Genomic DNA, 54,407 nt, shown 5'->3' with positions numbered 1-54,407 from the left:
CTCCTTGGTGTGAATATGGGCGCCGAACCCGTGTTCGATGCGGTTTCTGTCGGTGGTCTCTGGTTTGCTCTGGTGCGAAGAGCAGATAACGGGCGACGAGGTCTTCGAGGCGGAGAGGCCGTTTCCGGTGCGGATCGTCCCGCGGGACCTACTGGGGCGTCTCGGCTGAACCGTGCCACCGGTCGGCACGCCGGACGCGGGGTGTGCCGCGGAGCTGGGCGTGCAGTTGTCGGTGCCGCAGTTCCTTCCTGAGCCGTTCGACCACCGCGTCGAACAGGTTCGGGGCGAGGATCGCGGTCTGCTCGAACTGCCTCCGCTGGGGTGGGGCCGGCTGGAGTTTGCCGCGCGGCGCGTACCGCTGCACCGAACTCTCGACGCCTCCGCCGGTGACCAGGTCGACCCAGAGAGCGTCGCGCAGGTAGCCGTCCCCGAAGCGGGCCGAACGGCGGACGGTGACGTCCGCGATTTCCGGCCACGGGACCAGCCGTGTGCTGAGCGTGCCCGCGGGCAGGCGGATGCCCTCGTCGCCGACGGTGAGATCGCGGAGGCCGTCGAACCCGCGCTTCAGCTCGCGGGCGCGGGACACCCGGAAGGCGATGACCGCGATGAGCACGGTCGCCGCGTAGGCCCCGCCGATCAGCCACGGCGACAGGCCGCGCAGCAGGCCGAGGGCGAGCGCCGCGCCGAAGCCGGCGTCGGCGACGGCGAGCACGCCGATCAGGACCTTGACCGGCGTGGTGACGCGGAGCGGGGACTCGGACAACGGGACGACTCCTGGGGCCGGTCGGGTCAGGGGTTGCCGATTATCCGGTCCGCCCGGATGAACACCGCGACCCGGCGCTCTTCAGCCATCACGCGGTCGTACTCGGCCCAGTCGTCATGGGTCCCGGTGGCGGCGATGAAGACATCGCGCAGCAGCTGCGGCAAGCCGGCGGGGTCGAACGCGGGGTCGGGATCGTCGGGGCCGATGAGGTGCGTGGGCCCGGTGACGGAGAGCCAGTTCCAGCCGCGGCGGAAGGTCACGGTGGCGTGTCCGGTCCGCCGCAGCAGCGCGAGCTTGTGCGCCTTGCCGACAGCCACGTAGGCGACGCCCGGGGCACCGGTCACCGGATCGCCGAAAACGCCGGCGTTGACGACGGAGGCGTGCACGGTGCCGTCCGCGCGCGTCGTGGCGACGGTGGCGAGGCCGTGCTCCTGCAGCGACAGCGTCCGGACCTGCTCGAGATCAGCGCTCATGGCTTCAACCTAACGCGCCGGGCGCGCCGGATGTCCGGATTTCACCGAGCGAAATGCGCTCTTAACGGTCCGCACAGAGCGGTGACCTGGTGGAAATGGGGACGGCGAGCCCGGCGACGGCGGAGTGCACTGCCTCTGGCGCGAGCTCGGCCCGCAGCGCGCGGGCGCCGGTCCAGGCCGCCCGCGCAACGGCCAAAACTTCGGGCTCGGTGAGCCCGTCGAGCACGGCGACATGCCGCCGGGTCTCGAGAGAGGTTGACGATCGTCTGCCGCTGCCCAGGCGCTGCCGTCGCGGCCAGCAGCAGCGCGACGGCTCCGCCCGCGCCGAGCACGACGTTCCCGGTCGCGCGGAAGACGTCCAGCTGCGCCTGGTCCGCCGGCGTGCCGGCTCCGAACAGCGCCAGCGGCAGCCAGAGCGTCCCGGCTGCGACCACCGCGACGATCGGCCCGGCGAGCACGATCGCCCGGGTCGTGAGGACCTTGCCGAGGCGCTCGTCGCGCGGCCTGACCGGCTCGGTCCGCTCCAGGGCGTCGCCGGCCGGTCGTGCGGGCGTTTTGCTCACCCGTCGACTGTGCCACGGGCGACGCCGGGGCCGTCTCCGGGTGGGAAGCGACCCCGGCCGCCGGTCAACAGGCGCCGTTGTCGGTCCAGACTCCCCACTGGCCCGTCGTTCCCGGCTCCTCGCCCTGGGTCCACCACTGCGCCGTCCACTTGTGGCCGTTGTGCGACACCACGTTTCCGCCCGTGTACACCTGCGAAGCGCTCCACTCCGGTGCCGTGCACGTGCCCGGGTTCGTTCCGCCCGTGTCCCACGAAACCTGGGACGAGCGGTAGAAGCCGATGCCCTGCGCCACCCAGCGCGGGGCCTGGGCTCCCAGGCGCGTCCGGAACGTCGTCCAGTCGTGGGTCGACCACGGTGACCAGCCCAGTTCCGCGTGCGCCGCCAACCTGGGGAACGCCAGGTAGTCGATGTCGGACGGCGTCACGACCGTTTCCGTCCACAGCGGTGATTCCACCCCGCGGACCGCGGCCTCGCCCACCCCGGACAGATACGACCCCGGGTTCCAGCCGTACGCGTCCTGGACCTCGATGTAGCCCGCCCATGACAAGCCGATGGGCGTCGAGCTGTTGTACTTCATGTCCAGGTACGCCTTGTTCGCCGGGGACAGGATCACCTTGCTGCCGCGGGAAACCGCCGTCGAAACGCCCGCGTCGGACGTCGTCGTGCCCCAGAACTGCGGGGTGGCCGATGCGGGCAGCGTCGCCTTCGCGATGTCGTGCCAGCCCACCACCGACTTCCCCGTGGCCGCGACCAGGGGCAGCACCTTGTTCATGAACTTCAGGTAGTCCGCCTGGGAAGTCGCCGAGGCTTCGTCGCCGCCGATGTGCAGGTACGGGCCCGGTGTGAGCGCCGCCAGCTCACGCAGGACGTCCGCGACGAACGTGTACGTGACGTCCTTCGAGATGCACAGCGAGCTGTAGCCCACCGCCGTGTCCGTCCGCAGTGCGGGCGCCACGCCGTTGCAGTTCAGCTCCGCGTACGACGCCAGCGCCGCGTTCACGTGCCCCGGCATGTCGATCTCCGGGATGATCGTGATGTGCCGGGAAAGCGCGTAGTTCACGATGTCCGTGTACTGCGCCTTCGTGTAGTAGCCGCCCGCGCCGCCGCCGACCTGGGTGCTGCCGCCGTACGTCGCCAGGCGGGGCCAGCTGTCGATCTGGATGCGCCAGCCCTGGTCGTCCGCCAGGTGCAGGTGAAGGTTGTTGATCTTGTACTGGGCGAGCTGGTCGAGGTACCGCTTGACCGTCGACACGGGGTGGAAATGCCGCGCGACGTCGAGCATCGCGCCGCGGTAGGCGAACCTCGGGTAGTCCACGATCGTCGCGCCGGGGATGGTCCACGGCCCGGCCTGCGCCGACGCGCTTTCGACCCGGCCCGGCAGCAGCTGCCGCAGGGTCTGGACGCCCGCGAACAGCCCGTCGGCGGTCGTGGCGCGCACCGTGACCGACGACGCCGTCGACACGAGCTGGTAGCCCTGCGCGCCGACGGAGGCCGGCGCGCCGCTCAGCAGCAGCGCGATGCTGTCGGACGGCACGGACGCCGGGGCGTCGGACACCGGCAGCGCGTAGTCGGTCGACGGGCGCAGCACCCCCGCGAGGAAGTCGCCGACCTGCCTGGCCGGCGCCGAGCCCGCTTCGGTGACGATCTTCGTCGTCGAGACCAGCGGGAAGGCGACTCCCGCCGACGGCGTAACCGAGACCGGCACGGGGACGATCGACTGCAGCGCGGGCGTGGCCGCGGCGGCCTGGGCGGTGGTGGTGCCGGCGCCGATCAGGGCCAGCACGGCGAGCGCGCGGCCGAACCGCCGCGCGAGGGGAGACTTCACCGGGACCTCCTGGCGGGAAGGGCGCGACGTCGTCGTCACACCTTCGGCGGATCGTCGCACTTCTCCCCGTCATGGTCTAGACCAACTCGGGTGGTATCGGCGTCACATCCCGCGATCGCGTGGCCGGGACTACGCTCGTCTTCATGTTCGACGAGCTGACGTTCCCGGTCGTCGCCGCGCCGATGGCGGGCGGTCCCACCACGCCGGAGCTGGTCGCCGCGGTGACCGAGGCCGGCGGTTTCGGCTTCCTGTCGGCGGGCATGCTCACGGCCGCGGCGCTGCGGGCGCAGATCGACCGCACCGCCGAGCTCACCGGGCGTCCGTTCGGCGTCAACCTCTTCGTCCCGCAGCCGGACACCGGCGCCGACATCGGCCCGCACCGCGAGCGGCTCGAGGCGTTCGCCCGCGAGTACGACGTCGAACTCGGCGAACCGAAGTGGGACGACGACGCGTACCCGGCGAAGCTGGACGTCGTGCTCGAGAAGCGCGTCCCGGTGGTTTCGTTCACCTTCGGCCCGCCGTCGCCCTCGGACGTGCTGCGCCTGAAAGACGCCGGCAGCAAGGCGGTCGTCACCGTGACCACGCCCGAGGCCGCGCAGCGGGCCGCGGACCTCGGCGCCGACGCGCTCGTCCTCCAGGGTTTCGAAGCGGGTGGGCACCGGAGCCTGTTCACCGACGACCCGCGCCTGCCCGGCGGCGGGGCCGAGTATGGCGTCCTCGCGCTCCTGCGGCTCGTCGCCGCCCGCGTCGACCTGCCGCTGATCGCCGCCGGCGGGCTGGTGCACGGCGCGGACGTCGCGGCCGTGCTGGCCGCCGGCGCCGTGGCCGCCCAGCTGGGCACGGTGTTCCTGCGCGCCGACGAAGCCGGGACGTCCGAGGCGCACCGCAAGGCCCTCGCGCTCGCCGAGCGCGAGACCACGTTCACCCGGGCCTTCAGCGGACGTCCGGCGCGCGGGCTGGTCAACAAGTTCATGGACGCGCTGTCCGAGGGCGCGCCCGCGGCGTACCCGCAGCTCAACAATCTCGCCGGGCCGGTGCGCAAGGCGTCGGCGAAGGCCGGGGACCCGGAAGCGATTTCGCTGTGGGCGGGCCAGACCTACCCGCTCGCGTACGACGCCTCGGCCGCCGTGATCATCGAGCGGCTGAAGGTCGAGGCGCGCGACGCCGCCGCGCGCCTCGACCGGATCCGCTAGGCGCCGGTGCGGTTCAGCACCGAGTGCCGCCGGCTGTAGAGGAAGTAGACGACCAGGCCGATCACGAACCAGACGCCGAACCGGATCCAGGTCGCCGGCTGCAGGAACGTGATCAGCCAGAGCGAGAACACGACGCCGATCGCGGGCACCACCGGCATGCCCGGCGTCTTGAACGTCCGCGGCAGGTCGGGCTGCTTGTAGCGCAGCACGATCACCGCGACGCAGACCACGACGAACGCGAGCAGGATGCCGATGTTCGTCAGCTCCGCGGCTTCACCGATCGGCAGGATCCCGGCGATGACCGCGGACGCGCCGCCGAGGATCCACGTCATCCGGCTCGGCACCTGCCGCTGCGGGTGGGTCTTGCCCAGCCACGGCGGGAGCAGCCCGTCGCGGCTCATCGAGTAGCCGACGCGGGTGGCGCCCATCAGGAACGTGAACAGCACGGTGAGGATGCCGACGATCGCGCCGATCGCGATCACCGTGGCCAGCCCGGACAGGCCGACCGACTTGAACGCCGTCGAGAAGCCGCTCTTCGGGTCGATTTCGGTGTACTTCTGCATGCCGGTCAGCACCAGGCAGGCCAGCACGTACAGCACCATGGAAATCGCCAGCGAGTAGAGGATCGCCTTCGGCATGTGCCGCTGCGCGTCCTTGGACTCCTCGGCCGCCGTCGACATCGCGTCGTACCCGAAGACGGCGAAGAACACGGTGGCGGCGCCGGTCACCGCACCGCCGAAACCGGCCGGGGCGAACGGCGTGTAGTTGCCGGTCTTGACGTAGAAGAAGCCGACGAGGATGACCACCAGCACGATCAGGACCTTGATGCCGACCATCGCCGTCTCGAACCGGGCGGCGCTGCGGATGCCGCGGTTGAGCAGGTAGGCGATCAGCAGGCACAGCAGCGCGGCGAACAGGTCGACCTTGTGGCCCGGTCCCGTGCCCGGCGCGCCGAGCATCCACGCGGGCAGGTCGAGGCCGAGCTGTCCGAGCAGGAAGCTGAAGTAGCCGGAGATCCCGATGGCCACCACCGCCACGATCGCGGTGTACTCCAGCAGCAGGTCCCAGCCGATGAACCAGCCGACGATCTCGCCCAGCACCGCGTAGCCGTAGGTGTAGGCCGAGCCCGCTTTCGGGATCAGGCCGGCGAACTCGGCGTAGGAGAACGCGGCCGCGGCGCTGGCGACCCCGGCGATGAGGAACGAGATCAGCACGGCCGGGCCGACGCCGGGGATGCCCGCCGCGTCGTCGCCGTGCGCGACGCTGCCGGCGAGGGCGAAGATCCCGGCACCGATGATGCCGCCGATGCCGATGGCGGTCAGCTGCCACAGGCCCAGGGTGCGGTTCAAGCCACCGCTTTCGCTCACGTCCTGGATCTGGTCGATCGGCTTGCGCCGGAAGAGGCCTGAACTCGAACCCAAGCCTTCTGGAGCGGACATCATCGCCTCCCGAACGGTCGGTGGGGAGCCCGGATCACGGACCTACCGCGGGAACCTACCGCCAACTCCGGGTGCGGACAGCGTGAGCGCGTCAGCCCGCCGCGGTGTCCTCGTTCACGGCCTCCGACGCCGTCGCGGCGGCCCGCTTGGCCTGCGTGGTCCGGACCGCGCTCGCGGCGAAGTAGGTGAGCAGCTCCGAGATCTCGACCGGATCGTCCAGCTGCGGGCAGTGCCCCCAGTCCTCGCGGACCAGCAGCCTGCTGTGCGGCACCAGCGTGTGCAGCTGGCGCCCGGACGCGGCGGTGACGAGCTTGTCCTTGCCGCACGCGACGACCAGCAGCGGCACCTTCACCGAGTCGAGGCGGTAGGCGTCGGCGAGCTCCGCGACGAGCTGCCGGGCCTGCTCCAGGCGGCTCTTGGTCGCGCGGTAGTCGGGGAAGAGCGCGGTGAAGCGCTGGACCTGGATCGCGTCGGCCGCACCCGAGTCGGCGTAGAGCAGCCGTGGGACGACCTGCTCGGCGACCTTGCGCACCACGAAGCCCGGCACGGGGACCGGCAGGGACGAGTACAGCCGCAGCGGCAACGGGTACCGCGCGACCGTGCGGATCAGCCACGAGTCGACGAACCCCGGCGCGGCTATCGACACGACGCCCGAGATCGGCAGCCTGCTGTTCTGCGCCGCGCGCAGGCTCATGGTGCCGCCGAGGGAGTTGCCGGCCAGCACGACCGAGCCGAGGACCGCCTGTTCGCGGACGACGGCCGTGGTGAACGCGTCGAGCTGCGGCAGCATCGGGCCGGGCCGCAGCGGCTGGGCGTCGCCGAAACCCGGCAGATCGACCGCGACCGCCGGGATCCCGGCGGCCGCGAGCTGTTCCAGGGCTGGGCGCCAGGTGTCGGCGCTGTCGCAGTAGCCGTGCAGCAACACCAGGCGCGGTGCCGTGGGCCGGACGTGCGGGACGGCGGCCCGGCGGCGCAGCGAGCGACGCGCGGAGGGTTGCTCCGGTTCGGGGTCGCCGACTTCGAGCACCCGGGTGCGGACACCGGCGTAACGCCGGAAGGAAACCCGGACGGGGTCCGGGTCACTGGGCCGGCCGCCCGGTACAGCCGGTGCGGGCCGCTGCGTCGCGGTCATGACTACAGATTACCTGGCCGGGATCGGGTTTTGGTGGAATTTCGGTGCTAACGACCCGGTCTCGAACTGAGGACGTCAAAGATTCACGAGATGTCGGAATGGTTTCCGTGCCGGGCGGATGGCGCGTCCGCCCAGCTCGGCGGCGGTCTAGCGGGTGAAGACGATCTTGCCGGCGGTTTCCCCGTCGAGCATCGCCCGGAAACCCTGGGGCGCTTCGGAAAATGTAAGTTCCGCACCGATCTGCGGCCGGACACCGGTCAGTTCGAGGTAGGCGAGCAGGTCCGCGAGCTCGTCGCGGGTACCCATGGTCGAACCGGCGACGCGCAGCTGGAGGAAGAAGACGCGCTGCAGCTCCGCGTGGGCGTCCGGGCCGCTCGTGGAGCCCGAGACCACGATGATCCCGCCCGGCTTGAGCGATTTGACCGAATGCGACCAGGTCGCCTTGCCGACGGTCTCGAACACGGCGTCGACGCGCTCGGGCAGCCGCGCGCCCGACTTGAACGCCTGGTGCGCGCCCAGGCTCGTGGCGAGGGCGCGCTTCTCCTCGCTGCGGCCGGTCACCCAGACCCGGAACCCGGCGGCGCGGCCGAGCTGCACCAGCGCCGTCGAGACGCCGCCGGAGGCACCCTGCACGAGCATCGTCTGGCCCGGTCGCAGCCCGGACTTCACGAAGAGCATCCGGTAGGCGGTCAGCCAGGCCGTGCCCATGGTGGCGGCTTCGGCGAAGCTGAGCGCCGCGGGCTTCGGGACGACATTGCGCGCCGGTACGACGACCTGGTCGGCGAAGGTGCCCTGGTGCTTCTCGGTGAGCAGCGTGCGCTTCGGGTCGAGCGTGTCGTCGCCCTGCCAGCCCGGCGCGTTGATCACGGAGTGGATCACGACCTCGGAGCCGTCGTCGAGGGTCCCGGCGCCGTCGCAGCCGAGGATCATCGGGAACTGGTCCGGTTTGATCCCGACGCCGCGCAGCGTCCACAGGTCGTGCATGTTGAGGCTGGCCGCCTTGACGTGCACGCGGACCCAGCCGTCGGGCACTTCGGGCTCGGGGCGCTCGCCCACGACGAGCGCGTCCAGGGGGCTGTCGGCGTTGGGTTCCTGCGCGTACACGGCGAACATGTCCTGCAACGTACCGCCCCTGGCACGCGGCGGCAGCAGGGCGCGCGTAGGCTCACACCGTGTTCAACGGGCTTGCCGACTGGTGGGACGGGGTCGAGCTGTGGCTCGCCCAGGCCTGGTTCCCGGTCCAGTTCGTGCTGGTCATGGTGGTCGTCGTGCCGCTGTGCCTGGCCGCCGCGTGGGTGCTCGACAAGCTCGTGGGCCTCTTCGCCCGCCGGCTGACCCCGGGACGTGACGACGACTCCTCCGACACCCCGGCATAGGCTCGCGCACCATGTTCAACCGAAGGCGGATCACCGCCGCGCTGATCGGGCTCCTCGTGCTGGTGCTGGGGGGCTGGCTGGTCAAGGACGTCCTCAGCGACGGCTCGCCGTCGTCGCCCGCGCCGAGTACTTCGGCCAGTGCTCCCGCGCGCGGCGGCGGCGCCGTGCCGGGCGCGGACTCGGGCTTGCCGGTGAAGGCGCTTTCCGCGCTGCCGCCGCAGGCCACGGACACGTGGAAGCTCATCGAGAAGGGCGGGCCGTACCCGTTCCCGCGCAACGACGACGTCGTGTTCGAAAACCGCGAGAAACGCCTGCCCGCCAAGAAGTCCGGCTACTACCACGAGTACACGGTGAAGACGCCGGGCAGCGCCGACCGCGGCGCGCGGCGGCTGATCACCGGGCAGGCGCACGAGCTGTACTACACCGGCGACCACTACGCGTCGTTCGTCGTCGTGGACGCGGCCCGATGAGCGCCTCGGAGCAGGCGAAGGCCGCCGCGGAAGAAGCCTTCACGAGGGGCGCGTACCCGCACCTGGTGAACTCGCGGCCGACCGTCGACAAGGCCAGCACGCTCAGCGCGTTCGCCGACGCACTGTCCTTTCCGGACTACTTCGGCCACAACCTCGACGCGCTCTACGACTGCCTGACCGACTTGTCGTGGCTGCCGCCGGGGGAGCACGTGCTGATCTGGCCGGGCTCGGACGCGCTGCGCAAGGCCGAACCCAAGACGTACCTGGCGATCCGCAGCGTGCTCTCGGACGCGCAGCGAGCGCTCGGGCCCGGCACCGGCACCGGTTCGTGGCGGCTCACGGTCGTGCTGCCGGACGCCTGAGCGGCGTCCCCGCGCGCTTGACCGTGCGGATCACCGGCGCGCTTTCGAGGGTTTGCACGCCTCGGATCCCGGCCACGCGGCCGGTGAGGTAGCGGTAGAGATCCCGGCCGTCGCGGCAGTTCACCATCGCGGTGAGGTTCGTCGTCCCCGTGGTGGCGACGGCGAACGACGTCTCCGGGTGGCTCGCCAGCGCTTCACCGGTCTCGGCCAGCCGCGCGGGCGAGACGGTCAACCAGAGCCGCGTTTCGGACCGGAAGCCGAGCCGGGCCGGGGAGATGTCGAGGTGGTAGGTCAGGGTGCCGTGCCGCCGCAGCACGTCCATCCGGCGCCGCACGGTCGAGTCCGACCAGCCGGTCGCCGCGGCGAGCGCGGTGTAGCTCGCGCGCCCGTCGTGGGCCAGCGCGTCGAAGAGTGCCTGGTCGCCGGGTTCCGGTGGGACGGGGGTGCCCTCGGGCTCCGGTGGCCGCAGGTGTTCGACCTGTTCGGGCGACAGGCAGTGCAGCCCGCTCCAGCCGTCCGGCAGGGCGAAGGTGTGGAGCAGTTCGTGGGCGGAGACGGCGGTGACCCGGCTCGCCCGCGGAAGCTTGTGCAGCAGCAGGTCGTCCCGCCCGGCGGTGTCGGGCGCGTGGACGGTGCAGGAGATCTCGGTGCCGCCGGAGAGCAGGTGTACCCACGAGACGTCGGGCCGGTCGGCCAGTGCGTCCGCGACGGCGGCCCCGGCGTCGGGTGTGGTGCGCAGGCGCAGGGTCCACGTCGTGTAGCCGGCTTCGCCGCCGCTGAGCGCGCCGGTGATCTTGAGCACCCCGGCGGTCCGCAGCCGCTGGTACCGGCGGGCCACGGTGTTCTCCGAGACGCCGAGTACGTGCCCGATGGCACGCATCGGGGCGCGGCCGTCGAGCTGCAGCGCGTGGATCAGACCGCGGTCGACGTCGTCCAGGGTGACGGTTTCCATGCATCCAGGGTAAGTGATGACGGTATCCGGCGGATTCGGCTCACTTTCTGGTGGCGATTGGCGCGTCGTAGCACTCTCCGGGGCACACGAAGGGAGATTCGATGCGCAAGTGGTGGCCGTTGATCGTGGTCTGTGCGGGCTCGTTCCTGTTCTTGCTGGACACCACCGTCGTCACGGTGGCCCTGCCCCGGATCGGCGCCGACCTGACGGCGTCGGTCGGGCAGCTGCAGTGGGTGCCCGACAGCTACACGCTCGTCCTGGCGGTGCTGATGCTCGCGGCGGGCTCGCTCGCCGACCGCTGGGGTCTGCGGCGGGTGTTCCTCACCGGACTGGCCGTATTCGGCCTGGGGTCCCTGGCCTGCGGGCTGGCGCCGGACATCGGGACGCTGATCGCCGCCCGCGGCGTGCAGGCGGTCGGGGGCGCGGCGCTGGCGGTGACCGGGTTCGCGATTCTGGCCGCCTCTTACGAAGGGCGCGCGCGGGGAACCGCGATCAGCGTGTTCTTCGCGGTGAACGGGCTCGGCGCGGCGGCGGGGCCGTTGGTGGGCGGCGTGCTGACCGAATACTTCGGCTGGGCGGCGATCTTCTTCGTCAACGTCCCGCTCGCGTTGCTGACGGCGATGTTCGCGGTGTTGGCGTTGCGAGCGGACAGCCCGGTCCGCGGTGGCCGGTTCGACGTCGCGGGTGCGGTGTGGTTCGCGGTCTTCGCCGCGAGCCTGGTGCACGGCCTGACTGAGGGCGGCTCGGGACGGTGGACCTCGCCGGTCACGGTGGGGGCGCTGGGGGTTTCGGTGGTGGCGTTCGCCGTTTTCGTCGTGGTGGAACGGTGCCGGGCGGAACCGATGCTGGAACTGGGGTTGTTCCGGGACGGCGGGTTCGCGGCACTGGTGGCGTGCGCGGCGGCGTCGACGCTGACCTTCGCCGCGCTGGTGTACGTGTCGCTCTGGCTGCAGACCGGGCGCTCGCTGGGACCGGTGGCGGCCGGGCTCACGCTGGCGCCGCTGGCGGTGGCGTCGTTCCTGACTTCGATGGGGCTCGGGAAGGTCCTGCACCGGTTCCCGCCGCGGGTGCTGCTCGGCACGGGCGTGCTGCTGGGTGCGCTCGGCTGCCTGTTGCTGCTGGTGGCGGGGATCGCCGTCGGCCTGGCGGTGACGGGGATCGGCGTCGGCATCGCGGGGCCGGCGATGGGCGCGGCGATCGCTTCCGCGGCACCGCCGGGGCGGGCGGGAATGGCGGCGGGCATCCTGACGACGACCCGGCAGTTCGGGCAGACGCTCGGGGTGGCGGTCCTCGGGATCGCTTACCAGGCCGGAGGATTGACGCCGGTGTACGTGGTCGCCGCGGTGTGCGGCGGGGTTACGGGCCTGCTCGCGCTCGTTCCGCGCAAGCAGGCCCGCATCCCGGTTTCGACTTGAGCCTCATGCGCCCCAATGTGGCGTTCGGTGCGTTGGACGCACCGAACGCCACATTGGGTGCGTTGGACGCACCCAACGCCACATTGGGGCGCTTGTTGCGGCTACGGGCGGCAGCTCACCGGAGGGCGCGGTCGCCGCTGTGCAGCGGCGTAAGCCGAGCGGAGGTCGGCGATCACGCGGTCCGGCTGGGTGCGCAGATGGATCGGTAAGGTCTGCAGGAAGGCGATTCCGGCAGCGGCGTAGCGGGCATTGCGGGCGAGAGTGTCCGAATAGCCGTCTCCCTCGCCGTGCCATGTGCGGGAGTCGATTTCCCAGGCGAATGCGATGTCGTCACACCAGGCGTCGGGTTTGGCGACGAAGGTGCCCTGCTCGTCGAAGACCCGGACGTTCCATTCGGCCGGCGGCAGGCCGGCGAGCTTCCAGATCTCCCAAGCGTCGGCCTCGGCGACCGATTCCGCCCCACAAAGGATGGCTTGCAGGGCGCGGCGGGGCAGTGCCGAGCCGCGTTGGCTGCCCAGCCGGAGTTCCTTGTCGAGTTGATCCGGCGTACAGCGATTCCGTTGGACAGCCTCGGTGAGCAAGGCTTGTATGGTGTCGAAATCCCGGATCCTGCGTGCCGCGTCGAGGGCAGCGCGGTACACCGGTGCGACGGGCAGGCCGCTTCGTGTGATGGGGACGGGCAGCCGGGTCGTGCGTTCGACGAGGACGAAGCCGCTGCTGGTGATCTCGCGCTCGTCCGGGACCAGGATGTGCACGTCGCCGGGCTCGGGGAACTGCTCCAGCCCGTGTCGTCGCAGCGCCCACAGGCCTGTGAGCACCGCGGTACCGCCGCCGCGCAGGAGCGCCGCCCGCAAGCGCTGTTCGTCGGTCGGTTCAGTGGGGCGCAACAGGATGATTCCCGGCAGCAACCTCCGCCACGGGCCGCCGGGCAGGCAGCGGCGATAGATACTGCTGCGTTGCATGCCGATCTCCTCAAGCTCGGCGGTGCGCACCACGTCCGGATTGGCTTTGTGGCCGACAACCAGCGGATGCCGGGCCCAGGTCCCCCTCTTCACATTTCAAGGATCACCACGATGGGCGGCAAAAAGCCAGCTCAAGGCGTTGCGAACGGTCCGTTGGTGCCCTTTCTCGGCCGCAATCACCCGGTTGGGACGTCCTGGCTCATGCGCCCCAATGTGGCGTTCGGTGCGTTGGACGCACCGAACGCCACATTGGGTGCGTTGGATGCACCCAACGCCACATTGGGGCGCTTCAGTCCTGCGGGACCCAGTTCGGCTTGCGCTTCTGGGCGAAGGCCAGGATGCCCTCCTGGCCTTCGTCGCTCGCGAAGAACTTCGCCGACAGCGCGAGCATGTCCTCGAACCCCTCCGACGGCGTGGCCGGGCGGGGACGGCTCAGCAGCGCCTTCGTCTCGGCCAGCGCCTTCGGCCCGCCGGCGGCCAGCGCCTTGACGTACCGCGCCACTTCGGCGTCGAGCTTCTCCGCCGGGACCGCCGAGTTCAGCAGGCCGATCTCGACCGCGCGGCGCGCGTCGAACGTGTCGCCCGTCAGGAACAGCTCGTGCGCCGCGCGCGGATTCAGCCGCGGGAGGACCGTCAGGGAGATGATCGCCGGGACCACGCCGATGCGGACCTCGGAAAAGGCGAACGTCGCTTCCGGGACTGCCACGGCGATGTCGCACGCCGCCACCATGCCGATGCCGCCGGCGCGCGCCGGGCCGGCCAGGCGGGCCACCACCGGCTTGGGGCTGGTCCAGAGCTGCTCGAGAATGCGGGGGAACTCGTTCACGCCCTGGTCGCCCGCGCCGGCTCCGCGGGCCTCCTTGAGGTCCATCCCCGCGCAGAACACCGGGCCCGTGTGGGTCAGCACGATCACCCGCACGGCGTCGTCGGCGGCCGCGGTGGCCAACGCGGAAGACAGTTCGCCGCGCAGCTGTGCCGACAGCGCGTTGCGGTTGTGCGGGGAGTCCAGGGTGATCGTGGCGGTGCCGCCCACCACGTCGTAGTGCACCAGTTCGTCAGCCATGCCGACACCCTTGCACACGTGCCGCGCGGCCCGGTGTTACGCGGGGCACAGCCAGCCGGGATCACCCTCGCGGGCCTCGACGACGGCCGAAGAGGGGGCCGGGAAGTGGTGCTTCAGCGTGAACGCCGCGGGCGTCGGCCCGTAGACGCGCAGGTGCTTGATCTTCTCCTCGGCGTCCGCGGTCGTCGGCCGGTAGCCGGCGGGCACCCACCACAGCGCGGTCATCACGTCCTGGACGCGGTGGAACCACTCGCGGCGGCGCTTGAGGACCGTCAGGTGCTCGCCGGAAAACACGAAGTCCGCCAGTGCTTCCACCGACGTCCAGACGGACATGTTGACCAGGATCCCGGAGGTGCCGCGCACGTCCCACTCGAAGGCGCGGATCGACGTCGCGTCGCCGTCCTCGGTCTGCAGCCGCCACACGAATCCTGGCGTGTGGTCGGCGATGGCGTTGACCGGCTCCAAAGCGCCGACGAAGTCCCGGAAGGACGGGTCGTCGAGTGGTGCCTTCATCCGGCTGATGTTGACCTGGGCCAGTTCGAAGTTCCCCATGCGGCCACCCTACGGGCGCGACGGCGTCCGCAGGGTGGCCGGCGCTCAGCCGATCGTCGTCGTGGTGAAGACGGGGCTGGGGTTGGGGAAGCAGGCCGTCGGCGCGGTGAGGTCGCCGATGATGGTGCTCGCCACCGCGTTGAACGTCAGGCCGGGGTCGCTGTAGCTGGTGCCGGCCAGCTTCGTCTCGATCGTGCCGGAGCTGCCCGCGGTCAGGTGCGCGGTCACCGTGGGCAGTTCGAACGTCGAGCCGCCGGCGATCGGGCCGGGGAAGCTCAGCGTCGCGACGCCGTTCGCGACCGAGATGGCCGGCGGGGTCGAGCCGAGGCCGGAGCCGCCGGTGAGGTCGGCGCCGACGTAGCTGGAGTTGGCCGGGATCGGGATCTTCAGCGCGAACGTGTTGATGTTCTTGACCTTGTTCCCGCTGACCTCGGCCGGCACGGTGTTCGGCGCCGGGTCGATGACGATGTCGAACGCGGCGCCGGGCGCGACCGTGGCGGGCGCGGTGACGTCGGTGTCCTGGTTCAGGGACACGTGCTGCGGTCCGACGATCGGGGCGTTCGCCTGGCAGTCGAACGTGACGGCGGTGGCCGCCGAGGCCGGGGCGGCGAGGGCGATCGGAAGAGCCGCGGCCGCGGTCAGCGCGGCCAGCCGGGAAAGTTGAAGAGCTTTCATCTGAGTCCACCTACCTGCGATTTCACGAGGGGGAGGGAGAAAGCTGCGCAGCGCTTAGATAGTTACCGGCAAGTTAACTAGCGCGTCAAGGATTCACTGTTCCCATACGCGCAGGGTGACCGGCAAATGTGAATATCTGTCACCTTTTGGCGGTGGTGGTGCCGCTGCGTGTCCGGGGGCCCGGATCCGCCTGTTCGTCTCCGATCGATCCTGACCGGTTCGCTTCGGAACTCTGGCCAGCGTGCGCCGGCTTTGTTACCTGTGTCACTCGGATGACCTCAGCGGAGAGGAACGAGCCGATGAAAGCACGAACGCTGTCGATGGTATTCAGGCTGCTGGCGCTGTTCGTGCTCGGCGGCGGCCTGCTGACCGCCGTCCCGACGCAGGCCCAGGCGTCCACCGCCGGGTTCCGGGGCGTCAACTGGGCCGACACGCGGGACAACTTCGTCAACGGCGTGCTGTACGTGTCCGGGCTGACCTCCTCGGACACGTACTCCTCGGCCGCCGCGACGGCCGAGGGGGTGGTCGGCCAGCTGTATTCGATCACCGGGGCGAACACGGTCCGGATGCCGATCAACGAGCCGACGGTGTCGGACTACTGGGGCACCTACACCGGGGCGATCGACACCGCGCTCGCCAAGGGCAAGGTGATCCTGGCGTACTGGGCCTACAGCGGCGGCAAACCGGCGAGCACGGCCGGGTTCCAGCAGATGTGGGACAAGGTCGTCGGCAAGTACGGCGGCAACCCCAACGCCTACTTCGAGGTCATCAACGAGCCCTACAGCTACAGCGCCGGCGACCTGAACAACTTCTACAGCGCCTGGCTGGCCCGCTACCCCGGCGTGCCGCGCGGCCGGGTGGTCCTCGACGGCACCGGCTACGCCCAGAACGTGCCCGCGGTCGGCAGCGACTCCCGGCTCGACGGGACGCTGCTGGCGGCCCACGACTACTCGTTCTTCGCCGGCTACGAGAGTGAAACGGAGTGGGCGAACCACATTGGCGGCTACATCGGCGGATACGCGGACCGCACGGTCGTCACCGAGTGGGGCGGCCCGATGTCACCCGGCAGCAAGAACGGCGTCCACTACAACACGATTGACTACAGCATCCCGAGCGGATCGTTCTTCGCCGACTACATCCGGGGTGTGAGCGAGAAAATGCGGAGCCTCGGCGTCGGCAGCGTGTACTGGCCGGGCCTGCGCGACGGCGACTGGTACAGCCTGACCACCAGGTCCGGAACGGGTTCCGGCCTCAAGCTGACCCTGAGCAACCCCAGCGGCCTGACGCGGCTGCAGTACGCGTGGGGCACCGGAACCGGCGGCGGCACGTACGTCCGGATCGTCAACGCCGCCACCGGCCAGTACATCGACGGGCTGGGCCGCACCGCCGGCGGTTCCGCCGCCGGCCAGGCGAGCGGCGACCCCGGCCGCTACGACCAGCAGTGGGTCATCGAGAACTCCGGGAACCGGGTGCGCATCAAGAACCGCGCCACGGGGCTTTATCTCGACGGCGCGGGCCGCACGGCCAACGGCGCGGCGGTGGGCCAGTACGCGGCGAGCGGGAGTGCCAACCAGCAGTGGTCGGTGCTGACCGATGCCGACAACGTGCGCATCAAGAACGGTGCCACCGGCGAATACCTGGACGGCATGGGCCGCACGAGCAGTGGTGCCGATCTCGGCCAGTACGCCGACAGCAGCAGCGGCAACCAGCGGTGGCGGATCGTCGCGGCCGGCTGAGCGGGTGTAGTGAATGACTCGTTCATGTCGCCTGGCGCCATGAACGAGTCATTCACTACACCGGAACCGAGCGCAGGAGTCCGGTGACCGCGGTGGCGTACCGGGCGACGACGACGTCCGCGACGCGCGGGTCGTCCGCCAGCGGCGCGGCGATGAACGCACCCGGGTCGGCTTCCCGGGCCAGCCGCGCGATCCGGTCGGGGAGCAGGCCCGGCGCGAGGAACCACGACGCCACCACGAGGTGACGCACCCCGCGCGACCGCAGCTTTTCGGCGGCCGCGGGGATGTCCGGCTGGGTGGCGCTGGCGAACGCTTCGCACGCCGGCAGCCCGAGCCGCTCTTCCCAGCGCGCCGCCAGCGAAGCGACGACCGCGTTGGCGGAGGCGTTCGACGAGCCGACCGCGCTGACGAGCACGCCCGTGCCACGGCGGCGGGGCGCGGCGGCCAGCCGGTCGAGGGCGACCGCTTCCAGGGCCGGGTCGGCGCCCAGCACGTCCGACACCTGGACGCGGAACCCCGGGCACGCCGCGACGACCTCGTCGATCAGCGCGGGCAGGTCGACCCGGGCGTGGAACGCGCTGCCCAGCAGCAGCGGCACGACGATCGCCGCCCGGTGCCCGGCCGCGTACAGCGACCGCAGCACGTCGGTGACGCGGGGCTCCGAAAGGTCCAAAAAGGACTCGTGGACCGCAAGGCCCGGTGCCTGCGTGCGCACGACGTCGACGAGCGCCCGCACGGTCGCCGCCGAGCGGGGGTCACGGCTGCCGTGCGCGACGGCCACCAGGGGAGGCGTCACGAGAAGCGCTCACCGACCATGCCCGCGGCCAGGGTGTCGCCGTCCTTCGGGTCGATCACCAGGAACGCGCCGGTGCGCGGGCTGACGCCGTAGTCGTCGACGCCCAGCTCCTCCGCCAGCCGCAGCGTGACGCGGCCGATGTCGTTGAGCTCGAGCGACGCGGGCGAGTCCACGCTGGACAGTGCCTGCTCGTCGAACCGGGCGTGCAGCTCGTCGACCAGGGCCTGGACCGTGCGGGTGCCGTGCTTGACGAGCACGCGCGCGCCCGGCTTCAGCGGTTTGGACGACAGCCAGCACAGCGTGCCGGTGATCTCGTCGGTGACTCGCGGGGGCGCGTCGGCGGCCGCGATCAGGTCGCCGCGGGAGATGTCGATGTCGTCGGTGAGCAGCAGCGTCACCGAAGTCCCGGCGCCGGCTTCCTCGAGCGGGCCGTCCGCGGTGTCGATCCGTTCGACACGGCTGCGGATGCCCTGCGGCAGCACCACGATCTCGTCGCCCGGCCGGACCGTGCCGGCGGCGATCTGGCCCGCGTAGCCGCGGTAGTCCGGGTACTCGGGCGTGCGCGGGCGGATCACGTACTGCACCGGGAACCGCAGCGCCGAGTCGTGCGGGTCGGGCGCGACCGGCACCTCCTCCAGGTGTTCCAGCAGGCTGGGGCCGCTGTACCACGGCGTTCGCCCCGAGCGCGTCGCGACGTTGTCGCCTTCCAGTGCCGACACCGGGATCGCGAGCACCGAGCCCCGCGGGTAGCCCAGCGTCTCGGCGTGCGAAGCGAATTCCTTCGCGATCACCGTGAACACCGCCTCGTCGTAGCCGACGAGGTCGATCTTGTTCACCGCCAGCACCAGCTGCGGCACGCCGAGCAGGGCCAGCACGGCCGCGTGCCGCCGCGTCTGCTCGATCACGCCCTTGCGTGCGTCGACCAGCAGCACGGCCAGCTGCGCGGTGGACGCGCCCGTCACCGTGTTGCGTGTGTACTGCACGTGCCCCGGGGTGTCGGCCAGCACGAACGACCGCTTCGGCGTGGCGAAGTACCGGTACGCGACGTCGATGGTGATGCCCTGCTCACGCTCCGAGCGCAGGCCGTCGACGAGCAAGGACAAGTCTGGTGTGGACAGTCCCTTGTCGATGGAGGCACGAGTGACGGCGTCGAGCTGGTCGGCGAGCACCGACTTGGTGTCGTACAGCAGCCGTCCGACCAAAGTGGACTTGCCGTCGTCGACGCTGCCCGCGGTCGCGAGCCGCAACAGGCTGGACATCAGAAGTACCCCTCACGCTTGCGGTCTTCCATGGCCGCCTCGGACATCCGGTCGTCGGCGCGGGTGGCACCGCGCTCGGTGAGCCGCGAGGCCGACACCTCGGCGATGACCTCTTCGACGGTGGCCGCGGTGGATTCGATCGCGCCGGTGCACGAGCCGTCGCCGACGGTCCGGTAGCGGACGGTCCGCTCACGGACCTCTTCGCCCGGACGCGGGCCGCCCCACGGGCCCTCGGCCAGCAGCATCCCGTCCCGCAGGTACACCTCGCGCTGGTGCGCGTAGTAGATCGACGGCAGTTCGACCTTCTCGCGGGCGATGTAGTTCCAGACGTCGGCCTCGGTCCAGTTGGACAGCGGGAAGACGCGGACCTGCTCGCCCGGGCGGTGCCTGCCGTTGTAGAGGTTCCACAGCTCGGGCCGCTGCCGCCGCGGCTCCCACTGGCCGAAGGAGTTGCGGAGGCTGAAGATCCGCTCCTTGGCCCGGGCGCGCTCCTCGTCACGGCGGCCGCCGCCGAAGACGGCGTCGAACTTGTTCTCGGCGATCGTGTCGAGCAGCGGCGTGGTCTGCAGCGGGTTGCGCATCCCGTCGGCGCGCTCTTCGAGGCGCCCGTCGTCGATCCAGTCCTGGACCTTCGCGACGACCAGGCGCAGCCCGTGCTGCTCGACGACGCGGTCGCGGAACTCGATGACCTCGTCGAAGTTGTGCCCGGTGTCCACGTGCAGCAGCGGGAACGGCACCGGCGCCGGCCAGAACGCCTTGATCGCCAGGTGCAGCAGCAGCGTCGAGTCCTTGCCGCCGGAGAACAGGATCACCGGGCGGTCGAACTCGCCCGCCACCTCCCGGAAGATGTGGATGGCTTCGGACTCGAGCGCGGCCAGGTTGTCCTGTGCCGCATCGGTCGCGGGCTCCAAGGTCGTCATGCGTCCCTTCCTCAGCCGTGCAGTCCGCACTCGGTCTTGCTCTGCCCCGCCCACCGGCCGCTGCGCGGGTCCTGGCCCGGCTCCACGCGAGCCGTGCAGGGGGCGCAGCCGATCGACAGGTAGCCGATCGAAACCAGCGGGTTCTCGAGGATCCCGTGCTCGTGGATGTAGCCCTTGAACTCGTCGTCGGTCCACGCCGCGATCGGGTTGACCTTGACCAGGCCGTTGCGGTCGTCCCAGGTGACTATCGGGGTGTTCGCGCGGGTCGGCGCGTCGACCCGGCGGACGCCGGTGACCCACGCCGAGTAGTTCGCCAGTGTCTTGCGCAGCGGGACGACCTTGCGCAGGTTGCAGCAGAGCGTCGGGTCGCGGTCGTGCAGCTTCGCCCCGTATTGGGCGTCCTGCTCGGCGACGCTCTGCTCGGCCTGGGCGTTGACGATCTTCACTTCCGGGTAGACCGTCTGCACGGCGTCACGCGTGCCGATCGTCTCCGGGAAGTGGTAGCCGGTCTCGAGGAAGAGAACGTCCACATCGGACTTCACCTTCGTGGCGAGGTCGATGAGCACGGCGTCCTGCATGTTGGACGCGACGATGAAGTCGTCGCCGAACGTGTCGACGGTCCAGTGCAGCGCCTCTTCGGCGGTGGCGTCGGCGAGCTCCTTCGAAGCGCGCTCGGCGAGGGTCTTGTAGTCGGCGGTGGCGGTCATCGGGAAACCTCCGGGAGGGACAGGCCGAGGAACTTGACCGAGAAAACCCGGCGACAGCTGGAACACAGCCAGCCGCCGTTCTCTTCCGGCCGCAGATCTTCGTCGCCGCAATAGGGGCAGTAGTACGGTGCCGCGCGCTCGTCGGTGCTCATTGGCGCCTCCGCGGGGAAGAGTGCGTCGGCGCTGTCACTGCAGGGCACTTTCCTCGGCGCGCGCGGCCCACTGCGGGAACCGTTCGCCGGGTTCGCGCCCGGCGACGTAGGCCCGCACGACGCGTTCGACGTACCCGGTCAGCTCACCCGAAGTCACCTTGTGGCCACGCAGCTTCCGGCCGAACCCGGCGTCGAGGCCGAGGCCGCCGCCGAGGTGCACCTGGAAGCCTTCGACCTGGTTGCCTTCGGCGTCGGTGACGATCTGGCCCTTGAGGCCGATGTCCGCCGTCTGGATCCGCGCGCAGGAGTTGGGGCAGCCGTTGAGGTGCACGGTGACCGGCGTCTCGAGGCCGTCCTGGATGTCGGCGAGGGACTTCTCGAGGTCCGCGACGAGCTGCTGCGCGCGGGCTTTCGTCTCCACGATGGCGAGCTTGCAGAACTCCAGCCCGGTGCAGGCCATCACCCCGCGCCGCCACGGCGACGGCTTGGTCTCCAGCCCCAGCTCGGCCAGCTCCGCCGAAAGCGCCGGGACCTGGGCCTCGGGGACGTCGAGCACGACGAGCTTCTGCTGCGGCGTGAGCCGCACCCGGCCGGACCCGGCCCGCTCGGCGGCCTTGGCGACGGCGACGAGCGTGCCGCCGCTGGAACGGCCGGCGATCGGCGCGGCGCCGACGTAGAACTTGCCGTCGACCTGCGGGTGCACGCCGACGTGGTCGATCGGGACGGCGGGGTCCACCGGCGGCGGCCCGTCGATCAGCTCGCGCTTGAGGTACTCGTCCTGAAGCACTTGTCGGAACTTCTCCGCGCCCCAGTCCTTGACCAGGAACTTGATCCGGGCGCGCGAGCGCAGCCGCCGGTAGCCGTAGTCGCGGAAGATCGAGATGACACCTTCCCAGACGTCCGGGACCTCGTCGAGGGGCACCCAGGCGCCGAGGCGCTGCCCGAGCATCGGGTTGGTGGACAGGCCGCCGCCGACCCAGACGTCGAAGCCGGGTCCGTGCTCCGGGTGGTCGACGCCGACGAAGGCGACGTCGTGGATCTCGTGCGCGACGTCCGGCTGGCCGGAGATCGCGGTCTTGAACTTGCGCGGCAGGTTGGCGAACTCCGGCTTGCCGATGTAGCGGCGCTTGATCTCGTCGATCGCCGGAGTGCCGTCGATCACTTCGGCCGCGGCGATGCCGGCGACCGGCGAGCCGAGGATGACGCGCGGGCTGTCGCCGCAGGCCTCCATCGTGGTCATGCCGGCCTGTTCGAGCTTGGCCCAGATCGCCGGGACGTCCTCGATCCGGATCCAGTGGTACTGGATGTTCTGCCGGTCGGTGATGTCGGCGGTGTCGCGCGCGTACGCCTGCGAGATCTCGCCGAGCACGGTGAGCTGCTCGGTCGTCAAGGCGCCGCCGTCGATCCGGACCCGCAGCATGAAGTAGCGGTCGTCGAGCTCTTCGGGCTCCAGCGTCGCGGTGCGGCCGCCGTCGATCCCCGGCTTGCGCTGGGTGTAGAGGCCGAACCAGCGGAACCGGCCGCGCAGGTCGCCCGGGTCGATCGCGTCGAAGCCGCGGTGGGCGTAGATGTTCTCGATCCGCGCCCGCACGTTGAGCGGGTGGTCGTCCTTCTTCGATCGCTCGTTCGGGTTCAGCGGCTCCCGGTAACCGAGCGCCCACTGCCCTTCGCCGCGCTTCTGCTTGGCGCGCGCGGGGCGGGCTGGGGTCTGGGGCGTGGCCATGGCGGCGTCCTCCGAGAGGCTTTTCGTGGCAGCGGAGGACCACCGGCTCGCGGGTGTGTCCTCCGGCGCCGGCTGTCCAGATTTCGTGGCAGGTGGTGGGGCGGGGAGTCAGCGAACGGGTACGCAGAGGGCGCTGGCGACCCGCAGCAGGTCGACGTGGCGACGGGCCACGAGGAGAACACCGGCATGAGTCACGGCGTCAGCGTGCCACGCGTCCACAATGTGGTCCAGGGCTGCCCGGATGGTGGGAGAAGGGTCACTCGCCTGGGAGAATGCGGTCGATCGGCAGGGCCGCGACCTGCGAGTCCGGGCGACCGGTGGCGACTTCCGGCCCTGTCAACGCTCTCTTCCGCCCCGCGAACCACTACGTCCCGGCGTCGTAACAGGTGTTCACCCGATCGGCCTCCCGCCGCGACCGAGCGTGGCGGGGTGGACAATCCCAGGGTGCCCGAGCTGCGTCCCGACCCCGCCACCCCGATCGACCCCGCCTTGCCGGAAAGTGCGCTGAAGGGGCTCGGGAGCAGAGCGTTCGGGGTCTACGTGCACGTCCCGTTCTGCGCGACGCGCTGCGGCTACTGCGACTTCAACACCTACACCGCGGGTGAGCTCGACTCCGGTTCGTCGCCGCAGTCCTGGCTGGAAGGACTGCGGCGGGAACTGGAGCTCGCGGCCCGCGTGCTGGTCGTGCCCCCGGCCGCCGACACCGTGTTCGTCGGCGGCGGCACGCCGTCGCTGCTCGGCGCCGACGGCCTCCGCTCGGTGCTCGACGCCGTCCGCGACGTCTTCGGGCTCGCCCCGGGCGCCGAGGTGACGACGGAGTCGAACCCGGAGTCGACGTCGCCCGAGTTCTTCGCCGGGATCCGCGAAGCCGGCTACACGCGGGTCTCGCTGGGCATGCAGTCGGCCGCGCCGCACGTGCTGAAGATCCTCGACCGCGTGCACACCCCGGGCCGTCCGGGGACGGCCGCCGCCGAAGCCCGCGCGGCCGGCTTCGAGCACGTGAACCTCGACGTGATCTACGGCACGCCGGGGGAGCGCGCCGACGACCTGCGCGCGACGCTCGACGCCGTGCTGGCCGCCGGGGTCGACCACGTCTCGGCGTACGCGCTGATCGTCGAGGAGGGCACGGCGCTGGCCCGCCGCGTGCGCCGGGGCGAGCTGCCCGCGCCGGACGACGACGTGCTGGCCGCGGACTACGAGATGATCGACGCCACGCTGTCGGCGGCGGGACTGCGCTGGTACGAGGTGTCGAACTGGGCGGCGTCCGACGAGGCCCGCTGCCACCACAACCTCGGCTACTGGCGAGGCGACGACTGGTGGGGCGCCGGTCCCGGCGCGCACAGCCACGTCGGCGGGGTGCGCTGGTGGAACGTCAAGCACCCGGCGCGCTACGCCGCCTTGCTCGCCGAGGGCGCCTCGCCCGCGGGCGGGCGTGAGGTGCTCAGCGACGACGACCAGCACCTGGAACGGATCATGCTCGAACTCCGCGTCGCCGAGGGGCTTCCGCTCGACGTCCTCGACGGTCCGGGGCTCGCCGAGGCTCGCGCGGCGGCGGCCGAAGGCCTGCTCGATCCGTCCGCTTTGGACTCCCGGGGCCGCGCGGTGCTCACCGACCGCGGGCGGCTGCTCGCCGACGGCGTGGTCCGCCGGCTCGCCGGCTGAACCCGTCCGGGATTAAAACTCCGGCCGACGTCGTTACTTGTATCAAGCAACGACGTTCGAGGAGGCTCCATGGTGCGCGCGGTCAGGTTCGACGAGTACGGCGGCGTGGATGTCCTCCGGGTGGAAGACGTCCCGCGGCCGGTGGCGGGACCGGGACAAGTGCTCGTCGAGGTCCGGGCGGCCGGGATCAACCCGGGTGAGGGGTACATCCGCCAGGGTTTCCTGCACGACCGCTGGCCGGCCACCTTCCCGTCGGGCCAGGGCAGTGACTTCGCGGGCGTGGTCGCCGAACTCGGCGACGGCGTCGAAGAGATCGCCGTCGGCGACGAGGTGATCGGCTTCGTCGACACACGCTCGAGCCACGCCGACTTCGTCGTCGCGGAGGCTTCGAACCTCACGCCGCGGCCTGACGGGGTGCCGTGGGAGGCCGCCGGTTCGCTGTTCGTCGCCGGGACCACCGCGTACGCCGCGGTGCGCGCGGTGTGCCCGCGAGAAGGGGAGACGGTCGTCGTCTCGGGTGCCGCCGGCGGAGTGGGCTCGCTGGCCATGCAGCTCGCGAAGCTGGCCGGCGCCACGGTGATCGGCCTGGCCGGCGAAGCCAACCACGCGTGGCTGCGCGAACTCGACGTGATCCCGGTGGCCTACGGGGACGGCGTCCTCGAGCGGATCGAGGAAGCCGCCCCGGACGGCGTGCACGCGTTCGTCGACACTTTCGGCTCCGGATACGTCGAACTGGCCCTGCACCTGGGCATCCACCCCGGACGGATCGACACGATCATCGACTGGGCCGCGGCCGAGAAGTACAACGTGAAGACCGAGGGCAACACGGCGGGCGCGTCGGCCGAGGTCCTCCGTGACCTGGCGACCTTGGTGGAGAAGGGATTGCTGGAGGTGCCGGTCGCGCGCGTGTACCCCTTGGACGAAGTGCGGGAGGCCTACCGCGAGCTGGAGAAGCGGCACACACGCGGCAAGATCGTCCTGCGGCCGTAGCGTCAGACGACGGCCACCGCGTCGATCTCCACGAGGAACCCCGGCGCCAGGCCGGCGACGACGTGGACCGTGATGGCCGGCGGCGGGTCGGCGCGGTTCCAGACCTACTGGAAGGCGGCCACCCCTTCGTCGAAGGTGTGGCCGTCCACCACGGCGATGCGCCAGTGCACGATGTCCGCCAGGGTCGCGCCCTCGCTCTCCAGGATGGTCGCGAGGTTGCGGAACGCCTGCAGGGCCTGCTCTCCGACGGTGGGGCCGACGACCTCGCCGTTCGCGTCGACGCCGTTCTGGCCGCCGATGTAGATCGTCTTCGCGGGCTGTTCGACCACGACGGCCTGGCTGAAGGCCGGGCTGCGGTGGAGTCCCTCGGGGTTGATGTGCCGGACGGCCATCGGGAACCCTCTCTGTCGACTTGGGTGCGTGACGCCAGTCATAGTGGAACGCAACCGGCTATTTCGTCGCTGCCATGACCTTGAGCCCGGCGAGGAACGTGTCGAGCGCGAAGCCGAGGCGTTCGGCCGCCGTCTCGGCCGAGAAGAATTCGCCGATCCTCAGCATGTTCGGGAATGCTTCGGCGGGCAGCGAGCGCATGTAGTCGACCATCTGCCTGCCGCGTTCGGTGACTTCGGCCGCGTCGATCTCGCCCCAGGTCCAGCCGCTCGCTTCGTACGCGTACGCCTTCGCGTAGAGGCCCAGCGCGTCGCCCGCGAAGGTCGCCTGCTTGAGTTCGAGGCCGCCGGCCCGCAGCAGGGCCAGCATCGCCTCGCCCAAGCGCAGCGAGCTGGGCGTGACCGGCACGGCGATGTCCCACGCCACGCGCGCGATCCCGGGGTGGGCGACCATCACCCGGATCTGGGCGTGGACGAGCTCCTTCACCTGCTCGTCCCAGCGCGCCGGATCGGGCTCCGGCACGGGCACCTCGGCGAGCACCGCGTCGAGCATCAGCTCCGCCAGTTCGTCCTTGTTGGAGACGTGCGCGTACAGCGACGCGGGCCCCGTTTCGAGCTCCTGCGCGATCCGCCGCATGGTGACCGCGTCGAAGCCTTCCTTCGCCAGGACGTCCAGTGCCGTCTTGACGACGAGCTCCTGGGAGAGCGCGGGTTTCGCGGCGCGGCGGCCCGGGGGACGGCGCCACGGCGGCGGGGGAACGGTCACGCGAACACTGTACTTGACGCGAACTGCGTTCGTATGTAGAACGGTGTTCGTGAAACGAACAGCGTTCGAAACGGGGGATCTCATGACCACTGCCGAAGCCGACGTCCGTGCCGTGCTCAGCAGGCTCACTCAGGCCTGGAACGACGGCGACGCCACCGCCTACGGGCGGCTCTTCACCGAAGACGCGGACTACGTGACGTTCTTCGGGCTGAACTTTCCGGGCCGCGAAGCGATCGAGGAATCCCATCGCGCACTCTTCGAAGGCCCGCTCAAGGGCTCCAAGCTGACCGGACGGCTCGGCGCGGCGGCGAAGGTGCGGTTCGTCCGGCCGGACGTCGCCGTGGCCGTCGTCGGCGGCGGCTCGTCCCTGACCGGCGCGGACACCGCGGACGAGGGGCGCGAGTCGACCGTGAGCTTCGTGCTCGTCCACGACGGCGGCGAGTGGCTGATCACGGCGTTCCAGAACACGCGCGTCTCGGATCCGCGCTCGTGAAAACGCTTGCGGAGGCCACCGGGGTCGTCGCGCGGCCACCCGGCGAGGTGTTCGAGTGGCTCCGGCGCACGCTCGCCGGAGGTCCGTACCCGATGCGGATGGACGTCGACCGCGAGCGCGGGTTCCTCGCCGTGCAGGGCGGCTGGTGGTACCGCGCCGAGTACCGCGTCACGCCGGATGTCACGCCGGATCCGGCGGCCCGAAACTGTCGGTGCCCACCGGTAGCGTGGAAAACGGGGGCTGCTCGGTCAGGCGGCGCGCGCATCGAGTACCGGGTCCTCAACGTGGCCTCGCGCGCGCGGTGGGCGGTGCCACTGGCGAACCGGTTCTTCATCGGGTTCCGGGCTCGCACGGCTGTCGCTTTTGCACGGATGCTCGAGGAACTGGGTACCCCGCGGTAGCCGTGCGCCGGTTTTCGCGCGTAGGGTGACTTAGGTAAGCCTTAGCGAGCATGGGGAGTGGTAATGGCTGAAGCACCCCGGCGGTCCGGGCGTCCCGCGGTGCGGCTGCGGGTGCTGCGCAGCGAGCGCCTGACCCCGCACATGATCCGGATCGTCGCGGGCGGCGAGGGCATCGCCGGCTTCGCGCCCAACGCGTTCACCGACGCCTACGTGAAGGTGCTGTTCAAGGTGCCCGGCGTCGAGTACCCGGAGCCGTTCGACGTCCAGGAGTGCCGCGCGACGCTGCCGCGAGAGCACTGGCCGCGGCAACGCTCGTACACGGTTCGCGCCTTCGACCCGCAGGCCGGCGAGCTGGTCCTCGACTTCGTCCACCACGGCGACGAGGGCATCGCCGGCCCGTGGGCGGCGTCGGCCAAGCCGGGTGACGAACTGCTGCTGTCCGGCCCCGGCGGTGCGTACGCGCCGGGCCCCGAGGCGGACTGGCACCTGCTGGCCGGGGACGAGAGCGCACTGCCGGCCATCGCGGCGTCGCTCGAAGCGCTCCCGGCCGGCGTCCCCGCCCACGCGGTGATCCTCGTCGAGAACGCGGACGAGGAGCAGCCACTGGTCACCAAGGCGGACGCGCAGATCACCTGGCTGTACCGGGCTTCCGGCGGCGACGTCGCTTCTGCGGTGCGCGCGCTGCCGTGGCGCGACGGCGTCGTGCAGGCGTTCGTGCACGGCGAGGCCGGGTTCGTCCGGGACTTGCGGCGCTACCTGCTCGACGAGCGCGGGGTGCGGCGCGAGCTGCTGTCGATCTCGGGGTACTGGCGCTACGGGAAGAACGACGAGGCCTGGCGCGAAGAAAAGGCGGCCGAGCGGGCGCGGGAGAAGTAACCTCGCCGCATGGCGGAGCTCAAGGTGGACGTCGACCCGGCCGAGGCCGGGTTCGACGCGGACCGGCTTTCCCGGATCGACAAGCACTTCGACCGGTATGTCGAGAATGGACGGTTGCCCGGCTGGCTCGCGGTGGTGAGCAGGCACGGCCGCATCGTGCACGTCGGCCGCGGCGGGTACAGCGACGTCGAGGCCGGGACGCCCGTGGAGACCGACACGTTGTGGCGGATCTTCTCGATGACGAAGCCGGTCACGTCGGTCGCCGCGATGATGCTGGCCGAAGAGGGCTTGCTGGAGCTGGACGACCCGATTTCGCGCTGGTTGCCGGAATTCGCCTCACCGCGGGTGTTCGTCAAGGGGTCGGCGCTCAAGCCGTTCACCGAGCCCGCCACTTCGCCGATCCGCGTCTGGCACCTGCTGACGCACACGGCGGGCCTGACCTACGGCTTCCACCACGGCCACCCGGTGGACGCGATCTACCGCGCGGCGGGGTTCGAGTGGGGCACGCCGCGGGGTGCGGACCTGGCGGCGTGCTGCTCGCAGTGGGCGGCGTTGCCCTTGCTCTTCCAACCCGGCACGGAGTGGAACTACTCGGTGGCCACCGACGTGCTCGGCCGGGTCGTCGAGGTGGTGTCGGGCCTGCCGCTGGACGAGTTCTTTTCGTCGCGGATCTTCTCGCCGCTGGGCATGACGGAGACGGGTTTCGTGGCCTCTTCGGTTTCCCGCTTGGCGGCGTTGTACATTCCGTCGGCGGACGGGCTGGCCCGCAACGACGCGTTCGGCCGCCTGGGCACGTCCCGCCCGGACTGCCTTTCGGGCGGCGGCGGTCTGGTGTCTTCCGCCTCGGACTACTGGCGTTTCACGGAGATGCTCCTGCGCGGCGGCTCGTTGGACGGTGTGCGTCTGCTGTCCCCGCGGACGGTTTCGCTGATGGCGAGCAACCACCTGCCGGGCCACGTGGACCTGGAGGCCTTCGGGCGGCCGCTGTTCGCGGAGATGCCCTTCGACGGCTTCGGTTTCGGTCTCGGGTTCTCGGTGCTGGAGGACCCGGTGAAGGCGCGGACGTTGTCGTCGGCAGGGGAGTTCGCCTGGGGCGGGGCGGCTTCGACCGCCTTCTGGGTGGATCCGGACGAGGATTTGACGGTCGGGTTCTACACGCAGCTGCTGCCGTCGAGCACTTATCGGCTGCGACCGCAGCTGCGGCAGCTGGTCTACCAGGCGCTGGTGGACTGAGCGGGCTCGGTGGTCACCACCTGCGGGCCCGCGGCGGTGAGGTACCTCGCCACCGTGCTCCGCGGATGGGCGGCGTGCTGGTAGATGCCCTCGACCGTGGCGATCGGCAGACGAGTTTCGACCTTTTCGTCGAACACGCCGAGGGGCGCAGCGGGAAACCCGGCCGACTACGAAGGCCGGCTCGGGGATCCCGAAGCAGCGGTGAGGTACCTCGACGACGTTCAGTCCGGAGAACAGATTGTGCCTCGGCCGGGCACCGCACCGCTGACGAAGTAGCGGTCCAGCCACGCGTCGATGCACGCGCTCTTGCCGCGGGAACCGTGGCCGTATGTGTCGAGGGTCAGCAGGTGCGCGTTGCCGAGCAGGTGCTCTGCTCGTTGCGCGCCGGCGTACGGTGTCTCCAGGTCGCCCTGGCTGTTCGCGAGCAGGAGGATCGGGGCCGTCGGGCGGTTCCATGGTCTCGTGTAACGGCCCGTGTCCGAGACGTCCCAGGTGGCGCACGGCAGTGTCTTGTAGACGTCGTACGGGCCGAAGCCGCGGGCGACGCGGTCCGCGCGCTGGGCGTAGGCCCACCAGGCCGCCGGGTCTCGGGGGTTCGCCGCGTCGGAACAGAGTGTTGCGCCGCCGCCCAGGATGGAGTCGATGTCCGGTGGTCCGTCCGGCGCGGCCGGGGCGCGAGAAGCCGGGTCGGCCAGGGCCTGGAGGAACGCTGCCAGCTGGGGCGCGGACCGGGCGTCGGTCAGGTAGCCGTGGATCCGGGCGATGGCGCCCTGGTAGGTGACGGCCGTCTGCCGTCCGGTTGTGTCCGTCACCGTGATCGGGCCGGCCGTCAAGCGGTCGAGGATCGCGGAATAGTCGAAGGTGCAGCGCGAAGCACAAATGTCCAAAAAGGATTGGAGGGCCCGCCGGGCGTCCTCGAAGCCGCGCAGGCGGTAGCTCATCGGGTCCGGGCCGGTCGACCAGCGGACCGGGTCGTCGACGGCGTCGAACGCGAGCGAACCCACCCGGGCGGGGAACAGGTTCGCGTACGTTTCGCCGATATATGTTCCGTACGACTTCCCGTAGTACCGCAGTTTCGGCTCGCCGAACGCCGCACGCAGCCGGTCCAGGTCGCGGGCGATCGTGCCCGTCGACAGGTGGTTCGCCAAGGGGCCCGCGTTCTGTTCGCAGAGGTCGGTGACCGTGCGCGTGTCCGCGATCTGTTGCTGTTCGGCCGCGCGCGTCAACGGGAACGTGCCGAGTGCTCGCTGCAGCACTTCGAGTTGCGACGGGTCGGTGAAGCAGTGGATCTTCGAACTCGCGCCGACGCCGCGCGGGTCGAACCCGACGATGTCGAAGCGGGCGTGCAACGCGGGTGTCAACGCCGGCGCGAACCGGCCGGACGACCCTGGGCCGCCCGGGTTGGAGAAGATCGTGCCCAGCTTGGCGGCCTGGTCGGTGGCCGGCAGCCGCGCTATCGCCAGCCGCGCCGTGCCCAACGATGGGTCCTGATAGGACAGTGGGACGTCGAGGTGGCCGCATTCGTAACCGGGGGTACAGGAGGCTTCCCAGACGATTCCGGCGGGGCTCGCCACGGCCGCGGGGGCGAGGGCGCCCACCGCGAGCGCGGCGGCCCCCAGAGCCGTCGCAGCGCGGAATTTTCGAGAGGTCATGGGAAAGATCGTCCCGCCCCGGACCCGGTCTGCGCATTGGGGTGAGCCACCGAATCCGGGGTGGGGTAAACCGCAACTCGATCAGGTGGTGAGCTTCGGGATGATCTGTGACCCGTAGGAGGCGAGGGTCGCTTCGCGGTCGTCGTGCATCAGGTACAGCGAGAACTGGTCCACGCCCAGTTCCGCCAGTTCCTGCAACCTCTCGACGTGTGCGGACGGCGGGCCCAGCAGGCAGAACCGGTCGACGATCTCGTCAGGGACGAACTCCGTCGACGGGTTGCCCGCCTTGCCGTGGTGGCTGTAGTCGTAGCCCTCGCGCTCGCGGATGTAGTCCGTCAGCTCCCGCGGTACCGCCCCCGACGAGCCGTACCGCGCGACCAGGTCCGCGACGTGGTTGCCGACCATCCCGCCGAACCAGCGCAGCTGTTCGCGCTGGTGCGGCAGGTCGTCGCCGACGTACGCCGGAGCCGCGACGCAGATCTTGATACCGCCCGGGTCCCGCCCCGCCGCGCGGGCCGCGTCGCGGACTGCGCCGATCGTCCAGCGGGCGATCGCCGGGTCCGCGCACTGCAGGATGAAGCCGTCGGCGTGCTCGCCGACCGTCTTCAGCGCCTTGGGCCCGTACCCGGCCATCCACATCTCGAGCTGCCCGTTCCGGACCCACGGGATCTGCACGGTCTTCTCGTTCATCGTCACCGCGCGGCCCTCGGCCAGGTCCTTGACCACGCGCATGCAGTCGCGCACAGTGGCCAAAGTGGACGGTGGCAGCCCGACCACCCGGTGCGCCGAGTCGCCGCGGCCGATGCCGCAGACCGTCCGGTTTCCGTACATGTCGTTGAGCGTCGCGAACGTCGACGCCATCACCGACCAGTCCCGCGTCCCGGGGCTGGTCACCATCGGTCCCACCACCAGGGACGACGTCGCGGCCAGCACGGCCGAGTAGATGACGAACGGCTCCTGCCACAGCACGCAGGAGTCGAACGTCCAGCCGTAGCGGAACCCGCAGTCCTCGGCGTCCTTCATCAGCCGCACGACGTCCCGTGCGGGCGGGTCGGTCTGCAGCACGATCCCGAAGTCCATGGCCCGCCCCCTAGTTCAGGTACTGGTTCAGCGAACGGGACAGGAACTTGCCGTGCGACGTCGACCCGGTGAACCCGTCCGGCGACACGACGACGCGCCCACGGGACAGCACGGTGTGCACGCGGCCGGTGATGTCCAGGCCCTCGTACGCCGAGTAGTCCACGTTCATGTGGTGCGTCTCGGCCGACAACGTCTGCGTCGCCGACGGGTCGTAGATCACGATGTCCGCGTCCGAACCCGCCGCGATGACGCCCTTGCGCGGGTACAGGCCGAACATCCGCGCCGGCGTCGCCGAGCACGTCTCGACCCAGCGCCCGAGCGTCAGCTCGCCCGCCACAACGCCCTGGTGCAGCAGGTCCATCCGGTGCTCGACGCCCGGGATCCCGTTCGGGATGGCCCGGAAGTCGCCGCGGCCCAGCTCCTTCTGGTCCTTGAAGCAGAACGGGCAGTGGTCGGTCGACACCACGGACAAGTCGTTCGTCCGCAGCCCGCGCCACAGATCGGCCTGGTGCGACTTCTCCCGCAGCGGCGGCGAAGCCACGTACTTCGCGCCCTCGAAGTCCGGCTTCGCCAGGTCCTCAATGGACAGATAGAGGTACTGCGGGCACGTCTCGGCGAAGACGTTCTGGCCCTCGTTGCGCGCCTCCGCCACCGCCGCCAGCGCTTGCGCCGCCGAGAGGTGGACGATGTACAGCGGCGAACCGGTGACCTTGGCGAGCTGGATCGCCCGCGATGTCGCCTCTCCTTCCAGCTCGGGCGGCCGGGTGAGGCCGTGCTGCACGGGATCGATGTTGCCCGCGGCGAACGCCTGCGCGGCCAGCTGGTCGATCGCGATGCCGTTTTCGGCGTGCATCATGATCGTAGCGCCGATTTCGCGCGCCTTCTGCATCGCCAGCAGGATTTCCCCGTCCGTGGAGTAGAACACCCCCGGATAGGCCATGAACATCTTGAAGCTGCCGACCCCGGCGCCGACGCAGGCTTCCATCTCCTTCAGCGACTGGTCGTTGACGTCGGAGACGATCATGTGGAAGCCGTAGTCGATCGCGCAGTTGCCGTCGGCCTTCGCATGCCACTTGTCCAAAGTGGACAACAAGGACGTGCCCTTGGCCTGGACGGCGAAGTCGATGATCGTGGTCGTGCCGCCCCACGCGGCCGCCGTCGTGCCGGTCGAGAACGTGTCGACGGAGTGCGTGCCGCCGAACGGCATCTCCATGTGCGTGTGGGCGTCGATGCCACCGGGCAGGACGTACTTCCCGGTGGCGTCGATCGTCTCGTCGCCGGTCAGCGTCCCGGGCGCCCCGACGGCGGCGATGGTTTCGCCGTCGACGAGGACGTCCGCCAGGAGAGCACCGGACGGCGAAACGACCTGGCCACCCTGGATCAGCGTGGTCATCAGGCCTCCGCGAGGGGGCCGTAGGTGTCCGGGCGGCGGTCGCGGTAGAACGCCCACTGGTTCCGGACCTCGTCGAGCAGCCCCAGGTCGAGGTCGCGCACCACGACCTCGTCGTCGGTGTCGGACGCCGCTTCGCCGACGAGCTGACCGCGCGGGTCGACGAAGTACGTCTGGCCGTAGAAGTCGTTGTCGCCCAGCGGCTCCACGCCCACCCGGTTGATCGCGCCGACGAAGTACTCGTTCGCCACCGCGGCCGCCGGCTGCTCCAGCTTCCACAGGTACTGCGACAGGCTGCGGCTGGTCGCCGACGGGTTGAACACGATCTTCGCGCCCGCCAGGCCGAGGGCGCGCCAGCCCTCGGGGAAGTGCCGCTCGTAGCAGATGTAGACGCCGATGCGGCCCACGGCCGTGTCGAACACCGGGTAACCGAGGTTGCCGGGCCGGAAGTAGAACTTCTCCCAGAACCCCTTGACCTGCGGGATGTGGTTCTTGCGGTACTTGCCGAGGTAGGTGCCGTCGGCGTCGATCACCGCGGCGGTGTTGTAGTACACGCCGGGCTGCTCGACCTCGTACATCGGCACGATCAGCACGATGCCGTGGCGCTCGGCCACCTCCTGCATGAGCCGCGTGGTGGGCCCGTCGGGGATGGCCTCGGTGTAGGAGTAGTAGTCGGCGTCCTGCACCTGGCAGAAATACGGCCCGTAGAACAGCTCCTGGAGGCAGACGACCTGGGCGCCCTGCGAGGCGGCGGTGGCGATGTGGTCGACCGCCGCCTTGATCATGGACTCCTTGTCACCCGTCCACCGCTGCTGGATCAATCCGGCTCGGACGACGCTCACTTGCTTCCTCCTTGGTTGCGGGAAGGGAGAGGGCGGCGAAGACGGCGAACGCGCCGACCAGGCCCACCACCCAGTTGTAGTCGTAAAGGGGCTTGAGGATCGGGATGATGCCGTCGGCGGGGAACGGGCCAGTATCGGCGGCACTGTACGCGCCGCCGACCGCGAGAAGTGCTCCCACCAGCGTCGCGACCAGCGCGCGCCAGTTCCAGCCGCCGCTGAACCAATACACCCCATCGGGTGTGTAGAGGTCCCTCAGGCGCAGCTTCGTGCGGTTGACGAGCCAGTAGCCGGCGACGAGCACCCCGGCGACCGCGCCGAGCAGGCCGCCGTAGAAGCCGAGCCAGGCGAAGATGTAGATGTTCGGGTCGGAGTAGAGCCGCCACGGCTGGATGAGGATGCCGATGACGCCGGTGATGCCGCCGCCGATCGCGAACGTGATCCGCTTCGGGAACGCGTTCGAGAAGTCGTAGGACGGGCTGACGACGTTGGCCGCCAGGTTCGCCGAGATCGTCGCCAGCACCAGCGCGACCAGCGCGACGACGACCACGGCCGGGCTGGAGAACTTGTCCGCCAGCTGGGCCGGGTCCCAGATGTCCTGGCCGTAGAGCACGTGCCCGCCCGACGTCGTCAGGATGGCCACGATCGCGATGAACGTCATCGTCGTCGGCAGGCCGAGGATCTGGCCGCGGACCTGCTTGCGCTGGCTCCCGCCGAACCGGGTGAAGTCCGGCATGTTCAGCGACAGCGTCGACCAGAACGCGATCATCGCCATCAGCGACGGCGCGAACACCTTCCAGAAGTCCGGGCCCCAGCCGAGCTTGCCGCCGTCGGCCAGGATCGGGCCGAGCCCGCCCGCCTTGACCAGCACGTACCCGAGCATGATCAGGAAGCCGACCGACACCAGCGGCGCGGTCCAGTTCTCGAACCGGCGGACCGCGTCCATGCCGCGCCAGATGATGAGCATCTGGCCGATCCAGAAGACCACGAAGGACAGCCACAGTGTCCAGTGCTGCCCGGCGATGACGGCGGAGTCGCGCCACCCCGCGCCGAGCAGGCGGCCGAGGATGACGTAGATGGCTTCGCCGCCGACCCAGGTCTGGATGCCGAACCAGCCGCAGGCGATGAACGCCCGCAGCAGCGCGGCCAGGTTGGCGCCGCGCAGGCCGTAGAACGCGCGGGCGAACACCGGGAACGGGATGCCGTACTTGGTGCCGGCGTGGCTGTTGAGCAGCATCGGGACCAGCACGACCAGGTTGCCGATCGTGATGGTGATCAGCGCCTGCACCCAGTTCATGCCGAGCGCGATGAGCGACGCGGCCAGGGCGTAGCTGGGGATGTTGTGCGCCATCCCCATCCAGAGCGCGAAGTAGTTGTAGGTGGTCCAGGTCCGTTTTTCGACGGGGACGGGGGCCAGTTCCTCGTTGAAGAACCGGCTGCCTTCGAGAGACCTGACGTCGGCGGGGTCGAGCTCGACCCGGCCGTCGTCGTGCACGCGCTGGTCTGCGGGTGTCGGCGCCATTGCGGAATCCTGCGCGCCTGGTCATCGCCGGGGCAACGGCAGTCTGTTCACTCTTCCCTGATCAGGAGTGCAGTCTGTCGATTGCGCGGAGGGGCCCCGGAGTGCATGACCTGTGTCACACATCTCGTCGTCACGAACCGGCAAAGCGGCTGAAACGTCTCCACAAGATCTTCACAGTTCACGCGAACCGTCTCCACCGGGGGTGCTTAAGGTCGTGGCCATGGAACTGGGTGGGCGGCGGGTGCTCGTCGTCGAGGACGACGTCACGATCGCCGCGTCGATCGCGGCCCGGCTGCGGGCCGAGGGGTTCACCGTGGACGTCGCCCACGACGGGCCCGCCGCCGTCGAGGCGGACACGTCCGCGGAGCCGGACCTCGTGGTGCTCGACGTGATGCTGCCGGGGTTCGACGGCCTGGAGGTCTGCCGCCGGATCCAAGGACGGCGTCCGGTGCCGGTGCTCATGCTGACCGCGCGCGCCGACGAGACGGACATGCTGGTCGGGCTGGGGGTCGGCGCCGACGACTACCTCACGAAGCCGTTCTCGATGCGGGTGCTCACCGCCCGGGTGCACGCGCTGCTGCGGCGGGTGGACCGCTCGGCCTCCGTCGCGGGCGCCAGGATCGTGCTCGGCGACCTCGAAATCGACGTCGACCAGCGGCGCGTCGCCCGGGCCGGTGTCGCGGCGCAGCTGACGCCGATCGAGTTCGACCTGCTGGTGCACTTCGCGCGGCGGCCGCGGGTGGTGCAGCCGCGGGAACGGCTGCTTTCGGAGGTGTGGGACTGGGACGTCCACGGCACCTCGGCGGGGACGCGGGCGGTGGACAGCCACATCAAGGCGCTGCGGCGGAAGCTCGGCGCGGACCTGATCCGCACGGTGCACGGCGTCGGCTACGCGTTGGAGGCGGGCTCGTGAACCTCGTGCCACGGCCGCTCGACCGGATCCGGTCGATCAAGCTGAAGCTGGCGATCCTGATGGTCGCCTCCGGTGGGGTGGCGTTCGCGTTCTTCAACTGGCAGATCGGCTGGCTGCCGCCGAAGACGACGGTCACCGCGATGGTGCTCGCGCTGGTGTTGTCGCAGGTGCTGGCCCACGGGATGACGCGGCCGCTGCGCGAGATGACCGCGGCGGCGCGGGCGATGGCGAAGGGCGACTACAGCCGCCGGATCCGGGCCACCACGCGCGACGAAGTCGGGGTGCTGGCCGGGGCGTTCAACCAGATGGCGGGGGATCTCGGGGACGCGGACCGCCAGCGCCGGGAGCTGATCGCGAACGTGTCGCACGAGCTGCGGACGCCGATCACCGCGTTGAGCGGCGTGCTGGAGAACCTCGTCGACGGCGTCGAGGACCCGGACCCGGCGACGTTGAAGACGGCGCTGCAGCAGACCGAGCGGCTGGCGACGCTGGTGGACGAGCTCCTGGACCTGTCACGGCTCGACGCGGGGGCGATCCCGCTGCACCAGACGTCGTTTTCGCTGTGGTCGCTGCTGTCGGAAGTGGTGGGGGAGGCGGCGTTCGCGGGCCGCGGGGTGACGTTCTCGGTGGCGGTCTCCCCGGAGGGCGCGCTGGTGACGGCGGACCGCGGACGGCTGTTCCAGGTCGTGGCGAACCTGCTGGAGAACGCGGCCCGCCACGGCCCGGCCGGCGGCGAGGTGCGGGTGCTGGCGCAGGTGCGGCCGGGGGAGGTCCGCATCGACGTCTGCGACGAGGGGCCGGGCATCGCGCGGGCCGACCGCGAGCGGGTCTTCGAGCGGTTCACCCGCGGGGAACGGCCTTCGGGCGGGGGCACGGGGCTGGGGCTGGCGATCGCCCGGTGGGCGGTCGAGCTGCACGGCGGGACGATCGGGGTGGTGGATCCGGCGCCGGGGACGGGCAGCCGGATCCGGGTGACGCTGCCGGCTTAGTTCCCCGCGGCCCGGGGCGGGCGGCGAGGTCATGAACGACTCGTTCATGACCTCCGGCGACATGAACGAGTCGTTCATGACCTTTCGGCCGGACGATGACGTTCGCAAAAGCGAACGCGAGATCTCGAGGAAGAGGCGAAATGCCCAAGGGACAGATCGGCGGTGGCGGGGTGCCGCGGGGAAAGCGCTCGGTCGCGTCGCGAGTGGCTACGGCGGATCCGGCAACGACCGGAGCCGCGCCCGGGTCGGCGCGGCCGGAGACCGGAGGTACTCAGGCCGCCTCTGCCGCGGCGAGGGGTGCGGTGGTCGGTGGGGGTTCCGGGAGAGAGCCGGTGGGGGCGGGGGTGCTCAGGGGAGAGCCGGTGAGTGGGGTGGCTGGTTCTGCTCCGGGGGTGCCCGGGGGTGGGTCAGCGGGAGGAGCGGCTCGCTCTGCTTCGGCGGCGGGTGTGTCGTCCGGTGGCGGGGTGGCCGTGGCTGCGCCGCCCGTGCTCATGCGGCCGCTGCCGCCGCCGAAGTCCGCCGTCGTTCCGATGCCGCCCGCCGTGCTGCCCGCCGCCGGGCTTGCCGGGGTGGCCGCCGCTCTCGTCTTGCCCGTCGACCGGCCCGGGGTCGGGTGGCTGCTCAGCGGGGTGGCCGTCGCCGCGGCCGTGGCCGTCGCCGATCGGCGGGCGCAGGAAGGCGGGTCCCTCACCTGGCGCAGTGCCGGGTGGGCGTTCCTCGCCCTCGCCCTGCTCGGCATGGGTGCCGTGCGGGCCTCCGGGTGGCTGTTCGTCCTGTGCGTGCTCGGCGCCGTCGTCACCGGGTCGCTGGCCGTCGTCGGGGAGCGGACCGTCAACTCCGTCGTCTACGACATGCTCGCGCTCCCGGTCGAGGCCCTGCGCGCCATTCCGTGGGCCGGCCGCGGCGTCGGACGCTTCGCTGCCCGTCGCGACGGTGTCGCCCGCCGCATCGCGCTCGCCGTGCTCGCCGCCGCCGCGCTCGTCGGGGTTTTCGTGCCCCTGCTCGCCAGTGCCGATGCCGCCTTCGCCGCCGTCGTCAACGCCATGGTTCCCGATCTCAGCGTCGACGTTCTCCTGCGGTGGTGCTGCGTGTTCGCGGTCGTCGCCTTGGTGGTCGCCGGGGCGTGCTACTTCCTCGCCGCGCCGGCGCGGCGTGCCTCGGCGGACCGTCCACACCGGACTGGCTACGGTCTGGAGTGGACGGTCCCGCTCACCGTCCTCGTCCTCGTGTTCGGCCTGTTCGTCGGCGTCCGGCTGGTCGTGCTGTTCGGCGGCACCGAGTACGTCCTGCGCACGAGCGGCCTGACGTCGGCGGAGTACGCCCGCGGCGGCTTCTGGCAGCTGTGCGCGGTCACTGTGCTGACGCTGGCCATCGTCGCCGCGGCTTTGCGCTGGGCCCCGAACTCGACGAAAGCCGACCGGCTGCGCCAGCGCGTCCTGCTGGGGACGCTGAGCGCGCTGAGCCTGGTGCTCGTGGGGTCGGCGTTGAGTCGCATGTGGACATACCAGGAGGCGTACGGCTTCACCGTGCTGCGGCTGCTGGTCGAGGTCTGCGAACTGTGGTTCGGCGCGGTGTTCGTGCTGGTCGGCGCCTCGCTGGTCCGGCTGCGCTCGACATGGCTGCCCCGCGCGGCGATCGGCACGGCCGCGGCGGCGCTGCTGGCCCTCGCCGTCCTCGACCCGGAACGCCTCATCGCCGACGCCAACCTCGACCGCGTGGCCGCCGGCAAGCCCCTCGACGACCGCTACCTGGCTCGCTTCTCGGCCGACGTGGTCCCGGTGGTCTCGGCCCGGGTCCACGAGCCGCTGCGGACGTGCGTGCTGCGGCAGGTGCTGAGCGGCGACGCCCCGGACGGCTGGCCCGCCTGGAACCTCAGCCGCTCGAACGCACGTGACGTGCCTCTCGGACCCGGTATCGGCTGCCGCTGAACCCGACCGCCGCGCGGCGCGTGGTTAAGAGTTACGCGGAAGCCACCGGGCCGTCGTGGGGGCGGCCCGGCGGCTTCCGCGCGCTCAAACAGGCCACCAGGGCTTCCCACGATCGGGTGGTGACGGAAAGTGCGCCTCCCGCACGGTCCTTCGTGTCGCGGATTTGCGGCACCCCATCGAGCCGAACCTCGACGCATTCCTCGCTGCCACTGTGCGAAGACTTTCGCCAGACGGCTCCGAGCATTTCAGGCCTCCAGTCCGGTGACCACCCCCTGGACGAGCTGCTCGGAATCGTGCTCGCTCAAGGCCGGGGCGGACAAAGTCCCGACTGCCGCACGGTTGCGGTCCGCTCGTGGTCGACGAACGTCGCCATCGGAGGTGCGTGCTGCTCGAGCCAGTTGGGCTCGGCGGCGGTGCGGGCCAGGTTGACCAGCCGCGCACGTTCCGCCGGTTCGGCCCGGAGCGCGCCCAGGATCGTGGCCAGCTCCTCGATCTTCGGGACCCGCTTACCGCTCTCCCAGTTGGAGATGTTCTGGGCGATCAGCCCGGTCAACCGGCCCAGCTCCCGGACTCCCAGCTTCCGCGCCTGCCGGGCTCCTCATGCCGAACCCCAGCGCGCGGGCCCGGGGCGTGGCGATCGGTGGTGGCATGGGCACAGCCTGCCCCGGGGCAGGCCGTGCCCGGCTGGGTGATGCCGTTCCGCTGTTGCGAAGTTGTGCCAGACCTCAGAAAGCGAACACGCCGTCCGAGTCGCGGTCGGCTTCACAACGGTTCGCGTACGTCGTGTGGAACGACACCGGCTTGCCTCGCCAGCTGCCGACCGCCGTGACGTCCACCGGGGCGTAGATCAGCGTGCACGCCTGGTGGCGGGCGTTGATCCGCGAAAAGTCGCCGCCGGCGGCGGAAAGCACCCCGCACGCCTTGTCGCGCTTCGGGTGCGTGCCGCCGGCCGGGTCGCACGTGAGCGTCACCGAGCCGATCCGGTTGGCGGTGTCGTGGGTCGTCAGCTGCAGCGTCGACGCCGGGGGTTGCGCCGGCGCGAGACAGCCGAGGCTCATCAAACAGGCTGCGAAGGGGATTAGGGCCATATCGGTGTCATCGGCACGGCGGGGTCGATCACTGTGCTCCACGTCCGGGTGAGTCTTCTTCGCTCGGCCGGGTGAGGTCCGCCGCCAGCAAGGCGACGTACAGCGAGAGCATCGACTCCGGGTCCTCCAGCCGGACGCCGAGGACCTGCTCGATCCGGGCGAGCTGCTGGTAGTACGCCGTCCGGGAGGTGTGTGCCGCCGCGGCCGCCGCCGACTTGTTGCCGCCCTGCTCGCAGTAGTGCCGCAGCGCCTGGACGAGCCGGCTGCCCGTCGCCACGTCTCGCTGCAGCAGCGGCCCCAGCTCGCGGTGGGCGAACGCGGTGACCCGCTCGTCGCCCGAAAGCAGGTGCAGCAGGCCCCGCAGCCGGACGTCGGACAGCCGGTGCAGCACCCGGTCCGAGCCCGCCCCCAGTGCGGCCGCCGCGACCTGCCCCGCTTCGAGCAGCGTCCGGCGGGCTTCGCCGGGCGAAGACACCGTCGTGCCGACCGCGAGCACCCCTGGCGCGCCGCTCCGGGCGTCGTGGACGTCGGTGGCCAGCCGGTGCAGCACGGCGTCGGCGTTCGCTTCCGGTGACAGCGCGAGCAGCGCCCGCACGCCCAGCTCGTCGGTCGTCACCAGCGCCGACACCTTCGCGCGGCGCGCCGCCAGCACCGTCGCTTCGGCCAGCTCGCGCAGCACCGGCGGGGTGGACAGCGCGGGCCGTGGCGTGCCCGTCAGCCGGGGCCGGACTGCCAGCCCGACCAGCTGCCGCCCGGCCAAGGGCACGGCGAGCGCCGAGGCCCGTGCCAGCAGCTCCGCCGACGGTGACGGCGAGGCGAGCAACTCGACGATGACGGCGCGGTGGGCCTGCCTTTCGAGACTGTCGGAGTCCTTGGCGACCAGCCGGTGCACGGCCAGCGCGGACGCCGCCCGCTCGGCGACCACCCGGTGGCGGTGCGGCGGCTGGTCGGCGCAGACGAGGATCAGCCGTCCCCAGTCGTGCCCGCGCGCCCCGACCACGGTGACCAGCCAGCCCGAACCGGGGTGGTAGCCGGTCCGCTCGCCGACCTGGACCACCCGTGACCGGGCCGGCCAGCCGGCGAGCAGCTCGCCCGGGTCGGTGCCGGCCGCGTCGTAGGCGAGGACCTCGTGGGAGAGCGTCTCCAGCACCACCGGCTCCTCGGTGAGCCGCGCGACCTCGCCGAGGACGACGCCGGGCTCGGCGCCCGCGACCGTCAGGGCGGTGAACGTCTCGTGCACGCGCTCGGCGGCGCGCAGCTCGGCGACCTGGGCGTCGACGATCTGGCCGTTCACGGCTTCGGTCACGCTCACGAACCGCGTCTCCCGCGAGAGCGTCACCAAGGGCAGCCCGTGCTTCTCGGCCGCGTCGACCAGCGCGGCGGGCAGCTTGTCGCTCCAGTGCCGGACCAGCTCGACCACGACACCGGCGGCGCCGACCCCGGCCAGGTCGGCGACGTACCGGGCCAGCGCGGAGCCGTCGTCGGGCAGCGCGACGCCGGTGGTCAGCACCAGCTCGCCGCCCCGCAGCAGGTGCGCGATGTCGGCGACCTCGGCGACGTGCGCCCAGCGCACCGGCGCGTCCAGCCCGGCCGCGCCGGCCACGACGTGCGGGCGGCCCTGGCGCAGCACCGGCAGCGCGAGGACCTCGGCGACGGTCGGGTACATGGCTCCTCGGCGTTGTTACCAGTCCGACCAAAAGTAGGCCGACCCCCGAGCGGAACGTGACCGGAGGTGCGAAGTCATTCGGCCGTGACTGTGGTCGGAGTGGTAACCATCGGCACAGTAGCGGCAGGGACAGACTGTACGGCCGGGAGCCAACTGACGTACACGTTGCCGATGGCGGTGGCGTGGCGCGCGCCCGGAAACTCGGGGGGACGTTGCCGGAGTGAAGGAGTGCCTGCCGTGACCGACCGCATCAGCCACTGGATCGACGGCAAGCCGTTCGGCGGGACCCCCGCGCGGTCCGGCGAGGTCTTCGACCCCGCCACCGGGCAGGTCCGGGCCCACGTCGACTTCGCCGGGGACGCCGAGGTCGAAGCCGCCGTCGCCGCGGCCAAGGCGGCGCTGCCGGGCTGGCGCGGGACGTCCCTGGCAGGCCGGACGCGAGTGCTGTTCGCTTTCCGCGAGCTGCTGTCCGCCCGCAAACACGAGCTGGCGAAGATCATCACCAGCGAGCACGGCAAGGTCGAGTCCGACGCGGCCGGGGAGATCGCCCGCGCGATCGAGAACGTCGAGTACGCGTGTGGCGCCGCCCAGCTGCTCAAGGGCGGGTTCAGCGAGAACGCCTCCACCGGCGTCGACGTCTATTCGATCGCCCAGCCGCTCGGCGTGGTCGGCGTGATCTCGCCGTTCAACTTCCCCGCCATGGTGCCGCTGTGGTTCGTCCCCAACGCGCTGGCCTGCGGAAACACCGTCGTGCTCAAGCCGAGCGAGAAGGACCCGTCGGCCGCGGTGTTCATCGCCGAGCTGTTCGCCGAAGCCGGGCTGCCCGCGGGCGCGCTCAACGTGCTGCACGGCGACAAGGCGGCGGTGGACGGGCTCCTCGGACACGCCGACGTCAAGGCGATCTCGTTCGTGGGCTCGACGCCGATCGCGCGGTACGTCTACGAGACCGGCACCCGGCACGGCAAGCGCGTCCAGGCTCTCGGCGGCGCGAAGAACCACATGGTCGTGCTGCCGGACGCCGACCTCGACCTCGCCGCCGACGCCGCGGTGTCGGCCGGGTTCGGCTCGGCGGGGGAGCGGTGCATGGCGGTCTCGGTGGTCGTCGCCGTGGACCCGGTCGGCGACTCGCTCGTGGAGAAGATCTCCGAGCGGATGGCCCGGCTGCGCGTCGGCGACGGCCGCGACCCCGAGTCGGAGATGGGGCCGCTGGTGACCGCGGCGCACCACGCCCGGGTCGAGTCCTATGTGGACGCCGGGGTGACCGAGGGCGCGTCGCTCGTCGTGGACGGCCGGGGCATCGAGGTCGACGGGGACGGCTTCTGGCTCGGCCCGACGCTGTTCGACCACGTCCGCCCGGAGATGTCGATCTACACCGACGAGATCTTCGGCCCGGTGCTCTCGGTGGCGCGCGTGACGTCGTACGACGACGCTCTCGACCTGATCAACGCCAACCCCTACGGCAACGGCACGGCCATCTTCACCGGCGACGGCGCGGCCGCGCGGAAGTTCCAGAACGAGGTCGAGGTGGGCATGGTCGGGGTCAACGTCCCGATCCCGGTCCCGGTCGGCTACTACTCCTTCGGCGGCTGGAAGGACTCGCTGTTCGGCGACAGCCACGCGTACGGGCCGGAAGGGTTCCACTTCTTCACGCGCACGAAGGTGGTCACCTCCCGCTGGCCGGACCGCTCGCACGCGGGCGTCAACCTGGGCTTCCCCCGCAACTCCTGACCGCGGGTCGTGAGTGAGCAACAGTGTTCTACCACCGTTACTCACTCACGACCGGCTGCGGCGGACCGTTCAGGCCGGGAGGACGTTGATCAGGATCTTGCTGCGGGGTGTGACGAGCACGGTGTTGGTGCGCTCGGGCTGGATGCGCTCGCGCAGGTGCGTGCTCCGGTAGAGCGGAAACTGCTTGCCGCCGGCCTTGAGGAAGTGCTGCTCGTTCAGGCCCCGGCTGAGCCGGGTGAAGAGCACGACCGGGTACTCGCGGTCGGGGCGTTGCGTGCCGAAGTCGTGGGTCCAGCCCGTGATCGCGACCAGCCGTCCGCCCCGCACGTCGGCGAGGCGGCGCAGGCAGACGATGCCGAACCAGACCGCCAGGGCCAGGATCGGGATCGCCGGGCCGAGGGCGGCGACCACACCGGCCGAGGCCAGGCCCGGCCCGAACCGCGTCTCGATGGCCGTCACCGGGAGGACGACCGCGGTCACCAGCCCGGCGGCCGCGAGGACCGCGGCCACCCAGAACGTGCCGTCGAGCACTGTCTTCCGCTGGGACGGGTGGAGCAGGCCCTGCCGGTTGGCCAGCTCCACCTCCGCCTGCTCGGCCGTGGTCACTCGGACTCGCCCTCCGGGTGTTCCTTTTCGTAGGCTTCCTGGGTTTCGTGGTACCGGTCGAACTGCTCGTTCTCCTGCCGGCGTGCCTCCGTGGCGGCTCCGACGCTGTCCGCCGTGTTCCACTTCGGCACTTCGCCGTGGCCTTCACGCCACGCCTTCTGGCCGAGGAAGCTGCGGCCGTCTTCGGAGTACTTCTCGCCGAGACCTTCCACCTTCTCGCGGCCCGGCACCTTCTCCTCCGCACCCTTGGTCCAGCGGTCGGCCTTCGCGGCCACCGATTCGTCGAGGTGGGACATCCCGTGCGCGCGGGCCGCGTCCTTGAGGTCGTTCGCCTTCCGCTCGATCTTCGCGGCGGTCTCGACACTCTGGTCCACGATCCGGTCGGCGCTCTTCCCGGCCTTCTTCAGCGCGTTCGCCGCCCCTTCGAGCGCCGCCTTCGACTTGCCCGCGCCCTTCGCCAGGCTCTCCAGCTTCTCGACGATCTTCGCGATCCGCGTGCTGATCTTCTCCGCGAGCACCCCGCCCTCGATCACCGTGTCGGCGATGAACGCGGCGATCGTGCCGCCGAAGGTGCACCACGACGCCGCGAGCGCGGCCAGCGCCTTGACGATCAGCTCGCCGACGAACGACGAGATCATGTCGCGGATCAGCCCGCGCTCGGTCCCGACGAGGGCGGCACCGACGTTCATCGCCGTCGACGCGCCTTCGGCGTGCGACGCGGCCCCGCGCAGGACGCCGACGTAGCTTTCGGCCGTCCGCTGGTAGGCCTCCGCGGACCCGCAGTCGCTGAACGACTCCTGGACCTTCTTGGCCTTCTGCTCGTAGCTCTCGGCCGTCTCGGTGAGCTGCTTGGCGATGTTCGTCCAGGTCACGGCCTTGGCCGTGATGGCCTCGGGCTTGCCGGCCAGCTTGTCGAGGCCGTCCTTGAGGAAGCTGATGTGCTCGATCAGCCAGCCGACGCCGGCGCTCGCCAGGGTGCCGAGCGGGTCCATCGCCGCGCCGAGCAGGTCGAGGGCATCGGTGCCGACGTCCATGGCGAGGTTGCCCCAGTCGCCGTTGCGGGCGTCGGTGAGCGTCGACGCGGCGTCGTTGAAGATGCCGGCGCCGCCGGTCTGCGCGTTGACGTTGTCCAGCTCGCCCTTCGAGCCGTCGCCCATGCCGCTCCAGAAGCCGCCCGGCGACTCCGCCGTCGCGACCAGCGGGTTCTCCTGTGTCTCGGTCATGCCGGCAGCTCCTTGCCGATGCCTTCGATCAGGCCCTTCGTGTTCTGCTCGTGCTCGCTGAACGCCGTGTGCGCGGTCTTCACCCGGTCCGCGACCTCGTGGCCGGCCTCGACGGCCGCGGCGAGGAAGCCGTCGGCCGTGGTCAGCCAGATCTGGATCGGGATCGCGAAGACCTGCCCGACCAGCCCGAACGCGTCGAAGTCGAGGGCCTGCGCGGTGCCCGCCGCGTCGAGCGCCTGCTGGACCTTGTCCGCGATCTCCCGGATTTCGTCCTCGTGGCCGCCGAGGGCGTCGAGGTCGAGCTTCATCGCCATCACAGCCCCCGGCGCAGGATCGGGCCGCCGAAGTCCTCGTCGTCGTCCGGGCGCGGCCGGGCGGGACGGGCCGGCGGTGTCTTCGGAGACGGGGGCGTTTCCTGCTGAGTTTCGGTGAATTCCCAGCGCGGTGGCGCGGGCGCTTCTTCTTCGGGCAATTCGGGCGCGGGGATCTGTTCCTGAAGGAATTTCATGGCGTCGCTGTCGGGGCCGATCACCGGGGCCATGACGCTCGTCAGCTGCTGGGCCGCCTGCACCTGGGCCCGCTTCGCGGTGGCCACGACGCTCGCCGCCAGCCGGGCGCGCGGCAGCTCGTCCGCGCGCGGGCCGAAGGTGAGTTCCTGCAGCGCACCGCTGGTGTTGACGGTGACCGTGACGGCGCCGTCCGGGCTCGTGGCGGTCGCGGCGATGCTCATCAGCCGAGCCTTCGCCTCGGCCGCGCGCCGGGCGATTTCGGGCATTCCGGCCGAAGCGGGTTCAATGCGGTTCACGGCGACCTCGGGAGTCAGGGAGGGCATGCGGATGAGAGGCAGCAAACCGCTTTTCGGTTCCCCCATCAACCCGAAAATTCACGACGAGAACCGCGCATGGGAATCCTTTTGCGTGCCCTTTACCTCGCCGTCCGCGGACGGCGTTGAGCGCGACCGGCTCAGGCTTACGTAAACTCGGGTCGGGCAGCGAACGAGGTAGGTGGTGAACCGGTGGCCAACGCGGAGGAACGCCGCTTCGACGTGCTGCGCGCGATCGTGGCCGACTACGTGTCCAACCAGGAACCGGTCGGGTCCAAGGCGATCGTCGAGCGGCACAACCTGGGTGTGTCGAGCGCCACGGTGCGCAACGACATGGCGACGCTCGAAGAAGAGGGGTACATCACGCAGCCGCACACCAGTGCCGGCCGCGTCCCGACCGACAAGGGCTACCGCCTCTTCGTCGACCGGCTGTCGGAGATCAAGCCGCTGTCGGCCGCCGAGCGCCGCGCCATCACCACGTTCCTCGACAGCGGCACCGACCTCGACGACGTCCTCCGCCGCTCGGTCCGGCTGCTCGCGCAGCTGACCCGGCAGGTCGCCGTCGTGCAGTACCCGATGCTGACCAACGCCAAGGTCCGGCACCTCGAGGTGGTGCCGCTCACCCCGGCGCGGCTGATGCTGGTGCTGATCACCGACAGCGGGCGCGTCGACCAGCGCACGGTCGACCTCGGCGACGTCGTCACCGAGGAGGACGTGGCCAGGCTGCGGACCGTGCTCAACGCGGCCATGTCCGGACGGCGGCTCAACGAGGCCGCGGCGCGCGTCGCCGAGCTGCCCGACAAGTCGCCCGGCGAGCTGCGGGACGCGCTCATCCGCGTCACCACGGTGCTCGTCGAGTCGCTGGCCGAGCACCCGGAGGAACGCCTGGTACTCGGCGGCACCGCCAACCTCACCCGCAACGTCGCCGACTTCCCCGGCTCGCTGCGCCAGGTCCTCGAGGCGCTCGAGGAACAGGTCGTCGTGCTCAAGCTGCTGGCCGCCGCGCGCAACCCCGGTGCGATCACGGTCCGCATCGGTGAGGAAAATGAAGACGAGCAGATGCGCAGCACCTCGGTCGTCTCGATCGGCTACGGCCGCGACGACGTGGTGCTCGGCGGCATGGGGGTGGTCGGCCCGACCCGGATGGACTACCCCGGCACGATCGCCGCGGTGCGCGCGGTCGCCAACTACGTGGGGCAGATCCTGGCCGGCCGCTGAGCCGGGCAGAGCAGAAGGAGAAGCAGAGACGGTGGCGAGGGACTACTACGGCATCCTCGGGGTGGCCAAGAACGCGAGCGATCAGGAGATCAAGCGCGCGTACCGGAAGCTGGCCCGGGAGCTGCACCCCGACGTCAACCCGTCGGAAGACGCGCAGCACAAGTTCGGCGAGGTCACGACGGCCTACGAGGTGCTGTCCGACCCGCAGAAGCGCAAGATCGTCGACCTCGGCGGCGACCCGATGGACGGCGGCGCGCGCGGCGGGGGCGGCGACCCGTTCGCCGGTTTCGGCGGCCTCGGCGACATCATGGACGCGTTCTTCGGCGCCGCCGGCGGCGCGGGCCACGGCCGCGGCCGTGGCCCCCGCAGCCGCGTCCAGCCCGGCTCCGACGCCCTCATCCGGCTCGGCCTCACCCTCGAGGAGTGCGCCACCGGCGTCGACAAGGAAATCGCCGTCGACACGGCCATCGTCTGCGACCTCTGCCGCGGCGCGGGCACCAGCGAAGGCACCTCGGTCAAGACCTGCGACACCTGCGGCGGCGCCGGCGAGGTCCAGTCCGTCCAGCGGTCCTTCCTCGGCCAGGTCGTCACCGCCCGCCCCTGCCCGGTCTGCCGCGGCTTCGGCGAGGTCATCCCCGACCCCTGCCGCCAGTGCGGCGGCGACGGCCGCATCCGCGCCCGCCGCAACGTCACCGCGAAGATCCCGCCGGGCGTCGGCGACGGCATGCGGATCCGCCTGTCCGGCCAGGGCGAAGTCGGCCCCGGCGGCGGCCCGGCGGGCGACCTCTACGTGGAGATCGACGAGACCCCGCACGAGGTCTTCGTCCGGCAGGGCCACGACCTGCACTGCAACTTCCGCATCCCGATGACCACCGCCGCCCTCGGCGCCTCGGTACCCATCTCGACCCTCGTCGACGGCGACTACCAGCTCGACATCGAACCGGGCACCCAGCCCAACGCCGAACTGGTCCTCACCGGCAAGGGCATGCCCCGGCTGCGGTCCTCCGGCCGCGTCGACGGCCGCGGAGACCTCCACGTCCACATCGACGTCGCCGTCCCCACCAAGCTCGACGAAGCCCAGCGCGAACTCCTCGTCGAACTCGCCCAGCAGCGCGGCGAGGAAGTCCCCACCCTGGCCTCCAACGGCACGAAGCACGGCGGGCTGTTCGGCAAGCTCCGCGCCAAGAACCACCGCTGAGCCGTGCCCGACACCACCCTGCCGGTCTTCCTCGCCGCCACGGTCCCCGCCTCCGGGCGCACGACCCTCGACGGCGAGGAAGCCCGGCACGCGGCCACCGTCCGCCGCCTGCGCATGGGCGAACGGCTCGTCCTCTCCGACGGCGCCGGCACGATGGCCCGCTGCGTCGTCGACGCCGTCCAAGCCGGCCGCGACCCGCTCCTGACCCTCACGGTCGAGGAACACTGGACCGAGGAGCCACCCGCCCTGCGCGTCCACGTCGCCCAAGCCCTCGCCAAAGGCGACCGCGGCGAACTCGCCGTCGAACTCGCCACCGAAGCCGGCGTCGACGCCATCGTCCCCTGGCGCGCCACCCGCAGCGTCGCCAAGTGGGAAGACGGCCCCCGCGCCGAAAAAGCCCTCACCCGCTGGCGCGCCACCGCCCGCGCCGCCGCCAAACAAGCCCGCCGCGCCCACGTCCCCGACGTCACCGAACCCGTCACGACCGCCGAACTCGCCGGGCTCACGGCGACGATGTCCCTCACGATCGTCCTGGAGTCCGACGTCCCCGACCGGCTCACCGACCTGCCCCTGCCCGCCACCGGCGACATCCTCCTCGTCGTCGGACCCGAAGGCGGCATCACCGACGACGAACTGGCCACCCTCCGGCAGGCCGGAGCCAGACCCGTCCGCCTCGGCACGACCGTCCTCCGCACCTCCACGGCCGCCGCCGTCGCCCTCGGCGCACTCGGCGCCCTCACCAGCCGCTGGCACTGAGAGATCAACCGAAAAAAACACCCGATTTTGCGCCCAGTTATGGCGCGATCACGCTCCGACCGGTTACTCTCGTTAATTAACGCGCCACCCACCGTTTCGGCGCGCCACTGGGAAGACACGGACCCCGCCGGGCACCTCCCCCCTCGGTCCGGCGGTAGCCGCGGCAGCGGTAGATCGACCCCCAGGGTCTACCGCTCCCGCGGCGTCTTCCGCTTCTACGACGTCTCAGTCGCTTCGCTCCTTGCAGACGCCGCTTTCGCGTTCGTTGTGTTTTCTGGGGGTCAAACCCCCAGACCCCCAGCCGGGGCGAGCCCCGGACCCCCGCGACTTCCGCTGGTTGTCTCGTTGGGTTGGGCGGGTTTCCTTGCTCGGCGGCCTTCGGCCCCTCGCTCCGCGTTGGTTGGCGTCTTCTAGCCCCCTTCGGGGCCCCTTTGAGGGCAGGGTTGTGAACGGCACGCTGCGGGATGACTTGCGCTCCGCCCAGACCCCTCCCACCGCCCCGATCCGAAGCCTGCACGCGGACGGTAGTGCCGGGTCAAGGCACGCTTTCCCGCCTTGACGCGGTACTGCCGTCCGTTGTCACAATCCGGCTTCGGGGTGGTGGGTTGATGAGCTGTTGAACCTTCGTGGACCTGAGTCGATAGGGTTTGGGCATGGCTGAGGATGAGACTCTGTTCGAACGGATCATTGGTGGGGAGATCCCTGCTGACGTTGTCTATCAGGATGAGGCCACCTTTGCCTTTCGGGATATTCGGCCGCAGGCTCGGGTTCATGTGCTTGTTGTTCCCCGGAAGCGGTACCGGAATCTGGGGGAGCTTGCTGCCGCTGATCCGCAGCTGCTTGCCGACGTTGCGCTGAGTGCTCGGAAGGTTGCCGAGATCGAGGGGGTGTTGGAGAGTGGGTATCGGGTTGTCTTCAACACCGATGGGGATGCCGGGCAGACCGTCTTTCACGTCCATGCCCACGTTCTCGGTGGGGAGCCGCTGGGGTTGTTCGGGGCTCCTGAGGAGGACTAGGCGAAACCCGTCTGCGTTCTGTCGGTGGGTGCCAGTAGCATCGGTGGGGTCCGTAGTCCCTCACCGAGAAAGCAGGGCCGAGGCCACGTGGCCGGAACCGTACCGGGTGGAGCCGCCCGACCCGACGTCCCCGGGGACGTCGCCAAGACCGAGGATGCCGCCGTCCAAGCTGCGCAGTCCCGGTTCCCCATCCCCGATGCCGCCGCCCTCAGCCTGCTCGGCTCCCGCGACGAGAACCTGCGCGTCGCCGAGGAGCTCCTCGGCGCCGACGTGCACGTTCGCGGCAACGAAGTCACCCTGACCGGCACGCCTGCCGACGTCGCGTTCGCCGAACGCGTCTTCGCCGAGCTCGTGCAGCTCGCCGACGGCGGCCAGCAGGTCGGGCCCGACACCGTCCGCCGCACCGTCGGCATGCTCTCCACCGGCGACGCCTCGCCGGCCGAGGTCCTCAGCCTCAACATCGTCTCCCGCCGCGGCAAGACCATCCGGCCCAAGACGCTCAACCAGAAGCGCTACGTCGACGCCATCGACAAGCACACCGTCGTCTTCGGCATCGGCCCCGCCGGTACCGGCAAGACGTACCTGGCCATGGCGAAAGCCGTCCAGGCCCTGCAGGCCAAGCAGGTCACGCGCATCGTGCTGACCCGCCCGGCCGTCGAGGCCGGCGAGCGCCTCGGGTACCTGCCCGGCACCCTGAACGAGAAGATCGACCCCTACCTGCGGCCGCTGTACGACGCGCTGCACGACATGGTCGAGCCCGAGTCGATCCCGCGGCTCATGCAGGCCGGCACCATCGAGATCGCGCCGCTCGCCTACATGCGCGGCCGGACGCTGAACGACGCCTTCATCATCCTCGACGAGGCCCAGAACACCACGCCCGAGCAGATGAAGATGTTCCTCACCCGGCTCGGCTTCGGGTCCAAGATCGTCGTCACCGGCGACATCACCCAGGTCGACCTGCCCAGCGGGCAGCGCAGCGGCCTCCGTGTCGTCCGCGACATCCTCACCGGCGTCGAGGACCTCCACTTCGCCGAGCTCACCAGCCAGGACGTCGTCCGGCACCGGCTCGTCGCGAGCATCGTCGACGCCTACGAGAAGTGGCAGGCCGTGCAGGACGCCCAGCAGACCGACGGCTGGAAGGGCAACCGGCGGTGAGCATCGAAATCGCCAACGAGTCCGGCGTCGACGTCGACGAGACGTCCATCGTCTCCGCCGCGCGCTACGCCCTCGACAAGATGGAGGTCAGCCCGCTCGCCGAGCTGTCCATCCTGCTGGTCACCCTCGACGTCATGGAAGACCTCCACGAACGCTGGATGGACCTGCCCGGGCCCACCGACGTCATGGCCTTCCCGATGGACGAGCTCGACTCCTCCCGCCGCCCGGACGCGCCCGACGCGTCCCCGGCGCTGCTCGGGGACATCGTGCTCTGCCCGGCGTTCGCCAAGGACCAGGCCAAGACCGCGGGCCACTCGCTCATCGACGAGCTGCACCTGCTCACCGTCCACGGCTGCCTCCACCTGCTCGGCTACGACCACGCCGAACCCGCCGAGGAACGCGAGATGTTCGCCCTCCAGAAGCGCATCCTCGCCGAGTACCAGGAGGCCGTCGCCGCCCTGGAGAAGCGGGACGCCCAGCGCAGCACCGACGACCGCGTCCTCGGCATCGCGGGGCTCGACGCCGCCGCCGAACCACCGGCCGGGGAAACGCCCTAGGCGCCAGCCATGGACCAGCTCCTCTTCGCGATCGCGCTCGTCCTGCTGGCCGGCGTGTTCGCGGCGGCCGACGCGGCCATCAGCAGCGTCTCGCAGGCCCGGGCCGAAGGACTCGCCCGGCTCGGCCTGCCCGGCGCGAGCCACCTCGCCGCCGTCGTCGCCGAACGACGGCGGCACATCAACCTGCTGCTCCTGCTCCGCCTCGGCTGCGAGCTCACCGCGACCGTGCTGGTCACGGTGTTCGTCGGCACCCGGCTGGCGCCCTTGGGCCTCGCCGTGTTCGTCGCCGCCGTCGTCATGGTCGTCGTCAGCTACGTCCTCATCGGCGTCGGCCCCCGCACCCTCGGCCGCCAGCACCCCTACCGCATCGGGCGCTACGTCGCCGGGCCCGTCCGCGTCCTCGGCTCGGTCCTCGGCCCGCTGTCCCGGCTGCTCATCCTCATCGGTAACGCCATCACCCCCGGCCAGGGCTTCCGCGAAGGCCCGTTCACCTCCGAGGTCGAGCTGCGGGAGCTCGTCGACCTCGCCCAGGAACGCGGCGTCGTCGAGGACTCCGAACGCGAGATGATCCACTCGGTGTTCGAGCTCGGCGACACCGTCGCGCGCGAGGTCATGGTGCCGCGCACCGAGATCGTCTGGATCGAGCGCACCAAGACCGTCCGGCAGGCACTGGCGCTGGCCCTGCGCACCGGCTTCACCCGGCTGCCGGTGATCGACGAGTCCGTCGACGACATCGCGGGCGTCGTCAACATCAAGGACCTCATGGCGGCCTACCTCGACCCCGACGGGCCGAGCACGCTCGTCACCGCCGTGATGAACCCGGCCTCCTTCGTCCCCGATTCCAAACGGCTCGACGAGCTGCTCAAGGAGATGCAGCGCTCGCACAACCACATGGCGATCGCCGTCGACGAGTACGGCGGCACGGCGGGCCTGCTGACCATCGAAGACGTCCTCGAGGAGATCGTCGGCGAGATCACCGACGAATCCGACGGCGACGAGCGCCCCGAAGTCGAGGAGCTCGACGACGGCGCCGTCCGCGTGTCGTCCCGGATGAGCGTCGACGACCTGGGCGAGCTGTTCGCCATCGACCTCGAAGACCACGACGTGGAGACCGTGGGCGGGCTGCTCGCGGAACGACTGGGTAGGGTCCCGCTGCCGGGGGCCGAAGCCGAGGTCGCCGGCCTTCGGCTGTTCGCCGAAGGGGGCAAGGACCGGCGCGGCCGCATGCGCATCACCACCGTGGTCGTGCACCCGGCCGACGCCGAAGCGATGACGGACCCCGTCGACCGGACGCGCCGCCGGACCCGCCTGCCCCACCCCGACGAACGCGACAGGAGCGTCGAACATGCCTGACCTCGAGGCCGACGACCAGAAACTGGTCACGCTGGCCCGGTCTTCGCGCGCCCGCATCCAGGCCGCCGAAGGCGCCGCGGTCCGCGACACCGACGGCCGCACCTACGCCGCCGGCACGGTCGACCAGCCCTCGTTCAAGCTCACCGCGCTCCAGGCCGCGGTCGCCGCCGCCCTCTCCAGCGGCGCCGAAGGCATCGAAGCCGCCGCCGTCGTCACCGACCAGGGCCTGCTCAAGGGAGCGTCCGTGCACGCGGTTCGCGACCTCGCGAAGTACGCGCCGATCATCCTCGCCGACCCGAACGGCGAAGTCCTCGAGGTGCTCACCCGATGACCGAGCACCGCTCCGGCTTCGCCTGCTTCGTCGGCCGCCCCAACGCCGGCAAGTCGAC

The 54,407-nt window shown here is 70.8% G+C and carries 60 protein-coding genes (1 of these 60 running past the window's edge); 25 read left to right on the top strand and 35 right to left on the bottom strand.

The genetic code is table 11. From position 1 onward, the window contains the following. Window positions 1-148 precede the first annotated feature (148 nt). The 4 genes from CF165_RS31930 to CF165_RS31910 form a co-directional block, all read right to left on the bottom strand. On the bottom strand, window positions 149-763 hold the full coding sequence (locus CF165_RS31930) for a PH domain-containing protein (protein ID WP_093951296.1): 615 nt from the start codon (window positions 761-763) through the stop codon (window positions 149-151). A 26-nt stretch (window positions 764-789) separates the two neighbouring features. Continuing rightward, a complete protein-coding gene (locus CF165_RS31925; protein WP_093951295.1) occupies window positions 790-1,236 on the bottom strand; it encodes a pyridoxamine 5'-phosphate oxidase family protein in 447 nt (148 codons plus the stop codon). Window positions 1,237-1,277: 41 nt separating this feature from the next. After that, window positions 1,278-1,799 (bottom strand): hypothetical protein, encoded by a 522-nt coding sequence (locus CF165_RS52860; RefSeq protein WP_240521891.1) that lies wholly within the window; start codon window positions 1,797-1,799, stop codon window positions 1,278-1,280. Window positions 1,800-1,863: 64 nt separating this feature from the next. Then, the gene (locus CF165_RS31910) at window positions 1,864-3,624 is read right to left on the bottom strand and encodes a beta-N-acetylhexosaminidase (protein ID WP_093951294.1); all 1,761 of its coding nucleotides are present in this window, start codon (window positions 3,622-3,624) and stop codon (window positions 1,864-1,866) included. Window positions 3,625-3,767: 143 nt separating this feature from the next. Here CF165_RS31910 and CF165_RS31905 point away from each other — a divergent pair, with 143 nt between their 5' ends. Beyond that, a complete protein-coding gene (locus CF165_RS31905; protein ID WP_093951293.1) occupies window positions 3,768-4,817 on the top strand; it encodes an NAD(P)H-dependent flavin oxidoreductase in 1,050 nt (349 codons plus the stop codon). Here CF165_RS31905 and CF165_RS31900 read toward each other — a convergent pair. The 3 genes from CF165_RS31900 to CF165_RS31890 form a co-directional block, all read right to left on the bottom strand. Continuing rightward, entirely contained in the window at window positions 4,814-6,256 is a 1,443-nt protein-coding gene (locus CF165_RS31900; RefSeq protein ID WP_205661023.1) for an amino acid permease, read from the bottom strand. The genes CF165_RS31905 and CF165_RS31900 overlap by 4 nt on opposite strands. Before the next feature lie 91 nt (window positions 6,257-6,347). Then, window positions 6,348-7,388: an alpha/beta fold hydrolase gene (locus CF165_RS31895; protein WP_093951291.1), complete on the bottom strand. Its 1,041-nt coding sequence runs from the start codon at window positions 7,386-7,388 to the stop codon at window positions 6,348-6,350. A gap of 147 nt (window positions 7,389-7,535) precedes the next feature. After that, window positions 7,536-8,501: a quinone oxidoreductase family protein gene (locus CF165_RS31890; RefSeq protein WP_093951290.1), complete on the bottom strand. Its 966-nt coding sequence runs from the start codon at window positions 8,499-8,501 to the stop codon at window positions 7,536-7,538. Between the two features lie 59 nt (window positions 8,502-8,560). Between CF165_RS31890 and CF165_RS31885 the strand changes: the two genes are divergently transcribed. Genes CF165_RS31885 through CF165_RS31875 form a run of 3 tightly spaced genes read left to right on the top strand, consistent with a single transcriptional unit; the run spans window position 8,561 to window position 9,596 of the window. Beyond that, the gene (locus CF165_RS31885) at window positions 8,561-8,764 is read left to right on the top strand and encodes a hypothetical protein (protein WP_093951289.1); all 204 of its coding nucleotides are present in this window, start codon (window positions 8,561-8,563) and stop codon (window positions 8,762-8,764) included. Window positions 8,765-8,775: 11 nt separating this feature from the next. Beyond that, window positions 8,776-9,234 (top strand): guanyl-specific ribonuclease, encoded by a 459-nt coding sequence (locus CF165_RS31880; protein ID WP_093951288.1) that lies wholly within the window; start codon window positions 8,776-8,778, stop codon window positions 9,232-9,234. Beyond that, window positions 9,231-9,596 (top strand): barstar family protein, encoded by a 366-nt coding sequence (locus CF165_RS31875; protein ID WP_093951287.1) that lies wholly within the window; start codon window positions 9,231-9,233, stop codon window positions 9,594-9,596. The genes CF165_RS31880 and CF165_RS31875 overlap by 4 nt, the downstream gene beginning before the upstream one ends. On the opposite strand, the gene CF165_RS31870 is transcribed toward CF165_RS31875, so the two are convergent. Then, entirely contained in the window at window positions 9,571-10,548 is a 978-nt protein-coding gene (locus tag CF165_RS31870) for an Lrp/AsnC family transcriptional regulator (RefSeq protein ID WP_093951286.1), read from the bottom strand. The genes CF165_RS31875 and CF165_RS31870 overlap by 26 nt on opposite strands. Before the next feature lie 101 nt (window positions 10,549-10,649). Between CF165_RS31870 and CF165_RS31865 the strand changes: the two genes are divergently transcribed. Further along, complete coding sequence (locus CF165_RS31865) at window positions 10,650-11,963, top strand: MFS transporter (protein WP_093951285.1); 1,314 nt, start codon at window positions 10,650-10,652, stop codon at window positions 11,961-11,963. A 101-nt stretch (window positions 11,964-12,064) separates the two neighbouring features. Here the strand turns inward: CF165_RS31865 and CF165_RS31860 are convergent, their stop codons facing one another. The 4 genes from CF165_RS31860 to CF165_RS31845 all read right to left on the bottom strand — a co-directional run bounded on the left by CF165_RS31860 (window position 12,065) and on the right by CF165_RS31845 (window position 15,215). Beyond that, complete coding sequence (locus CF165_RS31860) at window positions 12,065-12,850, bottom strand: hypothetical protein (protein WP_093951465.1); 786 nt, start codon at window positions 12,848-12,850, stop codon at window positions 12,065-12,067. A gap of 364 nt (window positions 12,851-13,214) precedes the next feature. Then, a complete protein-coding gene (locus CF165_RS31855) occupies window positions 13,215-13,988 on the bottom strand; it encodes an enoyl-CoA hydratase family protein (RefSeq protein ID WP_093951284.1) in 774 nt (257 codons plus the stop codon). A 36-nt stretch (window positions 13,989-14,024) separates the two neighbouring features. Continuing rightward, window positions 14,025-14,540 carry a DUF3291 domain-containing protein gene (locus CF165_RS31850; protein WP_093951283.1) on the bottom strand — a complete coding sequence of 172 codons (516 nt, stop codon included), beginning with the start codon at window positions 14,538-14,540 and terminating at the stop codon, window positions 14,025-14,027. Between the two features lie 45 nt (window positions 14,541-14,585). Next, window positions 14,586-15,215, bottom strand: coding sequence for a cyclase (locus CF165_RS31845; RefSeq protein ID WP_093951282.1), 630 nt, complete (start codon window positions 15,213-15,215; stop codon window positions 14,586-14,588). Between the two features lie 299 nt (window positions 15,216-15,514). On the opposite strand from CF165_RS31845, the gene CF165_RS31840 reads away from it, so the two are divergent. Beyond that, complete coding sequence (locus CF165_RS31840; RefSeq protein ID WP_093951281.1) at window positions 15,515-16,951, top strand: RICIN domain-containing protein; 1,437 nt, start codon at window positions 15,515-15,517, stop codon at window positions 16,949-16,951. A gap of 55 nt (window positions 16,952-17,006) precedes the next feature. On the opposite strand, the gene CF165_RS31835 is transcribed toward CF165_RS31840, so the two are convergent. The 7 genes from CF165_RS31835 to CF165_RS53855 all read right to left on the bottom strand — a co-directional run bounded on the left by CF165_RS31835 (window position 17,007) and on the right by CF165_RS53855 (window position 22,703). Further along, window positions 17,007-17,747, bottom strand: a complete 741-nt coding sequence (locus CF165_RS31835) for a sirohydrochlorin chelatase (RefSeq protein WP_093951280.1) — start codon at window positions 17,745-17,747, stop codon at window positions 17,007-17,009. Beyond that, window positions 17,744-19,006 (bottom strand): sulfate adenylyltransferase subunit 1, encoded by a 1,263-nt coding sequence (locus tag CF165_RS31830; RefSeq protein WP_093951279.1) that lies wholly within the window; start codon window positions 19,004-19,006, stop codon window positions 17,744-17,746. Before CF165_RS31830 ends, CF165_RS31835 begins: the two co-directional genes overlap by 4 nt. Beyond that, window positions 19,006-19,926: a sulfate adenylyltransferase subunit CysD gene (cysD, locus tag CF165_RS31825; protein WP_093951278.1), complete on the bottom strand. Its 921-nt coding sequence runs from the start codon at window positions 19,924-19,926 to the stop codon at window positions 19,006-19,008. The genes CF165_RS31830 and cysD overlap by 1 nt, the downstream gene beginning before the upstream one ends. Before the next feature lie 11 nt (window positions 19,927-19,937). Then, window positions 19,938-20,633: a phosphoadenylyl-sulfate reductase gene (locus tag CF165_RS31820; protein ID WP_093951277.1), complete on the bottom strand. Its 696-nt coding sequence runs from the start codon at window positions 20,631-20,633 to the stop codon at window positions 19,938-19,940. Continuing rightward, entirely contained in the window at window positions 20,630-20,785 is a 156-nt protein-coding gene (locus CF165_RS31815; RefSeq protein WP_093951276.1) for an eL43 family ribosomal protein, read from the bottom strand. The genes CF165_RS31820 and CF165_RS31815 overlap by 4 nt, the downstream gene beginning before the upstream one ends. 34 nt (window positions 20,786-20,819) lie before the next feature. Beyond that, window positions 20,820-22,508 carry a nitrite/sulfite reductase gene (locus CF165_RS31810; RefSeq protein WP_093951275.1) on the bottom strand — a complete coding sequence of 563 codons (1,689 nt, stop codon included), beginning with the start codon at window positions 22,506-22,508 and terminating at the stop codon, window positions 20,820-20,822. A 108-nt stretch (window positions 22,509-22,616) separates the two neighbouring features. Continuing rightward, a complete protein-coding gene (locus tag CF165_RS53855; protein ID WP_350310667.1) occupies window positions 22,617-22,703 on the bottom strand; it encodes a putative leader peptide in 87 nt (28 codons plus the stop codon). Window positions 22,704-22,937: 234 nt separating this feature from the next. On the opposite strand from CF165_RS53855, the gene hemW reads away from it, so the two are divergent. Continuing rightward, window positions 22,938-24,170, top strand: a complete 1,233-nt coding sequence (gene hemW / locus CF165_RS31805) for a radical SAM family heme chaperone HemW (protein WP_093951274.1) — start codon at window positions 22,938-22,940, stop codon at window positions 24,168-24,170. Window positions 24,171-24,239: 69 nt separating this feature from the next. Then, the gene (locus tag CF165_RS31800; protein ID WP_093951273.1) at window positions 24,240-25,160 is read left to right on the top strand and encodes an NADP-dependent oxidoreductase; all 921 of its coding nucleotides are present in this window, start codon (window positions 24,240-24,242) and stop codon (window positions 25,158-25,160) included. Window positions 25,161-25,264: 104 nt separating this feature from the next. On the opposite strand, the gene CF165_RS31795 is transcribed toward CF165_RS31800, so the two are convergent. Continuing rightward, complete coding sequence (locus tag CF165_RS31795; RefSeq protein WP_240521890.1) at window positions 25,265-25,552, bottom strand: RidA family protein; 288 nt, start codon at window positions 25,550-25,552, stop codon at window positions 25,265-25,267. 58 nt (window positions 25,553-25,610) lie between these two features. After that, on the bottom strand, window positions 25,611-26,225 hold the full coding sequence (locus CF165_RS31790; protein WP_093951464.1) for a TetR/AcrR family transcriptional regulator: 615 nt from the start codon (window positions 26,223-26,225) through the stop codon (window positions 25,611-25,613). Window positions 26,226-26,397: 172 nt separating this feature from the next. Between CF165_RS31790 and CF165_RS31785 the strand changes: the two genes are divergently transcribed. The 4 genes from CF165_RS31785 to CF165_RS31770 all read left to right on the top strand — a co-directional run bounded on the left by CF165_RS31785 (window position 26,398) and on the right by CF165_RS31770 (window position 29,318). After that, window positions 26,398-26,808, top strand: a complete 411-nt coding sequence (locus tag CF165_RS31785; RefSeq protein ID WP_093951272.1) for an SgcJ/EcaC family oxidoreductase — start codon at window positions 26,398-26,400, stop codon at window positions 26,806-26,808. Beyond that, window positions 26,805-27,209: a hypothetical protein gene (locus tag CF165_RS31780; RefSeq protein WP_093951271.1), complete on the top strand. Its 405-nt coding sequence runs from the start codon at window positions 26,805-26,807 to the stop codon at window positions 27,207-27,209. Before CF165_RS31785 ends, CF165_RS31780 begins: the two co-directional genes overlap by 4 nt. Before the next feature lie 63 nt (window positions 27,210-27,272). After that, window positions 27,273-28,085 carry a siderophore-interacting protein gene (locus CF165_RS31775; protein WP_167441620.1) on the top strand — a complete coding sequence of 271 codons (813 nt, stop codon included), beginning with the start codon at window positions 27,273-27,275 and terminating at the stop codon, window positions 28,083-28,085. 9 nt (window positions 28,086-28,094) lie between these two features. Then, window positions 28,095-29,318, top strand: coding sequence for a serine hydrolase domain-containing protein (locus tag CF165_RS31770; protein ID WP_093951270.1), 1,224 nt, complete (start codon window positions 28,095-28,097; stop codon window positions 29,316-29,318). Here CF165_RS31770 and CF165_RS50460 read toward each other — a convergent pair. From CF165_RS50460 to CF165_RS31745, 6 genes are all read right to left on the bottom strand, one after another. Next, a complete protein-coding gene (locus tag CF165_RS50460; protein WP_240521889.1) occupies window positions 29,297-29,455 on the bottom strand; it encodes a hypothetical protein in 159 nt (52 codons plus the stop codon). The genes CF165_RS31770 and CF165_RS50460 overlap by 22 nt on opposite strands. A gap of 84 nt (window positions 29,456-29,539) precedes the next feature. Further along, window positions 29,540-30,970, bottom strand: coding sequence for an alpha/beta hydrolase (locus CF165_RS31765; protein WP_093951269.1), 1,431 nt, complete (start codon window positions 30,968-30,970; stop codon window positions 29,540-29,542). A gap of 81 nt (window positions 30,971-31,051) precedes the next feature. After that, complete coding sequence (locus CF165_RS31760; RefSeq protein ID WP_093951268.1) at window positions 31,052-32,050, bottom strand: TIGR03842 family LLM class F420-dependent oxidoreductase; 999 nt, start codon at window positions 32,048-32,050, stop codon at window positions 31,052-31,054. A gap of 10 nt (window positions 32,051-32,060) precedes the next feature. Continuing rightward, window positions 32,061-33,443 (bottom strand): dihydropyrimidinase, encoded by a 1,383-nt coding sequence (gene hydA, locus CF165_RS31755; RefSeq protein WP_093951267.1) that lies wholly within the window; start codon window positions 33,441-33,443, stop codon window positions 32,061-32,063. Next, complete coding sequence (locus tag CF165_RS31750) at window positions 33,443-34,225, bottom strand: nitrilase-related carbon-nitrogen hydrolase (RefSeq protein ID WP_240521909.1); 783 nt, start codon at window positions 34,223-34,225, stop codon at window positions 33,443-33,445. The genes hydA and CF165_RS31750 overlap by 1 nt, the downstream gene beginning before the upstream one ends. A 10-nt stretch (window positions 34,226-34,235) precedes the next feature. Next, entirely contained in the window at window positions 34,236-35,801 is a 1,566-nt protein-coding gene (locus tag CF165_RS31745; protein WP_093951265.1) for an NCS1 family nucleobase:cation symporter-1, read from the bottom strand. Between the two features lie 241 nt (window positions 35,802-36,042). On the opposite strand from CF165_RS31745, the gene CF165_RS31740 reads away from it, so the two are divergent. From CF165_RS31740 to CF165_RS31730, 3 genes are all read left to right on the top strand, one after another. Then, the gene (locus CF165_RS31740; RefSeq protein ID WP_439098531.1) at window positions 36,043-36,714 is read left to right on the top strand and encodes a response regulator transcription factor; all 672 of its coding nucleotides are present in this window, start codon (window positions 36,043-36,045) and stop codon (window positions 36,712-36,714) included. After that, entirely contained in the window at window positions 36,711-37,703 is a 993-nt protein-coding gene (locus tag CF165_RS31735; protein WP_093951263.1) for a HAMP domain-containing sensor histidine kinase, read from the top strand. The genes CF165_RS31740 and CF165_RS31735 overlap by 4 nt, the downstream gene beginning before the upstream one ends. A gap of 470 nt (window positions 37,704-38,173) precedes the next feature. Continuing rightward, the gene (locus tag CF165_RS31730; protein WP_240521888.1) at window positions 38,174-39,631 is read left to right on the top strand and encodes a DUF4153 domain-containing protein; all 1,458 of its coding nucleotides are present in this window, start codon (window positions 38,174-38,176) and stop codon (window positions 39,629-39,631) included. Between the two features lie 31 nt (window positions 39,632-39,662). Here the strand turns inward: CF165_RS31730 and CF165_RS31725 are convergent, their stop codons facing one another. The 4 genes from CF165_RS31725 to CF165_RS31710 all read right to left on the bottom strand — a co-directional run bounded on the left by CF165_RS31725 (window position 39,663) and on the right by CF165_RS31710 (window position 42,385). Beyond that, window positions 39,663-39,875, bottom strand: coding sequence for a DUF397 domain-containing protein (locus CF165_RS31725; RefSeq protein ID WP_093951261.1), 213 nt, complete (start codon window positions 39,873-39,875; stop codon window positions 39,663-39,665). Between the two features lie 57 nt (window positions 39,876-39,932). Next, window positions 39,933-40,184 (bottom strand): helix-turn-helix domain-containing protein, encoded by a 252-nt coding sequence (locus CF165_RS31720; RefSeq protein WP_240521887.1) that lies wholly within the window; start codon window positions 40,182-40,184, stop codon window positions 39,933-39,935. Between the two features lie 172 nt (window positions 40,185-40,356). After that, entirely contained in the window at window positions 40,357-40,689 is a 333-nt protein-coding gene (locus tag CF165_RS31715; RefSeq protein ID WP_167441618.1) for an SSI family serine proteinase inhibitor, read from the bottom strand. Between the two features lie 58 nt (window positions 40,690-40,747). Then, entirely contained in the window at window positions 40,748-42,385 is a 1,638-nt protein-coding gene (locus CF165_RS31710) for a PucR family transcriptional regulator (RefSeq protein ID WP_093951259.1), read from the bottom strand. 237 nt (window positions 42,386-42,622) lie between these two features. Here CF165_RS31710 and CF165_RS31705 point away from each other — a divergent pair, with 237 nt between their 5' ends. Beyond that, on the top strand, window positions 42,623-44,113 hold the full coding sequence (locus CF165_RS31705; protein WP_167441617.1) for a CoA-acylating methylmalonate-semialdehyde dehydrogenase: 1,491 nt from the start codon (window positions 42,623-42,625) through the stop codon (window positions 44,111-44,113). A 69-nt stretch (window positions 44,114-44,182) separates the two neighbouring features. Here the strand turns inward: CF165_RS31705 and CF165_RS31700 are convergent, their stop codons facing one another. Genes CF165_RS31700 through CF165_RS31685 form a run of 4 tightly spaced genes read right to left on the bottom strand, consistent with a single transcriptional unit; the run spans window position 44,183 to window position 46,813 of the window. Further along, window positions 44,183-44,719 carry a hypothetical protein gene (locus tag CF165_RS31700; protein ID WP_093951257.1) on the bottom strand — a complete coding sequence of 179 codons (537 nt, stop codon included), beginning with the start codon at window positions 44,717-44,719 and terminating at the stop codon, window positions 44,183-44,185. Continuing rightward, on the bottom strand, window positions 44,716-45,942 hold the full coding sequence (locus tag CF165_RS31695) for a PPE domain-containing protein (RefSeq protein WP_093951256.1): 1,227 nt from the start codon (window positions 45,940-45,942) through the stop codon (window positions 44,716-44,718). The genes CF165_RS31700 and CF165_RS31695 overlap by 4 nt, the downstream gene beginning before the upstream one ends. Continuing rightward, entirely contained in the window at window positions 45,939-46,256 is a 318-nt protein-coding gene (locus tag CF165_RS31690; RefSeq protein WP_093951255.1) for a type VII secretion target, read from the bottom strand. The genes CF165_RS31695 and CF165_RS31690 overlap by 4 nt, the downstream gene beginning before the upstream one ends. Continuing rightward, on the bottom strand, window positions 46,256-46,813 hold the full coding sequence (locus CF165_RS31685) for a YbaB/EbfC family nucleoid-associated protein (RefSeq protein ID WP_240521908.1): 558 nt from the start codon (window positions 46,811-46,813) through the stop codon (window positions 46,256-46,258). The genes CF165_RS31690 and CF165_RS31685 overlap by 1 nt, the downstream gene beginning before the upstream one ends. 144 nt (window positions 46,814-46,957) lie before the next feature. Between CF165_RS31685 and hrcA the strand changes: the two genes are divergently transcribed. The 9 genes from hrcA to era all read left to right on the top strand — a co-directional run. Continuing rightward, entirely contained in the window at window positions 46,958-47,983 is a 1,026-nt protein-coding gene (gene hrcA / locus CF165_RS31680) for a heat-inducible transcriptional repressor HrcA (RefSeq protein WP_093951254.1), read from the top strand. Window positions 47,984-48,014: 31 nt separating this feature from the next. Next, window positions 48,015-49,181, top strand: a complete 1,167-nt coding sequence (gene dnaJ, locus CF165_RS31675; protein WP_093951253.1) for a molecular chaperone DnaJ — start codon at window positions 48,015-48,017, stop codon at window positions 49,179-49,181. A gap of 3 nt (window positions 49,182-49,184) precedes the next feature. Next, window positions 49,185-49,937, top strand: a complete 753-nt coding sequence (locus CF165_RS31670; RefSeq protein ID WP_093951252.1) for a 16S rRNA (uracil(1498)-N(3))-methyltransferase — start codon at window positions 49,185-49,187, stop codon at window positions 49,935-49,937. Between the two features lie 653 nt (window positions 49,938-50,590). Further along, window positions 50,591-50,953, top strand: coding sequence for a histidine triad nucleotide-binding protein (locus CF165_RS31665; RefSeq protein WP_093951251.1), 363 nt, complete (start codon window positions 50,591-50,593; stop codon window positions 50,951-50,953). Between the two features lie 87 nt (window positions 50,954-51,040). Continuing rightward, window positions 51,041-52,108, top strand: a complete 1,068-nt coding sequence (locus CF165_RS31660) for a PhoH family protein (RefSeq protein ID WP_093951250.1) — start codon at window positions 51,041-51,043, stop codon at window positions 52,106-52,108. Beyond that, window positions 52,105-52,665, top strand: coding sequence for an rRNA maturation RNase YbeY (ybeY, locus tag CF165_RS31655; protein ID WP_093951249.1), 561 nt, complete (start codon window positions 52,105-52,107; stop codon window positions 52,663-52,665). The genes CF165_RS31660 and ybeY overlap by 4 nt, the downstream gene beginning before the upstream one ends. Window positions 52,666-52,674: 9 nt before the next feature. Beyond that, the gene (locus CF165_RS31650) at window positions 52,675-54,018 is read left to right on the top strand and encodes a hemolysin family protein (protein ID WP_093951248.1); all 1,344 of its coding nucleotides are present in this window, start codon (window positions 52,675-52,677) and stop codon (window positions 54,016-54,018) included. Then, window positions 54,011-54,349 (top strand): cytidine deaminase-like protein, encoded by a 339-nt coding sequence (locus CF165_RS31645; RefSeq protein ID WP_093951247.1) that lies wholly within the window; start codon window positions 54,011-54,013, stop codon window positions 54,347-54,349. The genes CF165_RS31650 and CF165_RS31645 overlap by 8 nt, the downstream gene beginning before the upstream one ends. After that, a protein-coding gene (gene era / locus CF165_RS31640; protein WP_093951246.1) for a GTPase Era crosses the window boundary here: on the top strand, window positions 54,346-54,407 show its 5' portion. It continues 835 nt past the right edge of the window; the window shows 62 of its 897 coding nt (coding positions 1-62); the start codon lies at window positions 54,346-54,348; its stop codon lies off the right edge, out of view. The genes CF165_RS31645 and era overlap by 4 nt, the downstream gene beginning before the upstream one ends.

Origin of the sequence: Amycolatopsis vastitatis (assembly GCF_002234595.1) — a bacterium.
GTDB classification, from domain to species: Bacteria; Actinomycetota; Actinomycetes; order Mycobacteriales; family Pseudonocardiaceae; genus Amycolatopsis; species Amycolatopsis vastitatis.
Note: the sequence above shows the minus strand (reverse complement) of the source record. Positions and strands in the feature narration are given on the sequence as shown.

Excerpts from the sequence above, each read along its gene's own strand:
- CF165_RS31870 (WP_093951286.1), bottom strand. The coding sequence starts at position 10,548 with ATGGAAACCGTCACCCTGGACGACGTCGACCGCGGTCTGATCCACGCG.
- CF165_RS31815 (WP_093951276.1), bottom strand. The coding sequence starts at position 20,785 with ATGAGCACCGACGAGCGCGCGGCACCGTACTACTGCCCCTATTGCGGC.
- CF165_RS31795 (WP_240521890.1), bottom strand. The coding sequence starts at position 25,552 with ATGGCCGTCCGGCACATCAACCCCGAGGGACTCCACCGCAGCCCGGCC.
- CF165_RS31645 (WP_093951247.1), top strand. The coding sequence starts at position 54,011 with ATGCCTGACCTCGAGGCCGACGACCAGAAACTGGTCACGCTGGCCCGG.
- CF165_RS31845 (WP_093951282.1), bottom strand. The coding sequence starts at position 15,215 with ATGAAAGCTCTTCAACTTTCCCGGCTGGCCGCGCTGACCGCGGCCGCG.
- CF165_RS31695 (WP_093951256.1), bottom strand. The coding sequence starts at position 45,942 with ATGACCGAGACACAGGAGAACCCGCTGGTCGCGACGGCGGAGTCGCCG.
- CF165_RS31685 (WP_240521908.1), bottom strand. The coding sequence starts at position 46,813 with ATGGGGGAACCGAAAAGCGGTTTGCTGCCTCTCATCCGCATGCCCTCC.
- CF165_RS31925 (WP_093951295.1), bottom strand. The coding sequence starts at position 1,236 with ATGAGCGCTGATCTCGAGCAGGTCCGGACGCTGTCGCTGCAGGAGCAC.
- CF165_RS31890 (WP_093951290.1), bottom strand. The coding sequence starts at position 8,501 with ATGTTCGCCGTGTACGCGCAGGAACCCAACGCCGACAGCCCCCTGGAC.
- CF165_RS31715 (WP_167441618.1), bottom strand. The coding sequence starts at position 40,689 with ATGAGCCTCGGCTGTCTCGCGCCGGCGCAACCCCCGGCGTCGACGCTG.
- cysD (WP_093951278.1), bottom strand. The coding sequence starts at position 19,926 with ATGACGACCTTGGAGCCCGCGACCGATGCGGCACAGGACAACCTGGCC.
- CF165_RS31865 (WP_093951285.1), top strand. The coding sequence starts at position 10,650 with ATGCGCAAGTGGTGGCCGTTGATCGTGGTCTGTGCGGGCTCGTTCCTG.
- CF165_RS31690 (WP_093951255.1), bottom strand. The coding sequence starts at position 46,256 with ATGGCGATGAAGCTCGACCTCGACGCCCTCGGCGGCCACGAGGACGAA.
- CF165_RS31710 (WP_093951259.1), bottom strand. The coding sequence starts at position 42,385 with ATGTACCCGACCGTCGCCGAGGTCCTCGCGCTGCCGGTGCTGCGCCAG.
- hydA (WP_093951267.1), bottom strand. The coding sequence starts at position 33,443 with ATGACCACGCTGATCCAGGGTGGCCAGGTCGTTTCGCCGTCCGGTGCT.
- CF165_RS31855 (WP_093951284.1), bottom strand. The coding sequence starts at position 13,988 with ATGGCTGACGAACTGGTGCACTACGACGTGGTGGGCGGCACCGCCACG.
- CF165_RS31765 (WP_093951269.1), bottom strand. The coding sequence starts at position 30,970 with ATGACCTCTCGAAAATTCCGCGCTGCGACGGCTCTGGGGGCCGCCGCG.
- CF165_RS31785 (WP_093951272.1), top strand. The coding sequence starts at position 26,398 with ATGACCACTGCCGAAGCCGACGTCCGTGCCGTGCTCAGCAGGCTCACT.
- CF165_RS31900 (WP_205661023.1), bottom strand. The coding sequence starts at position 6,256 with ATGTCCGCTCCAGAAGGCTTGGGTTCGAGTTCAGGCCTCTTCCGGCGC.
- CF165_RS31880 (WP_093951288.1), top strand. The coding sequence starts at position 8,776 with ATGTTCAACCGAAGGCGGATCACCGCCGCGCTGATCGGGCTCCTCGTG.
- CF165_RS31760 (WP_093951268.1), bottom strand. The coding sequence starts at position 32,050 with ATGGACTTCGGGATCGTGCTGCAGACCGACCCGCCCGCACGGGACGTC.
- CF165_RS31725 (WP_093951261.1), bottom strand. The coding sequence starts at position 39,875 with ATGCTCGGAGCCGTCTGGCGAAAGTCTTCGCACAGTGGCAGCGAGGAA.
- CF165_RS31895 (WP_093951291.1), bottom strand. The coding sequence starts at position 7,388 with ATGACCGCGACGCAGCGGCCCGCACCGGCTGTACCGGGCGGCCGGCCC.
- CF165_RS31810 (WP_093951275.1), bottom strand. The coding sequence starts at position 22,508 with ATGGCCACGCCCCAGACCCCAGCCCGCCCCGCGCGCGCCAAGCAGAAG.
- CF165_RS31750 (WP_240521909.1), bottom strand. The coding sequence starts at position 34,225 with ATGATCAAGGCGGCGGTCGACCACATCGCCACCGCCGCCTCGCAGGGC.
- CF165_RS31840 (WP_093951281.1), top strand. The coding sequence starts at position 15,515 with ATGAAAGCACGAACGCTGTCGATGGTATTCAGGCTGCTGGCGCTGTTC.
- CF165_RS31745 (WP_093951265.1), bottom strand. The coding sequence starts at position 35,801 with ATGGCGCCGACACCCGCAGACCAGCGCGTGCACGACGACGGCCGGGTC.
- CF165_RS31875 (WP_093951287.1), top strand. The coding sequence starts at position 9,231 with ATGAGCGCCTCGGAGCAGGCGAAGGCCGCCGCGGAAGAAGCCTTCACG.
- CF165_RS31850 (WP_093951283.1), bottom strand. The coding sequence starts at position 14,540 with ATGGGGAACTTCGAACTGGCCCAGGTCAACATCAGCCGGATGAAGGCA.
- CF165_RS31905 (WP_093951293.1), top strand. The coding sequence starts at position 3,768 with ATGTTCGACGAGCTGACGTTCCCGGTCGTCGCCGCGCCGATGGCGGGC.
- CF165_RS31775 (WP_167441620.1), top strand. The coding sequence starts at position 27,273 with ATGGCTGAAGCACCCCGGCGGTCCGGGCGTCCCGCGGTGCGGCTGCGG.
- CF165_RS31820 (WP_093951277.1), bottom strand. The coding sequence starts at position 20,633 with ATGACCGCCACCGCCGACTACAAGACCCTCGCCGAGCGCGCTTCGAAG.
- CF165_RS31665 (WP_093951251.1), top strand. The coding sequence starts at position 50,591 with ATGGCTGAGGATGAGACTCTGTTCGAACGGATCATTGGTGGGGAGATC.
- CF165_RS31650 (WP_093951248.1), top strand. The coding sequence starts at position 52,675 with ATGGACCAGCTCCTCTTCGCGATCGCGCTCGTCCTGCTGGCCGGCGTG.
- CF165_RS31770 (WP_093951270.1), top strand. The coding sequence starts at position 28,095 with ATGGCGGAGCTCAAGGTGGACGTCGACCCGGCCGAGGCCGGGTTCGAC.
- CF165_RS31800 (WP_093951273.1), top strand. The coding sequence starts at position 24,240 with ATGGTGCGCGCGGTCAGGTTCGACGAGTACGGCGGCGTGGATGTCCTC.
- CF165_RS31830 (WP_093951279.1), bottom strand. The coding sequence starts at position 19,006 with ATGTCCAGCCTGTTGCGGCTCGCGACCGCGGGCAGCGTCGACGACGGC.